The 50,469-nt window shown below is 66.7% G+C and carries 45 protein-coding genes, 2 tRNA genes and 1 riboswitch (1 of these 48 cut by a window edge); of the genes, 15 read left to right on the top strand and 32 right to left on the bottom strand.

The window, feature by feature from the left end:
- The 6 genes from QX051_RS20335 to QX051_RS20310 all read right to left on the bottom strand — a co-directional run.
- Positions 1-1,540: S8 family peptidase (locus tag QX051_RS20335; protein WP_315777341.1), on the bottom strand; the 1,540-nt coding region annotated here is incomplete at its 3' end.
- 124 nt (positions 1,541-1,664) lie between these two features.
- Entirely contained in the window at positions 1,665-2,735 is a 1,071-nt protein-coding gene (locus QX051_RS20330) for an ATP-binding protein (protein ID WP_315777340.1), read from the bottom strand.
- A gap of 1,070 nt (positions 2,736-3,805) precedes the next feature.
- Positions 3,806-3,881 (bottom strand) — tRNA-Thr (locus QX051_RS20325).
- A gap of 147 nt (positions 3,882-4,028) precedes the next feature.
- Entirely contained in the window at positions 4,029-5,918 is a 1,890-nt protein-coding gene (locus QX051_RS20320) for a heme biosynthesis protein HemY (protein WP_315777339.1), read from the bottom strand.
- A gap of 7 nt (positions 5,919-5,925) precedes the next feature.
- Entirely contained in the window at positions 5,926-7,230 is a 1,305-nt protein-coding gene (locus QX051_RS20315) for a hypothetical protein (protein ID WP_315777338.1), read from the bottom strand.
- A gap of 50 nt (positions 7,231-7,280) precedes the next feature.
- Positions 7,281-8,009 (bottom strand): uroporphyrinogen-III synthase, encoded by a 729-nt coding sequence (locus tag QX051_RS20310; RefSeq protein ID WP_315777337.1) that lies wholly within the window; start codon positions 8,007-8,009, stop codon positions 7,281-7,283.
- Positions 8,010-8,149: 140 nt separating this feature from the next.
- Here QX051_RS20310 and tsaD point away from each other — a divergent pair, with 140 nt between their 5' ends.
- The 4 genes from tsaD to QX051_RS20290 all read left to right on the top strand — a co-directional run bounded on the left by tsaD (position 8,150) and on the right by QX051_RS20290 (position 11,521).
- Positions 8,150-9,217: a tRNA (adenosine(37)-N6)-threonylcarbamoyltransferase complex transferase subunit TsaD gene (tsaD, locus tag QX051_RS20305; protein ID WP_315777336.1), complete on the top strand. Its 1,068-nt coding sequence runs from the start codon at positions 8,150-8,152 to the stop codon at positions 9,215-9,217.
- 214 nt (positions 9,218-9,431) lie between these two features.
- Positions 9,432-10,412: an NAD(P)H-dependent glycerol-3-phosphate dehydrogenase gene (locus QX051_RS20300; RefSeq protein WP_315777335.1), complete on the top strand. Its 981-nt coding sequence runs from the start codon at positions 9,432-9,434 to the stop codon at positions 10,410-10,412.
- Positions 10,413-10,724: 312 nt separating this feature from the next.
- Positions 10,725-11,138 carry an EVE domain-containing protein gene (locus QX051_RS20295; protein ID WP_315777334.1) on the top strand — a complete coding sequence of 138 codons (414 nt, stop codon included), beginning with the start codon at positions 10,725-10,727 and terminating at the stop codon, positions 11,136-11,138.
- Between the two features lie 167 nt (positions 11,139-11,305).
- The gene (locus tag QX051_RS20290) at positions 11,306-11,521 is read left to right on the top strand and encodes a dodecin family protein (RefSeq protein ID WP_315777333.1); all 216 of its coding nucleotides are present in this window, start codon (positions 11,306-11,308) and stop codon (positions 11,519-11,521) included.
- A 227-nt stretch (positions 11,522-11,748) separates the two neighbouring features.
- On the opposite strand, the gene QX051_RS20285 is transcribed toward QX051_RS20290, so the two are convergent.
- From QX051_RS20285 to QX051_RS20265, 5 genes are all read right to left on the bottom strand, one after another.
- Complete coding sequence (locus QX051_RS20285; protein WP_315777332.1) at positions 11,749-12,252, bottom strand: DUF2059 domain-containing protein; 504 nt, start codon at positions 12,250-12,252, stop codon at positions 11,749-11,751.
- 1,039 nt (positions 12,253-13,291) lie between these two features.
- On the bottom strand, positions 13,292-14,794 hold the full coding sequence (locus tag QX051_RS20280; RefSeq protein WP_315777331.1) for an ammonium transporter: 1,503 nt from the start codon (positions 14,792-14,794) through the stop codon (positions 13,292-13,294).
- 39 nt (positions 14,795-14,833) lie between these two features.
- Positions 14,834-15,172 carry a P-II family nitrogen regulator gene (locus QX051_RS20275; RefSeq protein WP_006611147.1) on the bottom strand — a complete coding sequence of 113 codons (339 nt, stop codon included), beginning with the start codon at positions 15,170-15,172 and terminating at the stop codon, positions 14,834-14,836.
- Positions 15,173-15,504: 332 nt separating this feature from the next.
- Positions 15,505-16,815: an ammonium transporter gene (locus QX051_RS20270; protein WP_315758696.1), complete on the bottom strand. Its 1,311-nt coding sequence runs from the start codon at positions 16,813-16,815 to the stop codon at positions 15,505-15,507.
- A gap of 90 nt (positions 16,816-16,905) precedes the next feature.
- Positions 16,906-17,244, bottom strand: coding sequence for a P-II family nitrogen regulator (locus QX051_RS20265; RefSeq protein WP_172112996.1), 339 nt, complete (start codon positions 17,242-17,244; stop codon positions 16,906-16,908).
- 208 nt (positions 17,245-17,452) lie between these two features.
- On the opposite strand from QX051_RS20265, the gene QX051_RS20260 reads away from it, so the two are divergent.
- On the top strand, positions 17,453-18,328 hold the full coding sequence (locus tag QX051_RS20260; RefSeq protein ID WP_315777330.1) for a DUF4339 domain-containing protein: 876 nt from the start codon (positions 17,453-17,455) through the stop codon (positions 18,326-18,328).
- A 5-nt stretch (positions 18,329-18,333) separates the two neighbouring features.
- Here QX051_RS20260 and tesB read toward each other — a convergent pair whose 3' ends face one another.
- Positions 18,334-19,209 carry an acyl-CoA thioesterase II gene (tesB, locus tag QX051_RS20255; protein WP_315740635.1) on the bottom strand — a complete coding sequence of 292 codons (876 nt, stop codon included), beginning with the start codon at positions 19,207-19,209 and terminating at the stop codon, positions 18,334-18,336.
- Positions 19,210-19,364: 155 nt separating this feature from the next.
- On the opposite strand from tesB, the gene QX051_RS20250 reads away from it, so the two are divergent.
- Positions 19,365-20,585 carry a ubiquinone biosynthesis hydroxylase gene (locus tag QX051_RS20250; protein ID WP_315777329.1) on the top strand — a complete coding sequence of 407 codons (1,221 nt, stop codon included), beginning with the start codon at positions 19,365-19,367 and terminating at the stop codon, positions 20,583-20,585.
- Between the two features lie 3 nt (positions 20,586-20,588).
- Here QX051_RS20250 and QX051_RS20245 read toward each other — a convergent pair whose 3' ends face one another.
- Genes QX051_RS20245 through QX051_RS20235 form a run of 3 tightly spaced genes read right to left on the bottom strand, consistent with a single transcriptional unit; the run spans position 20,589 to position 22,318 of the window.
- Positions 20,589-21,518, bottom strand: coding sequence for an alpha/beta hydrolase (locus tag QX051_RS20245; RefSeq protein ID WP_315777328.1), 930 nt, complete (start codon positions 21,516-21,518; stop codon positions 20,589-20,591).
- Between the two features lie 3 nt (positions 21,519-21,521).
- Positions 21,522-21,719, bottom strand: a complete 198-nt coding sequence (locus tag QX051_RS20240) for a Trm112 family protein (protein WP_006613415.1) — start codon at positions 21,717-21,719, stop codon at positions 21,522-21,524.
- A gap of 56 nt (positions 21,720-21,775) precedes the next feature.
- Positions 21,776-22,318: a TetR/AcrR family transcriptional regulator gene (locus tag QX051_RS20235; RefSeq protein WP_315770603.1), complete on the bottom strand. Its 543-nt coding sequence runs from the start codon at positions 22,316-22,318 to the stop codon at positions 21,776-21,778.
- Between the two features lie 90 nt (positions 22,319-22,408).
- Here QX051_RS20235 and QX051_RS20230 point away from each other — a divergent pair, with 90 nt between their 5' ends.
- The 3 genes from QX051_RS20230 (at position 22,409) to QX051_RS20220 (ending at position 24,244) form a co-directional block, all read left to right on the top strand.
- Positions 22,409-22,759 (top strand): hypothetical protein, encoded by a 351-nt coding sequence (locus QX051_RS20230; protein ID WP_315777327.1) that lies wholly within the window; start codon positions 22,409-22,411, stop codon positions 22,757-22,759.
- Between the two features lie 346 nt (positions 22,760-23,105).
- Positions 23,106-23,402: a cupredoxin domain-containing protein gene (locus QX051_RS20225; RefSeq protein ID WP_315740640.1), complete on the top strand. Its 297-nt coding sequence runs from the start codon at positions 23,106-23,108 to the stop codon at positions 23,400-23,402.
- An 11-nt stretch (positions 23,403-23,413) separates the two neighbouring features.
- Positions 23,414-24,244, top strand: coding sequence for an FTR1 family protein (locus tag QX051_RS20220; RefSeq protein WP_315758703.1), 831 nt, complete (start codon positions 23,414-23,416; stop codon positions 24,242-24,244).
- On the opposite strand, the gene QX051_RS20215 is transcribed toward QX051_RS20220, so the two are convergent.
- Positions 24,245-24,919: an LON peptidase substrate-binding domain-containing protein gene (locus tag QX051_RS20215; protein ID WP_315715855.1), complete on the bottom strand. Its 675-nt coding sequence runs from the start codon at positions 24,917-24,919 to the stop codon at positions 24,245-24,247. It lies immediately after the preceding gene.
- Between the two features lie 48 nt (positions 24,920-24,967).
- Complete coding sequence (trxA, locus tag QX051_RS20210; RefSeq protein WP_315740642.1) at positions 24,968-25,888, bottom strand: thioredoxin; 921 nt, start codon at positions 25,886-25,888, stop codon at positions 24,968-24,970.
- A 288-nt stretch (positions 25,889-26,176) separates the two neighbouring features.
- On the opposite strand from trxA, the gene QX051_RS20205 reads away from it, so the two are divergent.
- Positions 26,177-26,251, top strand: a tRNA-Gly gene (locus QX051_RS20205).
- A 37-nt stretch (positions 26,252-26,288) separates the two neighbouring features.
- On the opposite strand, the gene QX051_RS20200 is transcribed toward QX051_RS20205, so the two are convergent.
- The 3 genes from QX051_RS20200 to QX051_RS20190 all read right to left on the bottom strand — a co-directional run bounded on the left by QX051_RS20200 (position 26,289) and on the right by QX051_RS20190 (position 30,587).
- On the bottom strand, positions 26,289-27,722 hold the full coding sequence (locus QX051_RS20200; protein WP_315777326.1) for a caspase domain-containing protein: 1,434 nt from the start codon (positions 27,720-27,722) through the stop codon (positions 26,289-26,291).
- 118 nt (positions 27,723-27,840) lie between these two features.
- Positions 27,841-29,145: a nicotinate phosphoribosyltransferase gene (pncB, locus tag QX051_RS20195; RefSeq protein ID WP_315758706.1), complete on the bottom strand. Its 1,305-nt coding sequence runs from the start codon at positions 29,143-29,145 to the stop codon at positions 27,841-27,843.
- A gap of 95 nt (positions 29,146-29,240) precedes the next feature.
- Positions 29,241-30,587, bottom strand: a complete 1,347-nt coding sequence (locus tag QX051_RS20190; RefSeq protein ID WP_315777325.1) for an amidase — start codon at positions 30,585-30,587, stop codon at positions 29,241-29,243.
- A 384-nt stretch (positions 30,588-30,971) separates the two neighbouring features.
- On the opposite strand from QX051_RS20190, the gene QX051_RS20185 reads away from it, so the two are divergent.
- The gene (locus tag QX051_RS20185) at positions 30,972-32,249 is read left to right on the top strand and encodes a PQQ-dependent sugar dehydrogenase (protein WP_315777324.1); all 1,278 of its coding nucleotides are present in this window, start codon (positions 30,972-30,974) and stop codon (positions 32,247-32,249) included.
- A gap of 179 nt (positions 32,250-32,428) precedes the next feature.
- Positions 32,429-33,004 carry a c-type cytochrome gene (locus QX051_RS20180; protein WP_315777323.1) on the top strand — a complete coding sequence of 192 codons (576 nt, stop codon included), beginning with the start codon at positions 32,429-32,431 and terminating at the stop codon, positions 33,002-33,004.
- A 250-nt stretch (positions 33,005-33,254) separates the two neighbouring features.
- On the opposite strand, the gene panE is transcribed toward QX051_RS20180, so the two are convergent.
- The 5 genes from panE to QX051_RS20155 form a co-directional block, all read right to left on the bottom strand.
- Positions 33,255-34,178, bottom strand: coding sequence for a 2-dehydropantoate 2-reductase (panE, locus tag QX051_RS20175; protein ID WP_315777322.1), 924 nt, complete (start codon positions 34,176-34,178; stop codon positions 33,255-33,257).
- Positions 34,179-34,294: 116 nt separating this feature from the next.
- On the bottom strand, positions 34,295-35,032 hold the full coding sequence (locus tag QX051_RS20170) for an SDR family oxidoreductase (protein ID WP_315777321.1): 738 nt from the start codon (positions 35,030-35,032) through the stop codon (positions 34,295-34,297).
- 108 nt (positions 35,033-35,140) lie between these two features.
- Positions 35,141-35,749, bottom strand: coding sequence for a 2-hydroxychromene-2-carboxylate isomerase (locus QX051_RS20165; protein WP_315777320.1), 609 nt, complete (start codon positions 35,747-35,749; stop codon positions 35,141-35,143).
- A 104-nt stretch (positions 35,750-35,853) separates the two neighbouring features.
- Positions 35,854-37,152 (bottom strand): MATE family efflux transporter, encoded by a 1,299-nt coding sequence (locus tag QX051_RS20160; RefSeq protein WP_315777349.1) that lies wholly within the window; start codon positions 37,150-37,152, stop codon positions 35,854-35,856.
- A gap of 166 nt (positions 37,153-37,318) precedes the next feature.
- Positions 37,319-37,891, bottom strand: coding sequence for a DUF2239 family protein (locus tag QX051_RS20155; protein ID WP_315777319.1), 573 nt, complete (start codon positions 37,889-37,891; stop codon positions 37,319-37,321).
- Positions 37,892-38,055: 164 nt separating this feature from the next.
- On the opposite strand from QX051_RS20155, the gene QX051_RS20150 reads away from it, so the two are divergent.
- A complete protein-coding gene (locus QX051_RS20150; protein WP_315777318.1) occupies positions 38,056-38,721 on the top strand; it encodes a glutathione S-transferase in 666 nt (221 codons plus the stop codon).
- Between the two features lie 3 nt (positions 38,722-38,724).
- Here the strand turns inward: QX051_RS20150 and QX051_RS20145 are convergent, their stop codons facing one another.
- A complete protein-coding gene (locus QX051_RS20145; RefSeq protein ID WP_315777317.1) occupies positions 38,725-40,131 on the bottom strand; it encodes a serine hydrolase in 1,407 nt (468 codons plus the stop codon).
- Between the two features lie 167 nt (positions 40,132-40,298).
- A complete protein-coding gene (gene ggt, locus QX051_RS20140) occupies positions 40,299-42,005 on the bottom strand; it encodes a gamma-glutamyltransferase (RefSeq protein WP_315777316.1) in 1,707 nt (568 codons plus the stop codon).
- Positions 42,006-42,174: 169 nt separating this feature from the next.
- Here ggt and QX051_RS20135 point away from each other — a divergent pair, with 169 nt between their 5' ends.
- Positions 42,175-43,578 carry an MFS transporter gene (locus tag QX051_RS20135; protein WP_315777315.1) on the top strand — a complete coding sequence of 468 codons (1,404 nt, stop codon included), beginning with the start codon at positions 42,175-42,177 and terminating at the stop codon, positions 43,576-43,578.
- Positions 43,579-43,656: 78 nt separating this feature from the next.
- Here QX051_RS20135 and purH read toward each other — a convergent pair whose 3' ends face one another.
- From purH to QX051_RS20120, 3 genes are all read right to left on the bottom strand, one after another.
- The gene (gene purH, locus QX051_RS20130; protein ID WP_315777314.1) at positions 43,657-45,249 is read right to left on the bottom strand and encodes a bifunctional phosphoribosylaminoimidazolecarboxamide formyltransferase/IMP cyclohydrolase; all 1,593 of its coding nucleotides are present in this window, start codon (positions 45,247-45,249) and stop codon (positions 43,657-43,659) included.
- 23 nt (positions 45,250-45,272) lie between these two features.
- A riboswitch (ZMP/ZTP riboswitch) is annotated at positions 45,273-45,353 on the bottom strand.
- A gap of 172 nt (positions 45,354-45,525) precedes the next feature.
- Positions 45,526-47,241 (bottom strand): heparinase II/III family protein, encoded by a 1,716-nt coding sequence (locus tag QX051_RS20125; protein WP_315758723.1) that lies wholly within the window; start codon positions 47,239-47,241, stop codon positions 45,526-45,528.
- Positions 47,242-47,485: 244 nt separating this feature from the next.
- Entirely contained in the window at positions 47,486-48,838 is a 1,353-nt protein-coding gene (locus tag QX051_RS20120; RefSeq protein WP_315777313.1) for an RsmB/NOP family class I SAM-dependent RNA methyltransferase, read from the bottom strand.
- A 195-nt stretch (positions 48,839-49,033) separates the two neighbouring features.
- On the opposite strand from QX051_RS20120, the gene QX051_RS20115 reads away from it, so the two are divergent.
- The gene (locus QX051_RS20115; RefSeq protein WP_315740657.1) at positions 49,034-49,288 is read left to right on the top strand and encodes a DUF1674 domain-containing protein; all 255 of its coding nucleotides are present in this window, start codon (positions 49,034-49,036) and stop codon (positions 49,286-49,288) included.
- An 84-nt stretch (positions 49,289-49,372) separates the two neighbouring features.
- On the opposite strand, the gene QX051_RS20110 is transcribed toward QX051_RS20115, so the two are convergent.
- Both QX051_RS20110 and acs read right to left on the bottom strand, forming a co-directional pair.
- Positions 49,373-49,879: a L,D-transpeptidase gene (locus tag QX051_RS20110; RefSeq protein ID WP_409998116.1), complete on the bottom strand. Its 507-nt coding sequence runs from the start codon at positions 49,877-49,879 to the stop codon at positions 49,373-49,375.
- A 216-nt stretch (positions 49,880-50,095) separates the two neighbouring features.
- Positions 50,096-50,469, bottom strand: the 3' end of a protein-coding gene (gene acs, locus QX051_RS20105) for an acetate--CoA ligase (RefSeq protein ID WP_315777312.1). 1,579 nt of this gene lie beyond the right edge of the window; the window shows 374 of its 1,953 coding nt (coding positions 1,580-1,953); the start codon falls outside the window, past its right edge; it ends in the stop codon at positions 50,096-50,098.

Raw genomic sequence — 50,469 nt, 5'->3', positions numbered from 1 at the left:
CTTGATCCTCCGAGGGCCGGATGGTTCGGAAATCCAATCCTAACCCTTCTTGACCACCCGCCGCCCCATAGGATCTGCTCGGAAGCGGATGGCTTAGCAAGATTGGCGGCGAGGCAGCCGGCGCGAGCCGACCGCGCTGCCTTCCCCCGGCGAACAGAGCCTCGGGTTTCGTGCTCCGACGCAGCCCCGGTCCAAGGCGCGACGACAAGTTCGGCATCTCCCGGCCCTCGTAGGGAACAAAGGGGCTTGTGCCGCGAAAGACTTCGGTTGAGGAGTCTCGATGCCATGCTCCAATAGTGAGAGCGTTCAGGCTGTCTGCAGGGGCAAGCAGCCGACGATCCGCTTTCATGGCATCCAATCCCCGCAAAGCTCCTTCTGCCCGCGCAGTTGTGGGTGCGGCCTCGAAGGCAGCAGCATCGGCAAACTCGGGCATGGGCAGCCCGTCATCTACGTTGCCAGCACTGACCAGAAAGAGAATGCCGTAGGTGAAGGCCAAATAGTCCAGAGCCCGTGCCCAGGTCGAGAGTTTGCCGGCGAATGGCTTCGTGCGATCGCCGAGCGATAGATTGACCACGATGACATTCGGGCCTCCGCTCGCGCGCATCCGAATTACGGCTTCAACAATGACGTCGACGACCAGCTTGTTTTCGTCGAAGATTTCATCACCCAATGAAGGTGCGTACATTACCGGCCGAAAATAGACGCGGCGGCTGATCGACGTAGCCGGATCATTGAGATCGCCGTGAAGCACGATCGAGGCCATGGCGGTACCGTGCACGCGCAGTCCCACGGCTTTAGCCTCGAGATTTGCGGGATCTTCGATCGTCAGCCGGCCGGTGAGAAGCGGGTGAGCTTGAACAGGAACAGCATCGAAGACAGCGGCGATCGGATCGTCGAGAAGGACGTTTGGCCTCACCTCTGTCACAGGCGTGCGATCATCCGCATCAATCGGCGTGCCCACGCTCTGCGGCACGATGGATGCTACGGGATCAGCGCCAGCGAGCGAGGCGGGGTCGAGGTCTGCGATAAGCCGGATTTCGCCTGCTGGAACGTCGGCTAGTACAGCATGGTAGGCAAATTCCGGCCGCCTCGAGCGGTCGATTATCTTGCCACCTTTGCGCGCGACGTGCTCCGCCACAGTTGCTTCGGCGGCTTGCGCGTCCCCCTCACCCGCGCGGAACACCAATTCGATTTCGATACGAACTACCTCGCTATCAGGAGCGCCCTCCACGCTGTGACGGAAATACTCCCGGTTCGACGGCGAGACGCGATCAGCCGGTCCCCAGGGACGTACGCTTCGCAATTGAGAAAACAGGTCTCGCCAAGGCGTGTAATTCCTCGGAACCGTTCCACTTCGCTGCCACGTATTCCACAATGAAACGATCTGGCTCAATGCATCGAGCTGCGGGACCAGGAGATAGAATTCCGGATTGGCATCTAATTCGTCAGCGACCAATTCCTCTTCGCCAGCAAATTCCAGTCCTGGAATGCGCGACACGGCATTGACGAAGTTTTGAACCGAGCCGGTGACCTCGAACACCAAAAGCCGCTCTGGCGCAAGCGAGTTCGCGTCGGATCGCAGCTGTAGCGCTGCGTCGGGTCGGTTAAGAACCGACTGCAGACGCTGAAAAATCGGACCGTGAGCTCGCCCTTGCGTCGCTCGATCAAATGTCCTCGCCTGGCCCCCGCCGCCTCCCGTTCTGCGTCTTCCCGTTTCTCTTGGGTCGTTCAGGCGAAGCAGCGGTTTCTCCAGATCGTGCGGCATTGGTTTCTTCCGGCGACACTCTGGCGGTCCAGAAATGCAATTGCTCGCTCAATATTTCTCTTAGCTTGCGGTTGCCCAGGGATAATACATGCTGGCGACGGACAGTCTGACAGAACTCGAGGCCCTCGGCGAAGCTGACGGAACCCAAGGAGCTGGCAAGTTTGCCTGCCTCGATACCAGCCGGCTCGGGCCATGACTCGAACTGGCGGTCGAGAAAAACGGAAAGCGCGTCATTTGATGGTTGCGGCAGTGCCAGACGCAATTGAAACCGACGCCACACGGCGCGATCCAGCAATTCAGCATGGTTCGTTGCTGCGACAGTAACCACATAGCTCGGCAACTGATCGATCTGCATTAACAAAAAGGATACGACACGCTTGATCTCACCGGTCTCGTGAACATCGCCCCGTTCTTTGCCGATCGAGTCGAACTCATCGAAGAAAAGCACGCACGGCACCGTGCGAGCGTAGTCGAACAATCGCGCAAGCCGCGTGTTGGTCTCACCCAGATAAGAGCCAACAAGTGCATCGTAACGTACTGTGAAGAATTGCACCGCGAGGGCTTCGGCTATCGCTTCGGCTACCGAAGTCTTGCCATTTCCCGGGGGACCCGACAGCAGCACTCTATGTCTTGGCTGCATGCCGTTAGCGCGCAACAGGTCAGCGCGATGCTGCTCCTCCACAAGCTGCTTGACCTGTTCGGCTACCGGCAGCGGCAGGATCAGCTCGTCGAGGCGGCGGCGAGGCGTGCTCTCGAGGATGGTGTCTTTGCCTGATTGACTCGCTGACGGCTTGATAACTGGCGAACTCACCGTAACCGCGTTCAACGCGCGTTGTAGACGGTCAGCCAGTATGTGGTGATTCTTGCCCCGCTCCTCAGCGACAATCGCCTCGACTGACGAACGCAAGGCATTGCGATCGCCGGTTGCTCCTGCGCGGACAATCGAGAGAAGAAGATCACTTCGGGACACGGGCGCGCTGCGTTTTGGAGTTCGAACTGTAGGTCGGAATGGTTAACACTTCGGCGGGCCTGGCGACACCCCATCCTGCGAACGTCGCCGAGGAACATCACAGACAAATCCCGCGCCAAGGGTTTGGCGGACCCGAAGCTGCTCATCGGACCTGCGGCCCCGCTGCGCCGTGGCGAGACGCCAGAGGGACATAGCCTCCGCGTCCGTTTGCCAGTTGGTCGCATTGCCGCGCGACGGCCATGTGGTTCGCGTTGCGCCGACGGCGAGCAGCTCAGGATCCTCGGCGACCAGGCTGGTGCCATCACAGAGCGGGAATTTCGGTGACGCTCGGGAGCCAATTCGCCTCAATATCGTGTTTGATCGTGGCCACGGAACCATTGACGGTGTGCGCAGCACCGGAGCAGTGCAGGGCGATAATTCCGAATACCAGAAATGCTGTTGACGCCGACCCCAAATCAGTGGTTTGATCCGGCTATCCCGCCCGCACTGAGAGGGGCGCATCGCGATCGTCACGGGACGTTGCGGCGGGGAGCGGTGGCCGCGGGGCGACGCAGCGTCTCCTTGGAGGTGCGGACGAACGTCGTCGTGCGGACGGTCAAGCCGTGTGGTCCCGACACCCCGACGCTGGTGTCTTGGTCGGCGACGATGTCGATGACGGGGGCAACAAGCCCGGTCCCCTGGGAGAGCACGGAGCAGCCGTTCAAACCATTGCGCAGGGAAGGCCGGGTTGTTTCCGGCTGAGCCTGTGGTTCCTGCCCCGTGCATTTTCTTCGCACGGGGGCCGCGGGTGCCAGTCGGCACTCGGCCTTCCCTGCGCCCTCTCATTCAAGAGGACGCCAGATTGCAGCAGAGCCCGGGCCGAACCGGCCGCGAGGGTGCGGTGGTATGCGCGTGAGCAAGGCTGCGACGAGCGGTGGGCTGTTTGACAGGGTTGATCGGATCAGAACGCGGGGCTTAGCCGGAGCACCGGGGGGCTCAAACGCCCGGCTTCGCCAAGAAGCTACGCCGGGCACGCCTCGCCCTTCGGGCACCTGCGCGGCTGCGCCACGCGTAGCCCGAAGGGCGAAGCGTGGTGCCGCAAGAGGGACTCGAACCCCCGACCCCGTCATTACGAATGACGTGCTCTACCAGCTGAGCTATTGCGGCGAACCATAGCGGCGAGCGCCCGGCACGGGGACGGACGACGCGATCGCGCTCCTGATATCGGGCGAACGGCCCGTTGGCAAGGACAACGCGCGCCGCCGCGGCGCGGAAACGAACCGGTGTGACCCGGAACGGCGGGGCTGGTTGCCCTCAGCCGCCGAACCGCGACCAGAACCCGCGCCAGCCGCCGGCCTGGGCCTTGGGCGCGAGCTGCTCGGCGAACTCGTCGCGGGGCTGGTCGTCGTCATCGACGCCGGGATCGTCCGGCGGTCGCATGATCGGGACGATCGCCTGGATCGGCGTCTCCGCCGGCCTGGCGAGATCGTTGCGGGTGCGGAACAGCGGCGTCGGCGCGGTGGCCGCGGTCTCGGCCGGCTTGGCGGCCACGGCATCCGGCTCGGCCTCCGGCTCCGATTCGGCCTCGGCGGGGGCCGCGGCCTGCAGCGGCGGCGCCGGCTCGGCGGCGATGGCCGTGGCCTCGATCAGCCTGCCGTCCTCAGCCGTGTCCACAGGGATATCCACGGGCTTGTCGACAAGCTTGTCCACTGCCTCGACTGGCTTTTCGGCCTGCTCGGGCTCGGCGGCTGCCGCCGGCCGCGGCGGCTCGTTGTCCTGCACGGCCGGCGTGATCACCACGGGCGCGGGTGCGGCCTCGCGCGGCGGCTCGACCGCGGCTTCGGCCATGGCCGGGCGGACCGGCGGCGCCAGCACGGCTTCGGCGAAGGCCGAGCTTTCGATCACGCTGCTGCGCTCCGAGGGCAGGCTCGCCACCGGCGTCTGCCACTGGAAGGCGTCGAGCCGGCCGGTGACCGGCGAGATTGGCTGCCAGCGGTCGCTGACATAGCCGTCCGCGGTCCAGGCCGGGTCGTGGCGGGCCCGCACCGCGCGCAGCGCCCATTCCCGCGCCTTGCCGGCGTCGCCATGCTCGGTGCGCTCCAGCTCGGCCATCAGCATCGCCACGCGCTGGGTCGGGTCCTCCGTGAACGGCGCCAGCGCCTCGCGGGCGCGGCCGAATTCGGCGGCGTCGATCGCCGCGCGCGCCACCGCCAGCGCGCCCTCGACATGGCCGGGCGTCCGCGCGGCCAGGTTCTCCACCCGCGCCAGCCGCTGCGTGGCCGAATCGCCGAGCCGCACATGGGCGTAGGCATCGGCGAGATCCGGATGCGGACACGCCGCCCAGGCCGCCTCGATGATCTTCATCGCGCGCCGCACCTGGTGCGCCTCGCTCTCGAACTTCGCCGCCAGCACCGCGGCCGGCACCAGGGTCGGCGCCAGCTTCACCGCCTCCATCGCGCTGGTGCGCGACAGGTCGCGATCCCCGGTCTCCAGCGCCAGCGCGCGCGCCGTCAGCAGCACGCCGCGCTGACGGCGGTAGGTCGGCTTGTCGATCATCCCCGCGGTGTAGTTGCTGTCGAGGATCGCCAGCGCACCGTCCCAGTCGGCCTCGGCGCAGCGGAAGCCGAGCACGGCATGCGAGGCCCAGGTGGCGTTGGGCGCCAGCCTGAGCGCTTCGTCGGCGATCATCACCGCGGCATAGGCATCGTCGGCGCGCTGCGCCTCGATGAACAGGCCGCGCAGGCCGAGCAGGCGGGTATCGTGGCGCTCGGCCATGGCGCGGAAGGCGCGCCGGGCGCCGTCGCGGTCGCCTTCGAGCTGAGCCGCTTGGGCGTGCAGGAGCAGCGTCAGCGGATCATCGCCGGCCAGCCGCTTGGCGGTGTCGGCGTGCTGCCGCGCCGCGGTCGAATCGCCGTGGCCGATCGCCAGCAGGCCGTGGGTGATGGCGTGGCGGCCGCGCTGATGCCGGCGGGCGCGGTGCGCCTTGCGGATGCGGCCGGGCGCCCGCAGCAGCGCGCTGATCAGGTTCCACAGCGCGACGCAGGCCGCGATGGTCAGGCCGAGCGCAAGCACGAACACCGGCAAGGTCATGGCGATCCGCCACGGGCCCCAATTCAAGACGACGTCGCCCGTTTGCTCGGCGACCCAAGCCGAGCCCGCAGCGGCGAGCCCGACCAGGATGAGGAAAATGACGATCCGGAACATGGGCGTCCTATTGCGCGGGTTTGGCGAGCGCGGTCATCGCGTCGTCGGCGAATTTGCGGGCGGCCGACAGCGCCGCGTCGCGGGCATCGGCGCGTGCGAGCCAGTCATTGGCGGGGGCGCGATCACCAGGCGAGAGACCCTTCAGCTCGCGGCGGGCCTCGGCGAAATCGTTGCGCAGCGCCGCCGCGGTGATCCGTGCCACCACCGCGCCGCGATCGGTGCCGGCGCCGTCGGTGCGCTCGACCTTGACCAGGCTCGAGGCGCCGGCCGAGAGCTTGCTGAGGATCGAGGTCCCGGTGGTGCTCTCGGGCGCCGGCGGCGAGAGCTTCGGCACGATGGTGAGCAGCTCGCGGCTCAGTGCCGCAGGGCTCGGCACGCCGGTCGTGGCGAACGCCTCCAGCGGCTTCAGCGCGGCCGCGTCGGGCGCCAGAGATTTGGCGGTGGTCAGCGCCGCTCCATAGGGATCGCCGTGACGGACGGCGACATCGAGCAGGGTCGCGGCGACCACGCGGCGCAGCGGCGCGTCGTCGGCCGGCTTGGCCGCCTCTGCCGCCTCGGAGATCCTGGCGCGCTCCTGTGCCAGCGCCGCGCTCTGGTTCTTGCTCGCCCGCTCCAGCGCGTCGATGCGTGCGGTCAGGCCGGAGAGATCGACCGGCTCGGGTGCGGGCGCCGGCGCGGAGCCGTCGCGCGGCTGCGCCCGGACGTCGTTGAGGGCGGCCACGGTCTTGTCGGCCTGCGCGCGCAGGCCGGCGATGTCGTTACGCAGCGCTGCCATCGCCTTGTCGGCGGCATCGAGCCGGCCGGTCACGGCGCCATCCGGCTTGCCGACGCGCTGCTCCAGCCCGGCGACGCGGGAGGTGAGCTCGTCGACCGCCGTGGCCTGCGGCGAGATCGCCGACGGCGGTGCGACCTGCGGCCAGCCCAGCATCCAGCCGACGCCGATGACCAGCGCGGCCGCGGCCGCGCCGGAGAACGGCGCGATGATCCAGGGCGACACCGGCCGGGAGGGGGGCGGCGCCATGCGCGGCGGCTCGGCGGCGGCAATGGTCTCCTCGACCCTGTCATCGGCGGCAGCAGCCGCTTCGGCGTCCGGCGCCATATGCGGGTGGGATTCGGCGGCGGTCTCCGACGAGCCTTCGGCCATGGCTGCCGCCGGCGCGGACCATGGCGAGGCGGTCGGCCGCTCGGCCGCGCTCTCGCTGGCCGACGGGCGCTCTTCGCGTGAGGTCGGCTCCAGGTCGATGGTCGGCGGTGGCCGTTTCGGCCGCCCGGTGTCGGAGGCCGGTGCAGCGGTGTCGGGTTCATCGACCATGGCGGAAGTTCCCTGGCTGAGGCAAGATTGAGCAGGCCCTCTTACGCCATTCACGACCGTAGCGCACGGGTCAGGCCCTCCAGCATGTCGTTTTCATCCGGATGCGCCGCGATTGTGACCTGGGTGGCGCCGGCCTCGCGCAGCACCTCGGCGACATTGGCCGACAGGCAGCCATGGGGCACCGCCAGCGCCGAGATTTCGACGCCATCGGTCTGGATGGCGGCCACGAATGCCGCGGCACTCCGCCGCGAATAATGCAGCACCGCCTCGATCCGGTTGGCTGCGAAGGCCGCGCAGACGCCGCGCGGCAGCGCCGCGACCGGCGCCATCCGATAGACGGTCTGGGTGACCACATCGAAGCCGCGCTCGGCGAGCTCGGAAGCGAGGTCGCGCGAGATGTCGGCGCCGGCGAGATAGAGCAGGGTGGCCTTGGCGTCGATGACGCCGCTGTCTGCGATCAGGTCGCGCAACGCCGTCGCATCGGCCGCGGCCGAGATCACCTGCGTGAAGCCGGCCTCGCGTCCGGCTGCGGCGGTCCGGTCGCCGACCGCGAACAGCGGCAGGCGAAGCAATGCGGACCCTCTGAGCTGCGGCGCCACCGCGCGCAGCGCGTTCGATGACGTCACGATGACGCCGGCGGCGTCGTGGCCCGCGTCCGGCGGCAGCGCGACCGGCTCGAAGCGCAGCATCGGCGCCAGCAGCACCTCGAAGCCGCGCGCGCGCAGGGCGCTCGCAGTGCGTTCATTGTCCGGGGCGGGACGGGTCACCAGCACGGCCATGTGCTATGCTCCCGTCGAACACGGATCGGCCGGGCTGCAACGGACGGACGATTGCACCTGGCGACCTCGTGGTGTTAGGCGGTTCTGCGCACTCATAATGACCAAAAGGGTTGAGATTGGGTAACGAATCGCAAACGCTCGTGCTGGGCATCGAAACCACCTGCGACGAGACCGCCGCGGCCGTGGTGGCGCGTGATTCGGACGGCAAGGGGCAGATCCTCTCCAACGTGGTGCGCTCGCAGACCGACGAGCACGCCATCTATGGCGGTGTGGTTCCAGAGATCGCGGCGCGCGCCCATGTCGACATGCTCGACCATCTCATCGACGCGGCGATGCGCGAGGCCGGCATCGACTATGCCGCGCTCGGCGGCGTCGCGGCGGCCGCCGGCCCCGGCCTGATCGGTGGCGTCATCGTCGGCCTCACCACCGCCAAGGCGATCGCGATGGTGCACGACACGCCGCTGATCGCGGTCAACCATCTCGAGGCGCATGCGCTGACGCCGCGCCTCACCGATGCAATCGACTTCCCCTATTGCCTGTTCCTGGCCTCCGGCGGCCACACCCAGATCGTCGCAGTCGCCGGCGTCGGCGACTACGTCCGGCTCGGCACCACCGTCGACGACGCGATGGGCGAGGCGTTCGACAAGGTCGCGAAGATGCTGGGCCTGCCCTATCCGGGCGGACCGCAGGTCGAGCAGGCCGCGCGCAATGGCGACGCCGCGCGCTTTGCCTTCCCGCGTCCGATGCTGGGCCGCAGCGATGCCAATTTCTCGCTGTCCGGGCTGAAGACGGCCGTGCGCAACGAGATCGGCCGGCTCGACAAGGTGAGCGAGCAGGACATCGCCGACCTCTGCGCCAGCTTCCAGGCGGCGGTGCTGGACTCGACGGCCGACCGCCTGCGCGTCGGCCTCGACCTGTTCAAGCAGCGTTTTGGCGCGCCGACCGCGCTGGTGGCCGCCGGCGGCGTCGCCGCCAACCAGGCCATTCGCGGCGCGCTCGACGATGTCGCGCAGCAGGCCGGCACGCGGCTGATCATGCCGCCGCCCGCGCTCTGCACCGACAATGGCGCCATGATCGCCTGGGCCGGACTGGAGCGGCTCGCGCTCGGCCTCGTCGACGGCATGGACGCCGCCCCGCGGGCGCGCTGGCTGCTGGATGCGAATGCCAGCGTGCCCGGCAAGTTCGCGAATACGCGCGCGGGGTTTTGAGGGTGATGGAATTGCTTTTTCATTCTGCACGAAGCGGCTGGATCGCCCTCGGCTGTGATGTGGCAAGCTCCTGCACCACACGCGGTGCGCTCCCCTCCCCCTTGCGGGGAGGGGTCGGGGGTGGGGGTGGCTCCATAAAGATTCTCGCTCGTGGCACCCCCCTCCCCAACCCTCCCCCGCAAGGGGGGAGGGAGCGCAGCCGAATCCGCGGCGAATGACTCGTTTCCAAACGATCTCCGTCATCGGCGCCGGTGCTTGGGGCACGGCGCTCGCCGCTGTCGCGGCGCGCGCAGGGCGTGACGTCACGCTCTATGCCCGCGATGCCGACCACGCCGCGCGCATCGGCGCTGCCCGTGAGAACCCGCGCCTGCCCGGCATTCCCCTCGCGTCGCGCATCGCCGTGACCGCCGATCTTGCCGAGCCCGCCCGCGCCGACGCCGTTCTCATCGTCGTCCCCGCCCAGCATCTGCGCGGCGCCGTCATGCATCTCGCACCGCTGCTCCGTCCGGGCACGCCGCTCATCGCCTGTGCCAAGGGCATCGAGCATGGCACCCATAAATTCATGACGGAAGTGATCGCCGAAGCCGCGCCCAACTGCATCCCCGCGATCCTCTCGGGCCCGAGCTTCGCCGACGACGTCGCGCGCGGCCTGCCGACCGCAGTGACGCTCGCCGCGCCCGACGAGGCGCTCGCGGCTGATCTCGTCCATGCGCTGGGCTCGCCGACCTTCCGGCCCTATCACTCGACCGACGTGCGCGGCGTCGAGATCGGCGGCGCCGCCAAGAATGTGCTGGCGATCGCTGCCGGCATCGTTTCCGGCCGCAAGCTCGGCGCCTCGGCGCTGGCGGCGCTGACCACGCGCGGCTTCGCCGAGCTGGTGCGGCTCGGCCGCGCCTATGGCGCCCGCAGCGAAACGCTCACCGGCCTGTCCGGCCTCGGCGACCTCATCCTGACCTGCGCCGGCCCGCAATCGCGCAACTTCGCCGCCGGCCTCGCGCTCGGCCGCGGCGAGCCGCTCCCTGCTGGCAAGCTCGCCGAGGGACAATACACCGCGCCGGTGCTGGTCGAGCTCGCCGCGTCGCGCGGCGTCGAGATGCCGGTGGCGCAGGCGGTGGCCGCCATTCTCGCCGGCACCGTGACGATCGATGCCGCGATCGAGGCGCTGATGATGCGCCCGTTCAAGGCGGAGGAGTGAGCGTTCTGGCTGCGCACCACATTCACCCCTCACCCTGAGGAGCCCGCCGCAGGCGGGCGTCTCGAAGGGGGAGGCCCTGATCCGGCCTCATGGTTCTCGGGGCGATGCGAGAGCATCGCCTGAACGCGCCTGCGGCGCTCCTCACCATGAGGGTTGAGCGCAGAGACCGGCGCCGCGTCATCGCTGGGCAAAAGCGCAGCGCCCCGGCTCTAAGGTGTTGACCCGGCCGTTGTCGTCTTCTTTGATCCGGCCGCCGAGCGAGGCCGTATTCCGCTCGAGACTGGCGCAACGTGATCTGAGGATCTTGCACATATGAACTACTGGCTGGTGAAATCCGAACCCTCGGTATGGTCGTGGGACCAGCAGGTGGAGAAGGGCGCGAAGGGGGAGGCCTGGACCGGCGTGCGCAACTACACGGCGCGGCAGAACCTGGTGGCGATGAAGAAGGGCGAGCTCGCCTTCTATTATCATTCCAACGAGGGCAAGGAGATCGTCGGCATCGCCGAGATCATCAAGGAAGCCTATCCCGACCCGACCGACAAGACGGGCAAGTTCGTCTGCGTTGACATCAAGGCGCACAAGCCCTTCAAGACCCCGGTGACGCTCGCCGCGATCAAAACTGACAAGAAGCTGTCGGAGATGGCGCTGGTGAAGCAGTCGCGGCTCTCGGTGCAGCCGGTGACGGCGGAGGAGTGGAAGCACATCTGCAAGCTGGGCGGCGTGTAGGGCGCAAGGGCTTGTGAGACGCGCAAGGCGTTAGCGCCATTCGTGGTAGCTCCGGACCTGCGGCTGCCATGGGCAGGCTGCGTCCTTTCAGGCGCCGCGCTATGATGCTACGTTCAGTTGTAGCAGGGAGCACCTGCTTCCTGCTCCATACCGAACAGGAGACCGACATGTCTGACAGCGTCTACAAAGTCATCGAGCTGATCGGTACCAGCAGCGAATCTTGGGAAAAGGCGGCCGCGAACGCGGTCGAACAAGCTGCGAAAACACTCCGGGACCTGCGCGTTGCAGAAGTCGTCAAGCTCGACATGCAACTCGATGCGAAGGGGAAAGTCGAAGCCTATCGGGCCAAGCTCAACGTGTCGTTCAAGTTCGAAGGCGCATGAGCTGACCATCGACTTGCGTTGTCGTTCGCCGGACTATCGGCCGCGGCAAGGTTTGAGCCTGCAATCCGGTGTCGTGCCCGCCATCGGGGGCATGACCGTGGACGTCTCGGTTCGGCTTCCCGGGGGATGGCGAGGCGGGACGGACCACAAGCCTGTCATACGGAAATTGCCCGTCGCGCCGGTTATGTCGCAGGGCAGCGCCGCTGCATGACGATCGGGAGTTCGGATCAGAGATCGAGACCTTTCTTCCTCAGTTCATCGACCATCTGCTTCCTGATCTCTTCGCCGAGAGCTTGACCAAATTTCTGCCCGGCAATGCTCGACTCCTGGGTGACGGACGGCAGCTTCTGCAGGACTCTTTGACCTGTCGGGGTCCTGTAGAACTCAGCCATGGTCCTGAGGTCGTCCGCCGAGAAGTTCCTGGCATAGATGACCGCGATCGCATCCGAGAATTCGGAAACCCTGCCCTGAAAGGCCTGGGTGAACTTCGGGATCAACGCATCATATTGCAGAGCGACCTCGGCGCGCCCCTGGACGATCGTCGGTCTCAGGTTCTTCAGAACGATCGGCAACAGGGCTGTCGCCTGGTCATTCATATGCATCACGGAGACCAGCTCTTTCGCGGCCGCCAAGGACTCCTGTGATGTCGCTTGGGCTCTTGCCGATGGCGGCGCTGCGGCGGTGAGCCAAATGGCGGAGGCGACGACTACGTACCGACAGCGATGCTTCATCCTGATCCCCCATGTGCCGGCTGCAGCGGCGATCGCTGTTACGGCCGGGCTCCAATTCTTAAAATCAGCCGGAGCCAGCGAACAGTATTGCTAAGCTGTGTTTTCTGCCGCTGCAACCGGATTGGCATCCCCCGCGCTATTGTGCGGATCAAAGCCTGCTCGGTTGCCCGTCGGGCAGTTTCCGCATTCCCGACATGCGCCAATTGCCCGTCGAGTTAGTTTGCCGCAGCCGCGCCGGCTTGTGTCGACGGGCAAATCACCTTCACATTTCCGCGCATCCTGTTGCCGCATGAGGGGCGTTTCGCGACCGTCACGGACCGTTGGCAGTGGGAGGCGATGGGCGTGTGTTGCCGCAGCGTAGTTTCAGTCTGCGCGGACGAACGGCGATGCACGCACGGTCAAGTCGCGCGGTCCTGATATCCCGATGCTGATATCAAGCGGGTGCTGATGCTAACGTGTCGCGCTCGTGATGGTGGCCAACAAGCCCGGCGCGCCAAGGAGAACGCGAAGCAGCCGTTAAAACCGTTGCGCAGGGAGGGCCGGGTGTGTTCGGCCAGACCTGTGGTACCTGCCGCCAGCATTTTCTTTCGCTGGCGGGCCACGGGCGCGGCCAGCGCCCGGCCTTCCCTGCGCCCTCTGTTTTCCGAGGGCGGTGAGTTTCAGCACAGCTCGGGCGCATCGTGTCGCGAGAACGAGATTGTTCGCCTTCGAGCTGCTTCTCGGAGGCAACGCCGGGCGCGCCAACCACAGCTGTCGTCCCGGGCAAGCGCGAAGCGCGCCGACCCGGGATCCATAACCACAGGGTTCAGTTGTCTTGCACGGGACCAGCAGCCTGCCTCTTACAAACATCACGCGGTATGGGTCCCTGCGTTCGCAGGGACGACACCGGTTATTTGGCGCGCGCTCGGCCCTCACGATCCAAACAAAAAGAAAGGGGCCCCAGCTTGCGCTGGAGCCCCTCAACGGTCAGGGCATTGCCGGGTATTTGCCCGAACCGAAGTTGCGGACCTGGTCGCGTACGACCAAGTCCCGGGAGAACTCAGTAGTTGTAGGCGCGCTCGCCGTGGTCGGTGATGTCGAGACCCTCGCGCTCCTGCTCCACGGTCGGGCGCAGGCCGATGACCACGTCGACGACCTTGTAGAGGATCGCCGAGCCGACACCCGACCACACCAGCGTGGCGACGACAGCCTTGAGCTGCGCCAGCATCTGCGTGGCGAAGTCGTAGGTGCCAGCGTTGTTGCCGGTGATGTTGGTGTAGTCGGTGATGCCGACGCCACCCAGAGCCGGGTTGACCAGGATGCCGGTGGCCAGGGCGCCGATGATGCCGCCGATGCAGTGCACGCCGAACACGTCGAGCGCGTCGTCATAGCCGAGCGCGTTCTTCACGGTGGAGACGAAGAACAGGCAGACCGGCGAGACGATCAGGCCGAGCACCAGCGCGCCGATCGGACCGGCATAACCGGAGGCCGGGGTGACGGCGACGAGGCCGGCAACCGCGCCCGAGCAGATGCCGAGCAGCGAGGGCTTGCCCTTGACCGCCCATTCGCAGAGCAGCCAGGACAGCGCCGCACCGGCGGTGGCGACCATGGTGTTGACGAAGGCCAGCGCGGTGACGCCGTTCGACTCCAGGTTCGAGCCGGCATTGAAGCCGAACCAGCCGACCCACAGCAGCGCGGCGCCGATCATGGTCATGGTCAGCGAGTGCGGAGCCATCAGCTCCTTGCCGTAGCCGGTGCGCTTGCCGATCAGGACCGCGCCCACCAGCCCGGCGATGCCGGCATTGATGTGGACGACGGTGCCGCCTGCGAAGTCGAGGGCGCCAGCGCCGGCGAGCCAGCCGACAGCGCCGGTGACTTCGTCGAGCTTGGCCTGGGCAGCGGTCTTGGCGGCAGCGTCGCCAGCGGCAGCGAGAGCCTTGGCAGCAGCAGCGATGTCATCGGGAGCTGCGATGAACCAGACCCAGTGCGCGATCGGGAAGTAGATGAAGGTCACCCAGAGCAGGATGAACAGCATCACCGCCGAGAACTTGATGCGTTCGGCGAAGGCGCCGACGATCAGGGCCGGGGTGATCATCGCGAAGGTCATCTGGAACACGAAGTAGGCCAGCTCCGGGATCACCACGCCGTTCGAGAAGGTCGGAACGGTCGAGTTGGCGTCGACGCCGTGCAGGAAGGCCTTGGAGAAGCCGCCGACCCACGAGGTCATGCTGCCGCCGTCGGTGAAGGCGAGCGAGTAGCCGTAGAGCGTCCAGATCACGCCGACCATCGCAACGATGGCGAACACCTGGGTGAGGACCGAGGCCATGTTCTTGGTGCGGACGAGGCCGCCATAGAACAGCGCGAGGCCGGGGATGGACATCATCAGGACGAGCGCGCTGGACACGAGCATCCAGGCGACGTCGCCCTTGTTGGGAACGGGGGCGGCTGCGGCAGCGGCGGCAGGCGCGTCCTCGGCGAACGCCACATCGGCGAGGCCTGCGACGCAGAGCCCTGCAATTGCGAGCGTAACCCATCCCGCGCTGGTTGGACGCTTGAACGTCATTTTATTGTACTCCGTAAGTGTTCTGGTTTGAGCGCGAAATCAAAGGGCCGCAGCGTCCGCTTCGCCGGTGCGGATGCGCACGGCGTGGTCGAGGCTGATGACGAAGATCTTGCCGTCGCCGATCTGGCCGGTCTTGGCGGCCGAGCTGATCGCATCGATGGTCTTGTCGACCTGGTCGGAGGGGATCGCGACCTCGATCTTGATCTTGGGCAGGAAGCTCACCGCATATTCGGCGCCGCGGTAGATTTCCGTATGACCTTTCTGACGGCCGTACCCCTTCACTTCCGTCACCGTGAGACCATGAACGCCGATGGCGGTCAGGGCGTCCCGGACTTCTTCGAGCTTGAATGGCTTAATGATCGCCATAACAATTTTCATGGGTCCTATCCCCGCTTGGGCCCGGCACGGACGTTACCGAGCGCTTCCTGTCGACTGAGGTTCACCACGCGGAGAGAGCTTCACGACGCGGGCACAGCCGGGAGCGATAGAATCAAATGCCGTGCCAGACGGCTGGTCAGGGCTAACGAGCGGTGAATCCTGACCTTTTCACCCCTCACCGGGGGCATCAAAGGCTGCGCTATTCCGTCGCGCTCAAGGAATGGGCAGGCATGCGCAAAAGTTACGCATGTCAGGCTCAAGACACAATGCTGCTCACCGCGCGGGCAGAATCCCGCGACGCCGAACAGGTCAATTGGCGCCAATTGCTGCAGCTATTGCAGCGCCTCGCCATGCTGGGAGATGTCGAGTCCTTCCAGCTCGTGCTCGCGCGACACCCGCAGCGGCACGAAGGCGCTGACCAACTTGAGGAGCCCCCAGGTGACGCCGCCCGACCACACCAGGGTGACGGCGACGCCGTAGAGCTGGGCCGCAAGCTGCTTCGGGTTGCCCTCGATCAGCCCGGCTGTGCCGCCGATCGCGGCGGTCGCGAACACGCCGGCCAGCAGCGTGCCGGTGAGGCCGCCGATGCCGTGGACGCCGAACACGTCGAGCGAATCGTCATAGTTGAAGCGGTGCTTCAGCGAGGTGCAGGCCCAGTAGCAGATGATACCGGCGAGCGCGCCGATCACCAGGCCATGCCAGGGGGCGACGAAGCCGGACGCGGGCGTGATGGTGCCGAGGCCGGCCACCGCGCCGGAGATCATGCCGAGCACCGACGGCTTGCGCCGCGTCGACCATTCCAGCGCGCCCCAGGTGACGGCGCCGGCGCAGGCGGCGAGATGCGTCGTCAGGATCGCCATCACCGCATGCGCATTCGCCCCGAGCGCCGAGCCGCCATTGAAGCCGAACCAGCCGACCCAGAGCAGGCCGGTGCCGACTACCGCGAGCGACAGATCGAACGGCGAGAGGTTCTCGCTGCCGTAGCCCTGGCGGCGTCCCATCACCAGCGCCGCGACCAATCCCGCGGTGCCCGCGGAGAGATGCACGACGAGACCGCCGGCGAAGTCGACCACGCCGGCCTGCGCAAGAAAGCCGCCGCCCCAGATCCAATGCGCCAGCGGCACATAGACGAAGATGAACCATGCGATGCTGAACAGGAGGTAGGCCGAGAAGCGCATGCGGTCGGCTACCGAGCCCGCCACCAGCGCCACCGTGATGATCGCGAACGTCATCTGGTACAGCATGAACAGCGACTCGGGGATCGTCCTGGCGCCGGGATGGACGCTGTCCATGCCCATGCCGGCGAGGAAGGCGCGGTCGAGCGAGCCGATCCAGGTGCCGTCGCCGACGAAGGCCAGCGAGTAGCCGAATGCGACCCACAGGATCGAGATCAGCATCACGGCTGCGAGGCTCTGCGCCATCGTCGCCAGCACGTTCTTCTTGCGCACCATGCCCGAGTAGAACAGCGCCAGACCGGGAATGGTCATCATCAGCACCAGAGCGGTGGCGACGATCATCCAGGCGGTGTCGGCCGGTTCGATCGTGGACGGCGCTGCGGCCGCTGCTGGCGTGGTGAAGGCAATCGCGCCCGCTGCAGCCAATGCTGCAGACGCGCGCAGGCAACGAGACGCGCAGGTCTCCATGACAGTCCCCCCGGCATGTCAGATGTTAGGATCTTGCAGTTCGCCGCGCCGTTGCGGCGGGCGTGCAGCCGTTGCGGCTGCTTGACGGGCTTAGAGTGCGTCGGTGTCGGTCTCGCCGGTGCGGATGCGGCGGGCATGATCGATCGGCGTCACGAAGATCTTGCCGTCGCCGATCTGGCCGGTGCGCGCGTGCGTCGTGATTACCTCGACCGCCTTCTCGGCGATGTCGGAGTTGACCGCGATCTCGATGCGCAGCTTGGGCAGGAAGTTCACGATATACTCGGCGCCCCGGTAGATCTCGGTATGGCCCTTCTGGCGGCCGTAGCCCTTCACCTCGGTGACGGTCATGCCGTGGACGCCGATCGCGGTGAGGGCCTGGCGCACCTCGTCGAGCTTGAAGGGTTTGATGATCGCGACGACGAGCTTCATGGGCGGGCCTTGGTTTCCTCGGGTCTGGGCAGCCTGCTTCTGAGGCAGGCGTCGAACGGCTGTTGTGGCCTGTTCCTAGGCAAATGGCACAAAATCAGCGCAGCGTTAAGCGAAAACGTCAAGGAGTGACGGATATCACTGAACGGAACGCGACATCGCCCGACAGACTGAAGACGTTTTCCTGCCATCCTCCACTCAAGGACATCCCATGTCGAATCGTTCCTGGTATTACGCGGCGCAAGGCCAGCAACAGGGCCCCATTTCGGAAGACGAACTGCGCGACCTGATCGCCCGGGGTGTCGTCACGGCCGAGACGCTGCTGTGGAGCGACGGGATGGCCGGCTGGGAGAAGGCCGGGCACATTCCCGGCCTGATGTCGGGCGTGCCGAGCATGTCGCCGGCCACGCCGCCCGCGTTCGATTCCGGCGGCGCCGCCTCGGCCGGCGCGCTCTCGGTCACGCTCGAGACCTGGTCCTATCTCGGCTGGACCTTGCTGTATGTCGTCGGCCAGTTCCTGATCGTCATCACGCCGTGGACCGCCGTCTACCTCTACCGCTACGTGATCGAGCGGATGAGGGTGCCCGGCCGGCCGAACCTCACCTTCACCGGCCAGCCGCTCGACATCTGGTACGTCTTCATCGCGATGGGCGTGCTGACCTATGTCGGCCTCAGCGACCGGCCGATCCTCAACCTGATCTCGCTGGTCGCTCCGGCGTTCCTGGGCTGGATGGTGCTGCGCTGGCTTCTGAGCAACATCGCCTCGAATGGCGAGCGGTTGCCGATCCATTTCGAAGGCAGCCCCGTCGTCTATGCCGGCTGGTACCTGCTGATGATCGTGTCGGGCATCACCATCATCGGCTGGGCCTGGGTGCTGACCGCCTGGATGCGCTGGGTCTGCCGCAACATCCAGGGGACGCGGCGCGAGGTCGTGTTCACCGGCTCGGGCCTGCAGGTGCTGTGGCGCACCTTCGCGTTCGTGCTCGGCTGCTCGGTGATCATTCCGATCCCGTGGCTGCTGAGCTGGTACAGCGCCTGGTACGTGTCGCAATTCGCGGTCGTGCCGCGGACGGCGCAGCCGGTGTGAGGCTGCTACGTCCGGCGCTCGCGGATCGAGCCCTCCTGCGCGACGGAGGCGACCAGCGTGCCGTCGGGCTTGAAGATCGAGCCGCGGGTGAGCCCGCGGCCGCCCTGCGCGCTCGGCGAATCCTGCGCATAAAGCAGCCATTCGTCGGCGCGGAACGGCCGGTGAAACCACATCGCGTGATCCAGCGAGGCCGGCATCATGCGCTTGTCGAACAAGGTGCGGCCATAGCGCGCCATGACCGCGTCGAGCAGCGAGAAGTCCGACGCATAGGCCAGCGCGCACATGTGCAGCGCCGGATCATCGGGCAGCTTCGCCGCCGTCTTGATCCAGACGTTGATGCGGCCATCCTCGATCTTATGGCCGAAGTACCGGTTCAGCTCGACGGGGCGCAGCTCGATCGGCCGGTCGGATTCGTAGTAGCGGCGGATGAAGTCCGGCATCCTTTGGAAGACTTCCTGAAACATCGGCTGCTTGGAGATCTCCTCCGCCGTCAGCTTCTCCGGCGGCGGCACGTCCGGCATCTTGTCCTGGTGGTTGAATGCGCTGTCCTCGTCGCTGTGGAAGGACACCATGATCGAGAAGATCGCATTGCCGTGCTGGATCGCGGTGACGCGCCGGGTCGCATAGCTCTTGCCGTCGCGCAGGCGCTCGACCTGGTAGATGATCGGCACCTGCGGGTCACCGGGCAGGATGAAGTAGCAGTGCAGCGAATGCGGCAGCCGGCCCTCGACAGTGCGGCACGCCGCCATCATCGCCTGGCCGATCACTTGGCCGCCGAACACGCGCTGCCAGCTCGTCTTCGGGCTGTTGCCGCGGAACAGGTTCACCTCGATCGGCTCGAGATCGAGGATCGAGATCAGGTCGATCAGTCCCTTGGACATGGCGTGGTGCTTTCGCTGGCTCGGCCGTCAGCTCCGGCCCCGTTCCAGCGGGATCGGGCATCCGGAAATGACGGTTTCGGAGGGCAGACCTTGTTTCACGCCCCTGTTTCGCCCAGCTATACTCCACTCGCAAGAGTAACCGTGAGCAGGGCGGCATGACGACACAGCGAAGCATTGTCATTTGTGGCGGGGCGTTTGCCGGCCTGGCGCTGGCGTTGGCGCTCCGTCAGGGGCTTGGGCCCGAGGTGCCGGTGATCGTGGCCGATCCGGCGCTGGCGAACCGGCCGAGCCGCGATCCGCGCGCCAGCGCCATCGTCGCGGCCTGCCGCAAGCTGTTTGACGCGATCGGGGTCTGGGCCGATGTCGCGCCCGAGGCGCAGCCGATCCTCGACATGGTCATCACCGACTCCAAGCCCGAGGATGCGATCCGCCCGGCGTTCCTGACCTTTGCGGGCCAGGTCGAGGCCGGCGAGCCGTTCGCGCACATGGTCGAGAACCGGCTCTTGATCGACGCGCTGGTCCGGCATGCGGAGGCCGCAGGCGTCGAGCTCAAGGCGATGCCGGTGACCGGCTTTGCGACGCGGGCCGACGGCATCGCGGTGACTCTGGGCGACGGCAGCCAGCTCGACGCGAGCCTGCTGGTTGCTGCTGACGGCGCGCGCTCGAAGCTGCGCGAGCGCGCGGGCATCCAGACCCATGGCTGGGACTATGACCAGTCCGGCATCGTCGTGACCATCGGTCACGAGCGCGACCATGGCGGCCGCGCCGAGGAGCATTTCCTTCCGCCCGGACCATTCGCGATCCTGCCGCTGACCGGCAAGCGCTCCTCGCTGGTGTGGACCGAGCGGCGCGACGAGGCGAAGCGCCTCGTCGCGCTCAGCGCGGATGAATTCCAGGCCGAGCTGGAGAAGCGCGCCGGCCTGCATCTCGGCGAGTTGAAGGTGCTCGACCAGCCGCGCGCGTTTCCGCTGTCCTACTTCGTCGCCCGCTCGTTCATCGCGCCGCGGCTGGCGCTGGTCGGCGACGCCGCCCATGTGATCCACCCCATCGCGGGGCAGGGGCTCAACATGGGGCTGAAGGACGTCGCCGCACTGGCCGAGGTCGTGGTCGATGCGGCAAGAGTGGGAATCGACCCGGGGCAGGTCGATGTCCTCGAGCGCTATCAGCGCTGGCGCCGCTTCGACACGATGGCGATGGGCGTCGCCACCAACTCGCTGAACTTCCTGTTCTCCAATAAATCGACGCTGTTGCGGGCCGTGCGCGACATCGGCCTTGGGATCGTCGATCGCGCGCCGCCGTTGAAGGAGCTGTTCATCAAGCAGGCCGCGGGGCTCACCGGCGAGATGCCGCGGCTGCTGAAGGGCGAGGCGCTTTGAGGTTCAGCGCGGGCCTGCGGCGGCGATGAAACCGGCGACGGCGTCGATCATGTCGGGGTCGAGCGGGCGGTCTGGATCGTTGTAGGAGGCGAGGTTCTCGTCCTCGTTGGCGACGTCGACCAGAACGTGGTTCATCTCCGGCAGCCACAGCGACTTGGCGGCCGGTGCGGCGGCGGCGAGCGCGACCATGTCGAGGCGTGCGATCTGGTGGTCGCGGGCGCCGCCGACGATCAGGATCGGGATCGTGAGCTGCTTGAGCGGATCGATCGGATCCTCGGCGAAGGCGGAGCCGATGCTGGGCTGCATGCTCGGGGCGATCGGCAGCTCGGGCGGTGGCGGGTCCACGATCTGCCCGGCCATGATGGCATCGATCGCCTTGGCGACCGGCTCCATCTTCGCGGCCGGCAGCTTCTTCTCGAACTGCGCCTTCAGCAGATCGCCCTGCCGCCGCGCCGACGACGCGAGCAGGACGAGACGGTCGACCGGGGTGCGACGGGCGGTGAGGATGGCGACCAGGCCGCCCTCGCTGTGGCCGACCAGGACGATCCGGGCGAACTTGCCGCGCAGGAAGTCGACCAGCGCGGCGGCGTCCCCGACATAATCCTTGAAGCGGAAGTCTTCCGGGCGGCCGAACTCCGCCTTCCAGCCGCGCGCGCCGCGCTTGTCGTAGCGCAGGCTGGCGATGCCCTGGGCGGCGAGCCGCTCGGCGAGCTTCTTCAAGGTCGCCGGCTTGAGCTGCGGCCCATTGCCGTCCCGGTCCGTCGACCCGGAGCCGGCGATCAGCAGCGCCACCGGAGGGCGCTCGACGCCCGCTGGCGTGGTCAAGACGGCGTCGAGTGCGCCAACGCGGACGGCGCTCTCCTCGGCCGAGACCACCGAGGTGAGGGCCATCAGCGCCACGGCGAGTGCGCAGCGGATCACGACGGGCCGCATCGGTCAGTCGATCTTCCGCGCTTCCTCCGGCAGCATGATCGGGATGCCGTCGCGGATCGGGTAGGCGAGCTTCGCCGACCGCGAGACCAGCTCCTGCTTCGCCGCGTCGTATTCCAGCGGGCCCTTGGTCATCGGGCAGACCAGGATCTCGAGCAGCTTGGGATCGACGGAATTGGCGGGGCGTTCGAGCGGGGCGTTCATGGCAAGGGTCTCCGGCGGGCGCCTCTGTAGCATATCGTCCGCCTGGTTGTCGTCCTTCAAGGCTTGTGCAGGGCGATCCGGATCAGCTCCTCGATGACCGTGTCCAGTTGCTGGGCCGGCAACGGCCGATCCGACAGCGCGTGGCCGAGGAAGGCCCAGTACAGCACCTGGGCGCGTGCGTGCGCGATCGCCGGCATCAGTCCTTCGGCTGAAAGCAGGCTCTCGACATAGCCCAGCCGGCGTCTGTCGATGGCCTGGACGGCCTGGCGCGCGGCGGGGTCGGATCCGGCCCAGCTGCGCACGGCGCGCTCCAGGGTGAGTCTGACGGTGAACGCGCGCCGGAGGAGCACGGCAATCGCCGGCTGGTCGCCGGCGCTCGCCTCCACCCCGGTGATGATCTGCTCGGCCGCAATCTCCCGCCACTTTTTGAGGAGGGCGGCGTGAAACGCGGCCACATCGGCGAAATGCCAGTAGAAGCTGCCGCGTGACACGCCCATGGCTTTCGCCAGCGGCTCCGCCTTCAGCGCGGTGAAGCCCCGGGTGGCCAGCACCTTCAATCCCTGTGTCAGCCAATCGTCCGCAGAGAGCTGATCGGTCATGTCGTCACCATCAGGACGACCATACATAACTGTATTGACGGCCGCCAGGGCTTCGTGCATCTTCCATACATAACTGTATGGAGGCGTGCCATGCGCGATGCGCTGCTCGTAACCGCGGGGCTCATGGCGATCACCGTCGCCGTGATCCATGGCGTGTTCGGCGAGACGATGGTGTTCGCGCGTGCCACCATCTCGCCGGAGCGGTTGCGAACCCTGCTGCGGCTGGTCTGGCAAACGGGCACGGTGGCGTGGATCGGCTGTGGCGTGCTGCTCACGGCCGCCCCGCGAATGGCGTCGGAGTCGGCGCGGCATTGGACGGTGGTCACGGTCATCGTCGTGTTCACCTTCGCTGCAGGCGCCAATGCGCTGGCGACGCGCGCGCGGCATTTCGGCTGGATCATGCTCGCCGGCGTGGTCCTCCTCGCCATCGCCGGCTACTGACGCTGCGAATCCGGTCGACATCGCCGCGGCACAAACTCGGCGAGATGACGGCATTGCGACGCTTTGCAACCGCTGCATCGCCTTAACTGCCGTTCGGCCGCACTCCGTTCACCGCGGGGCCACTGCCACGACACATTCGCCAAGAATGGTTCTAACTTAGAAGGAGTCTCTTTGCAGACACGGCGGCGAGCCGCTTAGCTGTTCGTCGTCGCGAACGGGTGCCCGGCGTCGACATCGATCCGGGCGCGCAACCGTTCTCCGATTTGCTTGTCGGGATAGGAGAGGGGACGGATCGATGTTGGTCGACGTGGTGCGGAAGTTGGTCGTCGTAGGTGGAAGCGTCGGCATGCTGCTGATGGCAGCGCAGGCGCACGCCGGGGAATCGAACGAGATCTGCCTCACCTATGCCAATGGTCAATTCGAGCCCAAGGAGCCGACCGTTCCTGCCGACGCGCCGCTGACGATCCGCGTCAAGAACATGGAGAGCAAGGCCATCGAGTTCGAGAGCGAGACCCTGAAGGTCGAGAAGGTGATCGCGGCCAACAGCGAGGCGGTGCTCAACGTCCGCGCCATGAAGTCCGGGCGGTACGAGTTCTATAACGACTTCAACGAAAAGGCCCGCGGCTTCGTCAACGTCCAATAGGTCCAGATCCCATGCTCGCCGCCCTGATCATCGTCTTCCGCGAAGTGTTCGAAGCCGGCCTGATCGTCGGCATCGTGCTCGCCGTCACCAGCGCGGTCCCGCATCGCCTGCGCTGGATCGGCGCGGGGCTGTTTGCCGGCCTGGTCGGCGCATGCATCGTCGCGGCGTTCGCGGGCACGCTGACTCAGCTATTCGAAGGCATGGGACAGGAATTGTTCAATGCAGGGGTCCTGTCGGCTGCCGTGATCATGCTGACCTGGCACAATGTCTGGATGGCCCGGCACGGCCGCGAGATGAGCAACGAGTTGCGGACGATGGGCCAAGCGGTGGCCGAAGGCGCCAAGCCGCTGGTCGCGCTGGCGACCGTGATCGCCATCGCCGTGTTGCGCGAGGGCAGCGAGGTCGCGCTGTTTCTCTATGGCGTGGCGGCCTCCGGTGACGGCGGCGGGCGGGCGCTGCTCGGTGGCGGCGTCCTCGGCCTGCTGCTCGGCGTCGCCGTCTGTCTCGCGACCTATCTGGGTCTGATGCGCATCCCGCCGCGCGCGCTGTTCAAGACCACCACCGTGCTGATCACCCTGCTGTCGGCGGGAATGGCCGCGCAGGCGGTGTTCTTTCTCGCGCGCGCCAACTGGCTGACATCGTTCGACCAGGTGGTGTGGGATTCGAGCGCGGTTCTGCCCGAGCGTGGCGTCGCCGGACGGACCCTCAAGGCCCTGATCGGCTATACGGATCAGCCCACCGCGATGCAGCTCGCAGTTTACATCGGGGTGATCCTCGCCACCATCGCGCTGATGCGTCTCACGGCGGCGCCGCCAGCGCCGCGTGCGGCCGCCGCCGAATGATCATTGCAGCGGCGGATCACCCGAGGTCCGCTTCTTGGCGAGATCCATCTCGGTCACGGCGATGAGGATTTCGGCGCGGGTCTTCAGGTCCGGCGCCTCGAGCATCGCCTGCTTCTCCGCCGGACCGTAGGGCGACATCATCGCCAGCGCGTTCACGAGCGCTTCGTTCGGCGCCGCTTCGATGCCGGCCCAGTCGACCTTGAGATTGTTCGCCTTGAGGAAGTCGGTGAGCACCGCGAGCAGCGCCTCGCGGTCGACCGCGTCCTCACCCTTGCGCGCCGTGAAATCATCGACGAACGGGAAATAATCGACCTTGCACTGCCGATAGGGCGTGAGCACCGTCATTTCCTCGACCACCTTGAAGCGGGACACGCCGGTGAGCTCGAGGATGTAGCGGCCATCGCCGGACTCGGCGAGCTGCGTGATCCGGCCGACGCAGCCGACCTTGAACAGCACCGGCCGCTCCTCGCTGGAGGAATGCGTGACGTCGGGCTGGATCATGCCAATGAGCCGATGGCCGTCGCGAAGCGCATCGTCGACCATCGCGAGATAGCGCGGCTCGAAAATGTTGAGCGGCATTTGGCCGCGCGGCAGCAGCAAGGCTCCCGCCAATGGAAACACCGGAACGATCTCCGGCAGCTCGGCGGGACCGCGATATTCGGCATTGATCGGCATGCGATACCTCGTGTCCGCTGGAACGAGCGCGCGTCCCGTCCAGCCGGGTTACGAAAACAGGATCGTCGACAGCCGCTTGCGGCCCTCGATGGTGGCCTCGTCTGCGCCGCCCCAGGCTTCGAAGAACTGCACGAGCTGCTTGCGCGCGCCGTCGTCGTTCCATTTGCGGTCGCGCTTCACGATCTCGAGCAGCTGGTCGGTGGCTTCCTTCCGCTTGCCCGCGGCGTTCAGCGCCGTCGCCAGGTCAAAACGCGCCTGGTGGTCGAGCGGATTGGCGGCGACCTTCTGTTCGAGCTCGCCGACCGGCCCGAGCGACTGGGCTTGCTCGGCCAGATCGATCGCGGCCTGCACGGCGGAGACCGCCGAATCGCTACGCTTGGCGTCCGGGACCATCGCAAGCGTCTGCTTGGCCTCGTCGATCGCGCCGAGCTCGACCTGGCACTTCGCAAGCCCGGCGATCGCCGGGATGTTGGCGGCATCGACCGCGAGCACCTCGGCATAGATCTCGGCCGCGCCAGCCGCATCGCCCTCGGCGAGTGCGGCTTCGGCTTCCTTGAGGATTTCGGCGATGTCGGGCTCGCCGACGCCCGGAACGCCCTTGGTGATCTTTTCGATGAAGGCGGCGACCTGGCTCTCGGGCACGGCACCCATGAAGCCATCGGCGGGCCGTCCGCCGACGAACGCGATCACGGCCGGAATCGACTGGATCCCCATCTGGCCGGGAATGGCCGGATGCTCGTCGATGTTCATCTTGACCAGCTTGACCTTGCCGTTGGCGGCCTTGACGGCCTTTTCCAGGATGGGCGTCAGCTGCTTGCACGGTCCGCACCACGGCGCCCAGAAGTCGATGAGGACCGGCTGCCGCTTCGATTCCTCGATGACGTCCTTCACGAAGCTCTGCGTCGTGGTGTCCTTGATCAGATCCGGCACCTGCGGCGCCGCTCCGCCGCCCTGCTCAACAATGGTCACGGGGTCCCTCGTCCGAAAAATTCCGATGGACGGCGACCGGGAACCGGCCGCCGCCGCGCCTCAATACACGTTTTCTCTCACTTTAAGTGGCGGTCCAGCTGGAAATTTCAATCAGCGCCCATCGCGGCCCGGTGATGGGCAGGTTTGGGCCCGGTTCGGCCGGCCCCGACCGCAAAAATTTGAACGTCGTCGGCGTACGAAACCTGTCGCAGACCTGTTGCATTCGTCCGCGGCATTTGGCATAGGTCTGCCCGTCGCTGGCGGCCACGCCGCCAAGGCGTCACGGATGCGGGTGTAGCTCAGTGGTAGAGCACGACCTTGCCAAGGTCGGGGTCGAGGGTTCGAACCCCTTCGCCCGCTCCAAAAATTCCGCTCCGTTCCCCTCTCGCCTTATGCCTCATCATTTCGTCGGCGGGGATTTGTCCCAGGCCGCGAGTGCGTCGGCGAATACCCGATCTCCACTGGGACCTTTGCCGATGGCGAGGATGCCCCGGCGCTGGTTCGCATAGACGACCGGGATGTCGAACCATTCGCGCCGTGCGAGGAGTTCCTCGTTGCGCGCGCGATCGGCCTCGACGTTGGACAAGCCCACCAGGAATGAACCTTCGGTGATCTTGACGGAAAGCCCGGCAAGCGGCGTCCCGCGCGACTTCTCATCCGTCTTCATCAGCATTCCCGGGACGCTGCTGATGCCGCCACCGACGAAGTCGGCAGCGGGCCTGAATGTGAGCTCGGCGACATGGCTGGCCGGCAGGCTGGGATCGTCGTTGCGGCGCAGCTGCAGGCTGACCTTCAGCTTGCGCTCGGGAATGTCGATCTCGCCACGGATCACCGGCATGAGCCGTCCTGATTGTGCGTTCTTGACCGTCTCGGTCCGCCAGGTGATCGAGCCGGAATAGCGCCTACCCTTGGGGTCAGAGAGATCCTCATCATACAGCACGGCAAGTCCGGGCGTCCGCGCATCTGCCGCGTCGGACGAGGCGGTCGGGCTCGAAACGGGAGCGCTGCTCCGGGCGGCGTCAGGGCCGGCCGGCTGCGTCGGCTTCGCGGCGGCGGCGCTCAGTTGAGCGCCGCTGTCTATCGACGTGAACATCACGAGCGGCCGCTGCGCTCCGCTGGTGGCGCGCTCCACCGCGGCGTCGGTCTGGTTGAGGATCTCGATCAGACGTTGGCCAGGCTGCTGGAGCGCCTCTGCAAGGGCTGCGGCGAACACGCCGTGGCCGTCCGGGCCGCGCTGTCCTGCCGTCCCGGCCTGTGCGGCAAAGGAGATCACGGTCCGTGCGGAAACGTCGACCGGGACGAGGCCGGCGGCAAGTCCGGCGATGCCGCGCCCGGCGAACGGATTGGAGCGGAAGGCGTCGAGAATGATCACGTTCTGCCGGGGGGTCGATCCGCCCAGCTCGCGCAGAATCGCAGTCAGGTCGCGCAGCTCGGTGTTGAGATCCGCAGCTGTCGCCGGTGCCGCGTCGACCGGGACGAGATAATCGGCGCCGCCCAGGTTGAGCCCATAGCCGGCATAATAGATCAGCGCGACGTCGGCGTCGGCGATCCTGCCCTTGAACTCGGCAAGCGCGCGATCGAAGCCTCGCCTGTCGAGGTCGATCTGCGCGGCACCGCCGCTCAGGGTGAAGCCAAGCCGCGACAGGCTGTCGGCGATCAGCCGGGCATCCGCCGCCGGCTCGTCCAGCAGCGGCGCGCGCTCGTGAATGGAGTTGCCGATCACCAGCGCCACGCGCTTGTCGGCGGCAGCGGGCCCGGTCGAGATCAGGAACGCACCGACGACAAGGATGGCTGCAGATAGTAGCTGTCCAACTCGGCCGATCACCCGACGCATGCCAACGATCTCCTGTCACCCGATCTGCGCGCTTGTGCGACGATTTTACCGCATTTCGAACAAAACAGGAACAAGAAACGTGGCAGGAAAGAGAAATCGCCGTGGGCTGTCGGGCGGCCTAGACGACCACCGGCGTGCGCACCCGGCCGGCATCGCCGAACACGCGGAGATAACGGGCGATCTCGGCGGGATCGCCGGTCGCCTTCTCCGGGTTGTCGGACAGCTTCACGGCGGGATGCCCGTCTGCCGACGTCACCTTGCAGACCAGCGAGATCGGATCGAGGTCGACCGAGCCGTCCGGCGAGCAGCCGACGAAATCGTTGGTCAGGTTGGTGCCCCAGCCGAACGACAGCCGCACCTGATCGGAGAATCGATGATGGAGCTGCTCGATCGATTCGACGTCCATCGCGTCGGAGAACACGAGCAGCTTCTGCTTGGGATCGCGCCCCTTCGATTTCCACCAGGCGATGATCTCCTCGCCGGCCTGGATCGGCGGCGCGCTGTCGGGACGGAAGCCGGTCCAGTCGGCGACCCAGTCGGGTGCGTCGCGCAGGAAGGCCTTGGTCCCGAACGCGTCGGGCAGCGCGATCAGCAGGTTGCCTGCGTAGGTCTGCCGCCACTGGTCGAGAATGCGATACGGCGCGAAGCGCAGCTCGTCATCGTCCTTGGCGAGCGCCGCCGCGACCATCGGCAGCTCATGGGCGTTGGTGCCGATGGCTTCGAGATCGTTGTCCATCGCCAGCAGCACGTTGGAGGTGCCGGTGAACGACGAGCCGAGACCTTCCTTGACGGCCTCGACGCACCAGCGCTGCCACAGGAAGCCGTGGCGGCGGCGGGTGCCGAAATCCGACAGCCGCAGCCCCTCGAGCTTGCGCAGCCGCTCCACTTTGGCCCACAGCTTGGCCTTGGCGCGGGCGAACAGCACGTCGAGCGCGAACCGGCCCTGTCCCTTCATGGCCTGGCGCGAGCGCAGCTCGTTGACGATCGCGAGCGCCGGGATTTCCCACATCGTGGTGTGGGTCCAGGGTCCGTGGAAATGCAGCTCGTACTGGCCCTCCGACTTGCGCAGTTCGTATTCGGGCAGGCGGAAATTGGCGAGCCAGGCGATGAACTCCGGCGAGAACATGTGGGTCTTGCCGTAGAAGGTGTTGCCGGCCAGCCAGATCAGCTCCTTCTTGGCGAAGCGGATGGTGCGGGCGTGATCGAGCTGCGCTCGCAATTCGCCTTCGTCGATGACGTCGCCGAGCCGCACCCGCCGGGTCCGGTTGATGACCGAGAAGGTCACCTGCTGACTCGGGTAGAACTCCCGAATCATCTGCAGCATCAACAACTTGTAAAAATCGGTGTCGAGCAGGCTGCGCACGATCGGATCGAGGCGCCAACCGTGATTATAGGTTCTGCTCGCGATGTCTGTGACTGTCATGTGATCGTTTTACAGCGCTGGCCGCAAACCCGCCACTGGGCTTGTCGCAGGAGGCCCTCGTGGCGCAGCGGCATCCTTGCTCGGGTTCGTGGCGGCTATTTGCGCGCCAGGAGCGGCACGCCGGGATCGAACGCCAGCACCGCTTCGGCCCATTTCGCGACGCGGAGCACATGGAGGTCGTTGCGATAGGGGCCGGCGATCTGTACGCCCAGCGGCAGGCCGTTGTTGCCCAACCCGGCCGGCAAGGAGACTGCCGGCGCTCCGACGAAGGTCCAGGGCGCGCAATATTCGGCGTCTCCGGTCCAATCCAAGCCGCGCGGCGCTTCGCCGAACGCCGGCAAGGTGAGCACTGCGTCGAAGCCGTCGAGCTCAGCGGCGAGCGCCTTCTGCCTTAAGGCCTGGGCCGCCTTCGCGGCGAGATATTCCATGGCCGTCTTGCTTCGCCCGCTCTCGACGTGGCCCTTCATGACCTCGCTGACCCGGTCGGGATGGCGCGCGATCAGATCGGAGAAGATCGTGGTCGCCTCGCTGAGCATGATCGTGGTGATCGCATGCCAGTTCACCGCGTCGAGCTCTCTCAGTTCGACCTCGATGATCGTCGCACCGGCGCTGCGCAGCTTGTCGATGACGGACTCGAATACGGTCTTCTGCTCCGCCTCGGCGCGCTCCCATTTGGCGAAGCGCACCGCCGCGAGCCGTGGCGTGCGGTGCGGCGTGAGGCCCTGGTCGATGCCGACGGTGAAGCCCGGCAGCGGCCGGCCGTGGCGATCATCTGCGCTGGTGCCGGCGAGCAACGAGAGGGCGAAGGCCACGTCGTCGACGCGGCGGGCGAAGAAGCCGACATGGTCGAGCGACGGGCTAAGCGGATGCACGCCGTCGCGTGGAATCGCGCCGAAGCTCGGCTTGAAGCCGACGACGCCGTTGAAGGCCGCCGGTCGGATCACCGAGCCGAGTGTCTGTGTTCCCAGTGCCAGCGGCACGAGGCCGGCCGCAACCGCGGCGGCTGATCCGGACGATGAGCCGCCCGGTGTGTGCTCGGGGTTCCATGGATTGACGGTCGGACCGGGATGACGCCAGGCGAATTCAGTGGAGACCGTCTTGCCGAAGATGGTTGCGCCGAGATTGCGCAGCCGTTCGACCACCCAGGCGTCCGCATCCGGCACGTGATCGCGATAGATTTGCGAGCCGTTGGTGGTCGGCATGTCCGAGGTGGCGATGATGTCCTTGATGGCGACGGGAATTCCACCGAGCGGGCCGGTCTTTGGAGCGACATCCCGCGGCAGATATTCGAATGCTTTCAGCTGCGGTTCGATCGCCTGCGTCTTCTTCAGGCATTCTTCACCATAGGCGATGGCCGCTGCGGGGTCGGCTGCGAACCGCCGCAGCAAGTCGAGGACGCCGGCACCGGCCTTCGGTGTGGACACAGGGAAACGCTCGGACATTCATCGATCCTGTCGACTTGATCTCGTTGCCGGGCGGTGAACGGCCGCAGCGTGTTGTTCCGATCCTATCGGCTGTTCAAGCATACGCCAATCGTCCGGCCGATCGGCGCATATGAATACAGCGCATGGCGGCAGGCCCGTGCCGCGTGGCGGACAATCGCCGATGCGGCGCAGGCACGCGCACGGACATGCGCATCTGGCATGACATGAGTGGAGCGGCATCATTTGAGCCTCGCGCGAACCTGGCAGCAATCCGCTTCTCACCCGCTCAGGATGTGCTACCATTTTCGAGCAGGACCACTGATGTGGTCGGCCAAAGGACGTCTTCAGATACGTTCCGATAAGTAGACGCAGCCACATGAGCTGCCTCATGGGAGTGAAGCGATGACATCGGCTTTTCACCGAAGCATTCTTGCGCTTGCAACAATAGGTCTCCTCGCCGGCACCAGCATCGCCGGCGCGCAGCAGCAATCCGATCAGGGGAAGGGCCTGAAGAAATACGAATCCGGCACCAAGGAGTTCTGGACGCATCCGCCGGACGACTGGTTCCTCGGCGACGAGACCGAGGCGCAGAAGGGGCTGGCGCCGCCGTCGGGCCCGCCGACTGGCGCGTCCGATGCCGAGCTCGCGAAGATCGTCAAGCAGGTGAAGCTGCCGGACGGCTTCAAGATGGAGGTCTGGGCCTCGGGCGTGCTCGCCGCGCGGCAGATGGCCTGGGGCGACAAGGGCACGCTGTTCGTCGGCTCGTTCGGGCTCGGCAACGTCTATGCCATCACCGACAAGGGCGGCAAACGCGAGGTCAAGACGGTCCTCAAGGGCCTGAACATGCCGACCGGCCTCGCCTTCCAGGATGGCAATCTCTACGTGATCGCGGTCGACAAGCTGATCAAATACGAGAATGCCGAAGCCAGTCTCGACAATCTCGGCCAGGGCAAGGTCGTCTACGACGACATGCCGTCCTATGCGGCGCATGGCTGGAAATACATCGCGGTCGACAAGGAAGGCTGGTTCTATATCCCGTTTGGACCGCCCTTCAACATCGGCATCCCGCCGACGTCAGTCTCGCAGATCCGCCGAGTCGATCCGCGCACCGGCAATGCCGAGATCTATGCGCTCGGCGTCCGCAACAGCGTCGGCGGCGACGTCGACCCGCGCACCGGCAAATACTGGTTCACCGAGAATGCGCGCGACTGGGTCAGCGACGATCTGCCGAGCGACAAGCTCAACATGATCTCGAAGATCGGCGAGCATTTCGGCTATCCCTATTGCCACCAGGGTGACCTGCCGGATCCGAAATTCGCGATGGGTCACAAGTGCTCGGAGTTCACACCGCCAGTGCTGAACCTCGGTCCGCACGTGGCGCCGCTCGGCATGAAGTTTTACACCGGCGACCAGTTCCCGGCGGAGTACAAGAACAACATCCTGATCGCCGAGCACGGCTCCTGGAACCGGCACAAGTACCAGGGCGCACGGATCATGCGCGTTATCGTCGGCCCCGACGGCAAGGACCCCAAGCAGGAGGTGTTCGCCTCCGGCTGGCTCGAGGGCGACCAGGGCTATCTCGGCCGTCCCGACGACATCATCCTCGCCAAGGACGGCTCGATCCTGGTGGCGGACGACTGGGCCGGCGCGATCTATCGCATCAGCTACGAGAAGAAATGAGCTCGTCGTGAAAGCGGGGCTGCGCGCTGCCTTACGGCGGCCGCAGCCCCAACTATTTTGAATGTCGCGCGTTGATCAAGGACGACGTGCCGCACCCGGTCGCGGGCTTCGGGCATCGTCCGCGCGCCAAAGCAATGATGGGAGTGAGAACGCCTGCGATGAATCCAGGGACCTCCAGAATGCACCAGGTGATGGCCGCCGCGCTGATGCTCATGCTTGCGGCGCCTCCGGCCGACGCCGCCGATATCGAAGCGGGCAAGGCCAAGGCCGAGCTCTGCGTCGGCTGCCACGGCGAGAACGGCATCTCGCAGACCGAGAACATTCCTTCGCTCGCCGGCCAGCAGGATCAGTTCATCCAGTGGCAGCTCGTGTTCTTCCGCGCCGGCACGCGCAAGAACGAGGCGATGAAGCCGATCGTCGATCAGCTCACCAACGAGGACATCCGCAACCTCGGCGCCTATTTCGCCTCGCTGCAGCCGGCCAAGGCGCCGCCGGACAACGATCCGGATCTGTCGGCCAAAGGCGCGCAAGCCGCCGCCGGCCGGCGCTGTGCCTCATGCCATCTCGACAGCTATGCCGGCACCAAGGGCGTGGCGCGGCTCGCCGGCCAGCGCGAGGAATATCTCGTCAAGGCGCTGCACGACTACAAATCCGGCCAGCGCGTCGGCGGCAGCCAGGCCGCGATGACCGATGTTGCCTATCCGCTAAGCGACGAAGAGATCACGGCGCTGGCGCATTATCTGGCGCATCTGTAGTTGCTGGTGATGGGATGGGGTCTCGCGCCACACCCACAGCTGTCGTCCCGGACAAGCCTGCCGACGCGAAGCGTAGGCGGGCGCCGATCCGGGACCCATACCGCGGAGTCCATCGAGGGACTTCGCTGCGAGTTGCCTGCCTCACCACGGCCGCGGAGTATGGGTCCCTGCGTTCGCAGGGACGACACCTGTACTTGCCGCGGGACTGTGCCTGATCAACCTGAATCGCCTGATTATCCGGCCACTGCGGTCAACTTTGCCGCTGCGCCTCGTACACCTTGAGCTGCGTGTAGGATATGCGCAGGCGCGGCACCGGGACCTTGGCGGCATCGGCGCGGGCGACGAGATCGCCGATGACGTGATCGGCCTCGACCGGCAGGCCGGCGCTGAGATCGCGGAACATCGAGGCGGTCATCGGTGATCCCTCCGCGGTGAGCATGCCGGAGACGCGCTGGAAGAACGCGCCGGCTGGGGGATAGCCTGCGGCCGCAGCGGTGGCGCTGCATTCGTCGAGCATGCCGAGCAGGAAGTCCTTGCCGCCCGGCGCGGTCAGGATCACGCCGACCGGCGCACGCATCAATGTGGTCGATGCAGCGAGCGAGGACAGGAACACCCACTTCTCCCACATGTCCTGCATGACGTGGTCGCTGGCCGACGCATTGAAATTCCCGCGCTGGAAAATCTCGAAGATCGCGCGGACGCGGTCCGACGATCCGCCGTCGCGCTCGCCGAAGCTCAGCGATTGCATCGGCTGCAACTGCACGACCTCGCGCTGCTCGTTCAGGGTCGCGGCGATGGCGCAGAGCCCGCCGAGCACGCGCGCGCGCCCGAACCTGGCGTCGAGCACGTCGAGATGCTTCATGCCGTTGAGCAGCGGGATGATCGCGGTGTTCGGACCCACGGCCGGCGCGAACGAGGTGATCGCGTCGTCGAGGTCGTAGGCCTTGCAGCTCAGCAGCACGACGTCGAAGTGCTGCTTCAGAGTGTCCGCCTGTACGGTCGGCGGATTGGGGAGGGTGACGTCACCGGTCGGACTGCGGATCACGAGGCCGGCACTGGCGAGTTGAGCCGCGCGGCGCGGGCGGACCAGGAAGGTGACATCGGCGCCGGACTGCAGCAGCCGGCCGCCGAAATAGCCGCCGATGGCGCCGGCGCCGACGACGAGAATACGCATGGGTAGGTCCTCTCTCTCAGCGAGGTCTCATCATGCAGGAGCGAATAGCGAATGGCGAGTAGCGAATGGGGATGGCCACCATGCCCTACTCGCTACTCCCTGTTCGCCATCGCTTCTCACCATTTCTCGCCAGACGGACGGATCTCCATTTCGAAGGTCCAGGCGCTCTTCGGCTGCTGGTAGAGCTGCCAATAGGCACCCGCGACCGAGGCCGGCGGCATCAGCAGGTCGGGATTGTCCAGCGCCTCCTTGCCCCAGAGTTGGGCGCGGCGCTCGCGCACCCAGGCGGTATCGACGCCGGAATCGATGATCAGGTGGGCGACATGGATGTTCTGCGGCATCAGCTCGCGCGCCATCGCCTGCGCCACCGCGCGCAGGCCGAACTTGGCCGAAGCGAAGGCGGCATAGCCGGAGCCGCCGCGCAGCGAGGCGGTGGCGCCGGTGAAGAAGATCTTGCCGCCGCCACGGGGCAGCATCAGCCGGGCGGCCTCGCGCCCGGTGACGAAGCCGGCCCAGCACGCCATCTCCCAGACCTTGCGGAACACGCGGTCCGTCGTCTCGAGGATCGGGAAATTGACGTTGGCGCCGACATTGAAGATCACGACCTCGAGCGGCGCATGCCTGTCGGCGTCGTTGAGGAAGGCGGTGGTCTCGTCCTCCTTGCGGGCATCGAGCGAGCGCGCCACGATCCGCCCGCCAGCGGCCTCGACCTCCGCGACCAGCGGCGCGAGCTTCTCGCCATTGCGCCGGCCGGCGAACACCGTGAAGCCTTCGGACGCGAATTTCTTGACGATCTCGGCGCCGATGTAGTCGCCGGCCCCGACGACCGCGACGGTAGCGTTGCGCTGTTGCATGCTTGCTCTCCCGATCTCACTCCAGCCTCATTGCGAGGAGCGAAGCGACGAAGCAATCCAGCCTTGCTTTGCGGCGGGATCGCGTTGCTGCGCTCGCGATGACGGCGATCACTTGCCCAGGATGTATTCCTCGACATCGCGCAGCTGCTCCTTGCCGAAGAACATCTCATTGCCGACGAAGAAGGTCGGCGAGCCGAACGCGCCGCGCTCGACCGCGCGCTGGGTGTTCTCCACGAGCTTCGCCTTCACCTCGGGCTCCTGGGCGCGGGCGAACAGCTTGGCCCCGTCGAGCCCGGACGATGTGATCGCGGCGATCGCGATCTCGGGATCGTCCATCTTCTTCGGCTCGCGCCACATGTGGTGGAATGCCGCGTCGACATAGGCCTCGAACACGCCCTCGAGCTGGGCCGCGATCGCCGCGCGCATCAGGTTCAGTGTATTCACCGGGAAGTACGGGTTCCAGACCCAGGGCTGCACCTGATAGCGCTTGAGGAAGCGCTGGGTCTCGACCTCGTGGAATTCACGCTTGTTCTTGATGCCGGCGAGTGACTCGGCCGGTGACTTGTTGTTGGTCGCCTTGAAGATGCCGCCGAGCAGCACCGGGACATAATAGAACTGGACGCCGATCCGTTTCACGATCGCCGGGATCGCCTCATGGCTCAGATAGGCGTTGGGACTGCCGAAGTCGAACATGAATTCTGGCGCAGGACGGCTCATGGGCGGTCTCCTCGGTTTTTCACATTGTGGTCCAGCGCAGCAGCTCCGTCCAGGGTTTTATGACGGTCATCATATTCCAGCGGCCGGAAGACGCCGGTGGTGCGTCAGATCATCCGGCGCACCGTCCGCTTGCGCCACACCAGGAGATAATAGCTCATCTGCAGCAGCATCATCGCGGCGAACGTGATGGGATAGGCGAGCCAGACGCCGTCGAGCCCGATGCTGCGGCTGAGCCAGGTGGCGGCGGGCACCTCGATCGCGGCGATCGCAAACGCCGAGATCGCCAGCGGCATCCACACGGTCCCGGAGGCGCGCATCGCCGACGAGAACGTGATGGACATGCCGAACAGCACGGAGCTCCACAGCACGATGTGCAGCGAATGCTGCGCCACCTCGATGACGGCAGGGTCGGTGATGAAGAGTCCCATCAGCACCCGTGAGAACAGATAGCCGATCGCGACCAGGCCGCCGGTCAGCACCACGTTCATCTCGATGCCCGTGCGCACGATGTCGCCGATCTGCTCGGCCTGGCCGCGGCCGATCGCCTGGGCGCCGAAGATCGAGACCGAGATCGCGATCGACAGCGCCGGAAACTGCACATAGCCGAGCACCTGATTGACCGCGCCATAGGCCGCCGTCGCGTCCGAGCCGAAGCCGTTGACGAGGCCAATCAGCACCATCTCGGCCAGCGACATCACGATCATGCCGATCGCGGCGGGGATGCCGAGCCGCAGTACGGCCCGCAACAGTTTCGGATCAGGCAGCATGCCCCGCAGGAATGCCGCATCGATCGCCAGCGGATGCTTGCGACGGCGCAGATGGACATGGAGCCAGGCCAGCGTCGTCAACGTCGAGATCGCCGAGGCCCAGGCGGCGCTGGCGACGCCGAGTACGGGCGCGCCGAGCCAGCCGCGGATGAAGACCGGGGTGAGCACCAGCCCGAGCGTGGTCGATGCGGCGAGCGAGGCCAGCGGCGTCACGGTGTCGCCGACGCCGCGCATCTGCGACGACAGCAGGATGTAGGCGAAGGTCAGCGGCATCGTGATCATCATGATGCGGGCATAGCCCGCGGCTGCATCAAGGATGTTGGCGGGCGTGGCGAGCGCGGTCAGCAATTGGCGGCTGAACACGCCGCCCAATACCGCGATCAGGCCGCCGAGCAGCAGCGCAATGGTCAGCGTCGTGCCGGCGACCTGCTTCACCTTCGCGGGCTCACCGGCGCCCCAGGCCTGGCCGATCAGAACGCCGGCACCTGAGCCGAGGCCCATGACGAAGGAGACGAAGAAGAACATCGCCGGGAAGAACACCGAGACCGCGGCGAGCGCATCGACGCCGATCATCTGGCCGAGATAGACGTTGTTGATGGTGCCGAACAGCGACTGCAGGATGTTGCTCAGCATCATCGGAACGACGAACGTCAGGAACGGCTTGCGCAGCGAGGCGGTTGGCGGCGACACGGCATGTTTCTCCGTCGACCGCTCTTCATTCGGAGTACGGTCGCGTTGCGAGGAATTGGAATGAGAGCCGCCGCGAACGGCCGCTCTCATTGGCCGTTGAAATCAGCCGATCTCACTCGGCGCGGTGGCGGTGCGCGAGCGCGACGGCGTGGTCGCGGATGTCGGCCGGCCAGTCCGCGATCAAGGCAGCGAAGCGGCCGAGATCGCCGGCGAACAGCGCCCGCGACGCCTCCTCGAACTGCGGCAGGTTGCTGCCGATCCCGGACATGAAATGATAGGCCGCATCGCGTGCCTCACGGGCGCGGTCGGTGTCGCCGCTGGCACGGCGGGCGTCGTGGACCAGCTTGCGCAGTGCGACCGAGGCGCCGCCCGGCTGCGCGTTCAGCCAGTCCCAGTGCTGCGGCAGCAAGGTCACCTCGCGGGCCACGACCCCGAGCTTCGGCCGGCCGCGGCCACGCGGCTCGGTCGGCCCTTGGTTCGCCGCCGCGCCGGCTTCGACCGGCAGGCGCGCCAGGATCTCCCGGTCGCTGCCGCGCAGATCGAGGTCGATCGGCTGTCCGGTGCGGTCGCTGAAAATCACGATCGGCTCGGTGCCCGGCGCGGCGTGTTTCAGCACCAGTGCCACCTTGGGCAGCGGCCCGGCGGCAACCCGGGTTTGGCCGGCAAATGCGGTGAAGGTGTTCATATCGGCAGTCCCATGTGATAACCCTAATAAAACCCGGGTGAAATTAAAGTCAATATTACCCGGGTAATTATTTCATGCCGGGGTGAGGATCCCGGCGCCTCGCCGAACCCTTCCTGTCCTGCTACGGAACGGCGCCCGCCACCCGATCCGTCCCTGGAAACCCCATGCTGACCGTTCACCACCTCAACAATTCCCGCTCGCAACGCGTGCTCTGGTTGCTCGAGGAGCTCGGCGTGCCCTATGAGATCATCCGCTACGAGCGCCAGCCCGACATGCGGGCGCCGAAGGAGCTGCGCGCCATCCACCCGCTCGGCAAGTCGCCTGTCATCACCGACAACGGCAACACCGTCGCGGAGTCCGGTGCCATCGTCGAATATCTGATCGAGACCTACGGCAATGGCCGCCTGATCCCGCCGCCGAAGACACCGGAGCGGCTGCGCTATTCCTATTGGCTGCATTACGCCGAGGGCTCGGCGATGCCGCTGCTGCTGCTGAAGCTGCTGTTCAACATCATGCCGAAGCGCGCGCCGGCGCTGCTCCGTCCGATCGTGCGCAAGGTGTCGAACCAGGCCTTGAGCACGCTGGTCAATCCGCAGCTGAAGCAACACATGGCGTTCTGGGAAAGCGAGCTGCAGAAAAGCGAGTGGTTCGCCGGCGATTCGTTCACCGCGGCCGACATCCAGATGAGCTTCCCGCTGCAGGCGGCGGCATCGCGCGGCGGCCTGGAGCAGGGCCATCCGCGCGCGATGGATTTCCTCGCGCGCATCGAGTCGCGGCCTGCCTACAAGATCGCGCTGGAGAAGGGCGGGCCCTACGAGGTCGGCCGCTGAGCGCTATTTTGTGGCCGTCGCCGGCGCCGCGGTCGCCGCAATCACCTCGCGCACCAGCCGGGCGACGCCCTTGATGTCGCCGTTCGGATCCACGGAATCGCCGAGCCGGACCACGACCATGCGCTGGCTCGGCATGATCACCAACCGCTGGCCGAGCAGGCCGAAGGCGAAGAACGCGTCCGGCGGAATTCCCGCGCGGGCACGTCCCTGCGCGTGAAAATGCTGGCTGCGGTTGGTCCACAGCCCGGCGCCGTAGTCGGTGTCCAGCGTCGCAGTTGCCGACATCGCGACCCAGCCTTCCGGGAGAATGCGCCGGTCGCCGACGACGCCGTCGCCGAGATAGAGCAGTCCGAGCTTCGCCCAGTCGCGCGCGCTCGCCAGCATGTTGCCGTAGCCCTGAACGGTCCCGCTCCCATCGTATTGCAGCGTCGCGCTGCGCATGCCGAGCGGGTTGAACAGCTCGCGCCAGGCCAGCTCGATGGTCTGCTCCGGTCCCCCGGCGGCGTCGCGGATGATGCGCGCCAGGATCTGGGCGCTCGCGCTCGAATAGGCCCAGCGCTGGCCGGGCGGCGCGATCAACGGCGCATGCACCGCGAACGCCGCCATGTCGCGGTGGATGTCCATCTGGCTCGACGGATCGAAGCCGGAATTGGTCTCGTCCAGCGCCAGGCCTGATGTCATGCGCATCAACTGCTCGATCGTGATGTCGTGGCGCGGATCTCTGGCCTCGCGCCACTCCGCGACCGGCGCCGGGATCGACGGGCTCAGCTTGCCCTGCCGGGTGAGGATGCCCAGCAGCGCATTGGTGACCGTCTTGGTCATCGAGAAGCCCACAAGTGGCGTATCGACGCCGATGCTCGGCGCATAGCGCTCTGCGATCAGGTGACCGTCCTTGACGACGACGACCGCCTTGGTGCGGCGGAACGGCGGGTTGGCCGGCTCCTCGAAGGCGTGATCGAGCGCCGCCTTCAGCGCGGGATCGCTGGGCTCCACCGCCGTGTTTTCCGCGAAGTCGGGCAGGGCGGGAGCAGGCCCCGCAGCACGCAGCACAGCGACGTCGGTGTGCGGCAGGTAAGGCGGCTTCTGGCCCTGGAGCGTCACGCAACCGAGGCCGTCGTGAAACGAGGCGCGGGTGGCGTGCAGGCCGAGCAGCGACGCCTCGACCAGGCGCATGTCGGGCTCCACCCGGTAGCGCATCACGGCCCGCAACCGGCGCAGACCGGGCCGTTCCATGGTCTCCGCAAACACCGTTTGCGGATCGAGGCCGGAGACGTAGGTCTTGGCGCAGATCATCTCGGCGACCGCGCTGGTCGCGACGCGCAGCGCCCGGTCAGGCCGATAGGTGAGCCATCCCGCCACCAGCAGGGCCGCAAATACCAGCAGACCGACCACGAATCTTCGCAAATGCACCAGAACGTCCGACACCGTCTCGCGGGCGAGCCTCGCTGCGCCCTGGTATACTTCTAACGCGCCTCGGTCACCACGCCAACGGAGGGAAGCGGGTGAAGGGCCCCGCCGGGCGGCGGCAAATCGTCATCCGGGGCCACGATGTCCGACATCGCCTGGGAACCGGCGCCTCAGCGCCCGGCTGCGGTGGCGCCCTTGCTGCGCGGATCCGGCGCGCCGACGAATCCATCGGACGTCACCAGGATGGAGTTGGCCGAGGTCCGTCCCATCGGCTCCTCGATCTTGTGACCTCGGGCGCGTAGACCGGCGAGCACGTCATCGGCAAAACCCTTCTCGATTCGGACCTCGTCGGGCATCCATTGGTGATGCAGGCGAGGCGCGGTGACGGCCTGTCGGACGTCCATCCGATAGTCGAGCACGTTGACGGTCACCTGCAGCACGGTCGAGATGATGCGGCTGCCGCCCGGGGAGCCCGTGACGAGCACGGGCTTGCCGTCCTTCAGCACGATGGTCGGCGACATCGACGACAGCGGCCGCTTGCCGGGGCCGGGCAGATTGGCTTCGAAGCCGACCAGGCCGAAGGCGTTGGAGGCGCCGGGCGCGGCGGTAAAATCGTCGAGCTCGTTGTTGAGCAGCACGCCGGTGCCCTCGGCGACGAGGCCGACGCCATAGGGGAAGTTCAGCGTGTAGGTGTTGCTGACGGCATTGCCGTCATTGTCGACGACCGAGAAATGCGTGGTGTTGCTGCCCTCCCGCAGCGGCGTGGTGTTGAGCACGTCGCCGGCGCTGGTGGCGTGCGCGGGATCGATCCCGGCGCGCTGGCGCGCGGCATAGTCCTTCGACAACATCGCGCGCACCGGCGCGTCGACGAAGGCGGGGTCGCCGAGATAGCGCGCACGATCGGCATAGGCACGCTTCATTGCCTCGATCAGCAGATGCAGCGACGCGGGCGAGCCCTGCTTCAGCTCAGCGAGCGGAAAGCCTTCGAGGATGTTCAGCATCTCGACCAGCACGGTGCCGCCCGACGACGGCAGCGGCATCGACACGATGTCATAGCCGCGATAGGTGCCGCGCACCGGCGTGCGCAGCACCGGCTGGTAGGATTTGAGATCGTCCGCTGTCATGATGCCGCCGGCATCCTGGATCGCCTTGGCGAGTTGGTCGGCGACCGGCCCTTCATAAAATCCGCGCGGGCCCTGCTCGGCAATGGCGGTGAGCGTCGCCGCCAGATCGCGCTGGATCAGCCGGTCTCCTTCCCTCAGCACCGTGCCGTCGGGACGAATGAAGATCGCGGCCGACGATTTCCATTTGGCCAGCCGCGGCGCCATCATCGGCAGGGTGACGGCAACGTCGTCGGTGACCGGGATGCCGTCGCGCGCCAGCACGATCGCCGGATGCAGCAACTGCGCCAGCGTGAATTTGCCCGAGCCGTATTTCTCCAGCGCCAGCGCGAGACCTGCGACCGATCCGGGCACGCCGATCGACAGCGCGGAGTCGCGCGACTTGGCATTGTCGGGCTTGCCATCGGCGCCGAGGAAGATGTCGCGCGTGATGGCAGCGGGGCCGGTCTCGCGATAGTCGATCGCCACGTCCTCGTTGGTCCTGGCGATGTGAATGACCATGAAGCCGCCACCGCCGATGTTGCCGGCAACGGGATAGGTGACCGCCATCGCAAAGCCGGTGGCAACGGCGGCATCGACTGCGTTGCCGCCGAGCGCGAGGATGCGCTGGCCGACTTCGGCTGCGATCCTCTCCTGTGCCACCACCATGCCATGCGCGGGCGGCTGCGCCGGCGCGGCGACACCGGGTGGCTGCGGGATGTCGATGGCTTGCGAATCCAGCGCCCGCGCCGGCAGGCAGCCGGCCAGCAACGCCATGAAACCCGCAAGGAGCCGTCGTCGATCAATCGTGAACGTGGTCATCGCAATTCCGCCGTTGCTGACATCCGCCTGGGATCGTCAGATGTTATAGGGCCGCGTCGCCGGCGTAAAACGCGACACCGTGATCGTCGCAGGATGCGACGCCGTGATCGCAAAGGATCTTCGAATGGCCGTCACCACGATCGAGACCTCTGGCACTGCCGACGGCCGAATCTATCCCGGGCGCGCGGCCGTCGTCAGCTGGATCTTCTTCGATTGGGCGGCGCAGCCCTATTTCACGCTGATCACGACCTTCGTCTTCGCGCCCTATTTCGCGGCGCATGTCGCGCCGGACGCCGCGAGCGGCCAGGCGCTGTGGGGCTTTGCGACCGCCGCGGCCGGCATCGTCATCGCGCTGCTGTCACCGGTGTTCGGCGCCATCGCCGATGCCACCGGCCGCCGCAAGCCATGGATCGCGGCGTTCGGCGCGATGCTGGTGATCGGCGCCTCGCTGATGTGGATCGGGCGTCCCGGCGCGCCGGAGCTGATCCCGCCGCTGCTCGCGGTCTATGTGATCGCCACCATTGGAGTCGAGTTCGCCACGGTGTTCAACAACGCGATGATGCCGACCTTGGTGCCGCCGGAACGCATCGGCCGGCTATCCGGCACCGGATGGGCCACCGGCTATGTCGGCGGCATCCTCTCGCTCGTCATCGTGCTCGGCTTTCTCGCCGCCAATCCCGATAGCGGCCGCACGCTGTTTGGATTCAAGCCGCTGTTCGGGCTCGATCCGGTGAGCCATGAAGGCGACCGCATCTCCGGTCCGCTGACCGGGCTCTGGTTCATCGTGTTCGTGCTGCCGATGTTCCTGTTCACGCCGGACTTTCCGGCGCGGCACCGGTTGGGCGCGGCCGTGCGCGAAGGCATCGGTCAGTTGAAGGAGACATTGCGCAGCCTGCCGCAGCAACGTGACGTTGCGTTCTTTCTCCTCGCCAACATGATCTACACCGATGGGCTGGTGTCGCTGTTCGCGTTCGGCGGCATCTATGCCGCCGGCACGTTCGGCTGGAACACGATCCAGATCGGCACCTTCGGCATCATCCTCGCCGCTGCCGGCACGTTCGGCGGCTGGCTCGGCGGCAAGCTCGATGATTTTCTTGGGCCGAAGCGCGTGATCGCCGGCAGCATGACCTTGCTGCTGCTCGCGATCATCGCGATTCTCATGGTGAGCCGCGAGTCGATTCTGTTCATTCCGGTCACGCCGGCTGCGCCCGGCGGCCCGCTGTTCGCCTCGCTGCCGGAGCGCGCCTACCTGCTGCTCGGCTGCATCATCGGCGCCTGCGGCGCGCCGCTGCAGGCGGCCTCGCGCTCGCTGCTGATCCGCATGGTGCCGAAGGAGCACGTGGCGCAGTATTTCGGTCTGTTCGCGCTCACCGGCAAGGTGACGTCGTTCATCGGCCCGCTGCTGATCGGCACCATCACCGCGGTCACCGCGAGCCAGAAGGCCGGCATGGCCGTGCTCGTGCCGTTCTTTGCGGTGGGGCTGGTGTTGCTGGCGCGGGTCAACTCAGACCGTCATGCCCGGGCTTGACCCGGGCATCCATCCCGCTTCGACAGGCTCTTCTTTAGACGATGGATTGCCGGGTCAAGCCCGGCAATGACGACCTCGCTAGTGCCGGAAGTGCCGCACACCGGTCAGCACCATGGCGATGCCGTGCTCGTCGGCGGCCTTGATGACCTCATCGTCCTTCACCGAGCCGCCCGGCTGGATCACTGCGGTGGCGCCGGCCTCGATGCAGGCGAGCATGCCGTCGGCGAACGGGAAGAACGCGTCGGAGGCGACGACCGATCCCTTTGTCAGGGGCTCGGCGAGCTTCAGCTCCGCGGCCGCATCCAGCGCCTTGCGCGCGGCGATGCGCGCCGAATCGACCCGGCTCATCTGCCCGGCGCCGATGCCGACCGTTGCCGAATCCTTGGCATAGACGATGGTGTTCGACTTGACGTGCTTGGCGACGCGGAAGGCGAAGCGCAGGTCACGCAGCTCGGCCTCAGTGGGCGCGCGCTTGGTCACCACCTTCAGCTCCATGTCATCGACGACGGCATTGTCGCGGCTCTGCACCAGCAGGCCGCCGGACACCGTCTTCGCGGTCAGGCCGGCCTCGCGCGGATCGGGCAGGGCGCCGGCGAGCAGCAGCCGCAGTTTCTTGCGGCCGGCGATGATGGAGATCGCCTCCTCGGTGGCGTCGGGCGCGATGATCACCTCGGTGAAGATGCCGGTGATCGCGCGTGCCGTGGCGGCGTCGAGCTTGCGGTTCATCGCGATGATGCCGCCGAACGCCGAGGTCGAATCGCAGGCCAGCGCCTTCTGGTAGGCGGTGACGAGATCGGGCCCTTCGGCGACGCCGCACGGGTTGGCGTGCTTGACGATGACGCAGGCGGCGGTGCGCGCCGGATCGAACTCGGCGATGCACTCATAGGCCGCGTCGGTGTCGTTGATGTTGTTGTAGGACAGCTCCTTGCCTTGCAACTGGCGCGCGGTGGCGACGCCGGGACGGCGGCCGGGCAGCGCGTAGAACGCCGCATGCTGATGCGGGTTTTCGCCATAGCGCAGCGACTGGATCAGCTTGCCGCCGAAGGCGCGGTAATCGGGCGCGTCGTTCTGGATGGTGGCGGCGAACCAGTTGGAGATCGCGGCGTCATAGGCGGCAGTGCGCGCATAGGCCTTGGCAGCAAGTCGGCGGCGCAGCAGTAGCGTGGTCGAGCCGTCATGCCGCGTCAGGTCGTCGAGCACAGCGTGATAGTCGTTGACGTCGACCACTACGGCGACGTCCTCGTGGTTCTTCGATGCAGCGCGGATCATCGCCGGGCCGCCGATGTCGATGTTTTCGATGCAGTCGTTGAACGCGGCGCCGCGCTCGACCGTGGCCTCGAACGGGTAGAGGTTGACGACGAGCAGGTCGATCGGCGCGATGTCGTGGCTCTTCATCGCCGCCGCATGCTCATCATTGCCGCGGATCGCGAGCAGGCCGCCATGCACCTTGGGGTGCAGGGTCTTGACGCGGCCGTCCATCATCTCCGGAAAGCCGGTGAGGTCGGAAACGTCCTTGACCTTCAGGCCGGCCTCGGAAATCGCCCTGGCGGTGCCGCCGGTCGATACGAGCTCGACACCGCGCGCCGCAAGCGCGCGCGCGAACTCGACCAGACCGGTCTTGTCGGAAACGGATAACAGGGCACGGTGAACGCGACGAAGCTGATTGGTCATGGGCAGAGTCCTTGTGCAGGAGTTCAATTTGCCCAGGCGCACGGCGGTCAATCCCGCGCTCCCCGATGGTGCTCCATCCAAAGTCGCCAGTCGCACGAGAGCGGGCCTCATATCAGCTTTTGCCGCCCGCGACAACGGGTGGGCGATCGAACGATCATCCTGGCCTCACGGCTCACCATGAGGGTGCACGGTCTTGCCTGAACATCGGCCGCGTCCCGAGGGCCCGCCGAAGGCGGACGGCTCGACGAACGGTGGTGTGAGATGATGTGAGAAGCGTTACAGCGGCAATTCCGGCTCTCTCCGCGCGTTGCGGCGTCCGTTGGTCTCGGTCGGCGACGCCGACGAGCGCACGAAGCTCCAGCGGATCGATGGGGCTTGCTGCGCGTCCTGCCGGATCACCAGCTGCGTGGTGCGGCGCGGACCGTCATTGCCGGCGAGAAACACGCTGTCCTCGAGATCGACGCGATCGTCGAACGTCTCGAACGTCCAGACCTCGCGATTGGGCAGCACCAGCATGGCGCCGCGGCCGTCGCTGAGCCGGCTGGCCTTGACGGCCGGATGCAGATGGAAGCGCAGCGCGTAGTCCGAGCCGCCGCCGCGAAGTCGGGCGCCTTGCGCCGGCGTCACGGTGTCCTCGCCGTCGAGCCGGGAGCCGTCCTCGGCCGCCACCAGCACGCGGCGGTGGACTAGGCCGAACTTCGCCGCGTAGCCATTGTGCGAGGTCGACAGCACGGTGCCGTCCGGCACGACCTCGCGGAAGTTCTCGACCCGCGTCGGACCCGACACGATCGGCGCGCCATGCAGCAGGCGCTTCATCGCCGACATCTCGACGAAGGTGCAGGACGAGGTGTTATGATAGGTCAGCGTCGAATGCGCCACCGTGCTGCGCGCGAAGGCGCGCCAATTGTCGCGGCCGGTGGACGGCATGCCGCAATTGATCACGATGCGGCACGGTCCGGAGGACATCTCGAAGGCGAGGCAGCCGGCATGGGCCTCATGGCTCAGATGCGGCGGCGGCGGCGCACCGGTGTCGACGATCACCGTCATCGGTCCGGCGTCGAGCCGCTGGAAACCGGAATGCGGCATGCTCGCCATCGGCGTGCCGTGGGTGTCGTCATAGGCGAGCAGGGTCGCCAGCAGGTCGGACGGGGTGCCGCCCATGCCATTGAACAGCGCCATGTTGCCGTCGCCGTGCCGGAAGAAGCGCAGCATCGGCATCATGCGGTCGATGGCGTTGAGCAGCGCCGGCGGCGGGGCGATGTTGCGGGCCGCAAACGTCTGCCGCAGCGGCAGCAGGTCGATCAGCAGCTCGATCAGCGCGCCCGGATTGCGCGACACGTGGCCGCCATCGGGCAGGATCTGCCGCTGCAATTCGTCGGAGAGTTTTCGGGTCGCGCTGCGGATGTGCTTGGCCTGGTTGGCGAGGCACAGCGCCGCGTAACACAGTGCGATCAGCACCTGCAGCCGCGGCGCGCCATCCGGGATGTCGATGGTCGAATAGCGCAGATAGCGGATCTCGCGGGTCAGCCCCCGAAGATAGCGGCGGTAGAACTTGCCGTCGGAATCGGCCAGCACCAGCGGCGCCTGCGACAGCAGTGAGATCACCCGCCGGGCCAGCACGTCGGCGCGCCGGCTCAGCGGATGGCGGCCGATCTGGTTGGTGATCCAGTCGTCGACCAGGGCACGGGCGTTGGCGCGGGTCAGCGCGGTGTCGGCTGCGCGCAGATGTCGCAGCCAGCCGAAGCCGAGCAGGGCGACCTCCCAATCCTCCGATGGCGGCTCCAGGTCGAAGATCGAGCGGCCATGGCAGGTCACGATCTTGCCGGCGAAGACGAAGCGGCCGGCATAGATCTCGGCGGCCCGCGTCGCGTCCGAAGTGCGCAGGTCATGCGGCGCAATGATGAGTCGGTCCGCCCGTCCGGGCCACAAGCCGGACACGGATACCGATACACCGCTGACGTTGGACATCAGGCTGCGCGCAAAGCGGCCCATCACCAGCGTCGATATGCGTCTGCGTTGAGCGGCGGACACGCCAAGCCTTGGATTCAGAGGGGGATTCGGTTGCGCATCCTTCATAGATCGCAACTGCCGCCGATACACCATTTTTGGCCCCGGTGCAGCACCATCGCGGGACCAGAATCTGGTGCAAAATCAGGATTTAACGGACTAACGCAACGCCGACGCCCTCAACCCGCGACCGACGCAGGGCCGGCGCACGGCGCGCACGATGACACGCTCACGGCCGCCGCTCCAGTCTCGCCGCATAAAATCCGTCGAGACCGCCAAGCCGGGGGTCCTGGTGTGGCAAATGGCAGGGCAGAGTGCGTAGGTCGCCGGCCGGGGTGACCAGCTCGGCCAGTCCTGCCACCTCGCCAGGGGTGACGGGGACGCGGCGCAGCTCGGTGGTTTCGGCCAGCACGCGCTCGACCACCTGCTCGCCCTCCTCGGGCTCCAGCGAACAAGTACAGTAGACCAGGGTTCCGCCCGGCTTGAGCAGGCCGCTCGCTCGGGTCAGCAGCCGCGCCTGGAGTGCGGACAGGGCGGCGATGTCGGCCTCGCTGCGCAACCAGCCCACATCGGGATGGCGCCGAATGGTGCCGGTCGAGGTGCAGGGGGCATCGAGCAGCAGGCCGTCGAAGCCGCCGCTTTCGGCAGGCTGCCATTCGGCGGCATCGGCCACGACCGTCTCGACCGTGAGCTGCAGCCGGGTCATGTTGTCCTTCAGCCGGTTCATCCGGGCCGGCGACCGGTCGACCGCGGTGACGCGGGCGCCGCCATGGGCGAGCTGGGCCGTCTTGCCGCCCGGCGCCGCGCACAGATCGGCGACGGTCTTGCCGCCGACGTCGCCGAGCAGCCGTGCCGGCAGGGCGGCGGCGGCGTCCTGCACCCACCATTGTCCCTCGGCGAAGCCCGGCAGTACTGTCACCGAACCATGCAGCACGGTGCGCACGGTGCCGGTCGGCAGCACCTCACCATGCAGCCGCGACGCCCATTGCGCCGGGTCCGACTTCACTGTCAGGTCGAGCGACGGCTCCTGGCCGAGCGCCGCGGCGATGTCCTTTGCGGTCGCTTCGCCGTAATGATCGATCCAGCGCTTGAGCAGCCAGGGCGCGATGTCGAGCGGCTGGCCGGTGGCATCGTCGAGCAGGCCCGCGCCCTCGCGCGCGCAGCGCCGCAGCACCGCGTTGACGAGCCCGGCATATTTCGCGGCGCGGCGGTCGGCCTGGACCAGGCGGACGGAGAGGTCGACGGCGGCGTGGTCGGGGACGTCCATCCACAGGATCTGGGCGGCGCCGATCAAGAGCGCGCTCTGCGCCCGCGGCGCGTCGGTCGGCACGCCGCGATCCAACAGCCGCGACAGCACGTGGCCGAGCGTTCCGAGCCGCCGCAGGGTGGTGGCGACCAGCCGGCGCATCAGCGCGCGGTCGCGGTCGGCGAGATGCTTCAGTCCGGGATGCGCGCCGGTTCCGTCGAGCTGATCGTCGAGGGTGCGATGCTTGTGCAGCACGCCGTCAACCACGTCGGCGGCGATGCGGCGTGCCGCCAGGCCTGGGACTTCGGAAGGGGTCGCAAAACGCGGCGGAGGCATGCCTGGGAATTACTCGCGAAAGAAGAAAGGCAGTTCCGCGACGATCGGGTGCATGCCATCAGCTTGCGGGTCCTCTGTCACCGGAATATGCCAAATGTAAGAATCGGCTCCGCATTTTTTAGACCTGTTTTATCGCGTGCGCTCACACGATCTGATGATATCGGGAACGATCCGGTTCAACGGTGGAATGGTACGATGAGTAACGAGCCCAAGAGTGAGTCCAAGAGCGGGCCTGAGACCAGGCCCGCATTGTCGGTGGTCGCCAGCAACGACAATCCGCGCAAGCCGCTGACGCCGGCCGCGCAGCGCGCGCTGGCCGAGGCTGAGGAACGCCGCCGACTGGCAGCAGAACAGACGAAGCCGATGCCGACGGAGTTGCAGGGGCCGAAAGGGCCGGAGCCGACCCGTTACGGCGACTGGGAGAAAAAGGGAATCATCTCGGACTTCTGACGGGATGTCCGCGCGCGACGTTCGCGGTTCGGCGCCGGGCTCGTCGGTCCCGCGTTCGCCGCGCTCCCGGATCGCAGCGGTGACTCAGCGCGTGACCACCACAGTTGTGCCGATCGATACGCGCTCATAGAGATCGGTGATGTCGGTGTTGAGCATGCGGATGCAGCCGTAGGACACGTAGCCGCCGACCGAGTTCGGCACGTTGGTACCATGGATCGCATATTCGCCGCCCGCGAGCGTCATGGCGGCGACGCCCATCGGGTTCTGCGGCGAGCCGCCGGGGATCACGTCGGGGATGTTGGGCTTGTCGCGCTTGACGTCGGCCGGCGGCGCCCAGGCCGGATATCTGTACTTGCCGTCGATCTTGGTGGTGCCGGCCCATTGCCGGCCGGCCTTGCCGACGCCGACCGTGTAGCGCATGGCGTGGCTGCCATCGAGCACGAGATAGAGCTTCCGCTCGCCGGTCCTCACCACGATCGTGCCCGGCGAATAGTCGCCGGCGATGGCGACCAGCTCGGGACGGGCCGACGCAGAGTCGGCCGTCGTGACTATGGCTCCGACCACCGACGCGGCCACCATCGCCGCCTTCATTGTCAGCCTGCCCGCCCCAGTCCGCATCGCCATCCCCTCACCTGCCGTCAAGGTGCCCGCTCCCAGGCCGGGAGCACGCGGATGGCTTGAGGAAAGAAAAACTTCGTCTGCAAGTAAATGACCTGAAAACAACACTCCCGCGGAATCAGCCGCGGGAGTGCGATGAGCCTTGACGACTGCGGCGAGCGCGTCTCGCGCCCGCCGAGCATGGCGTGCCTACGCCTGCTTCTCCTTGCGGTTCTGACGGTGCTGCACGAGGTCGTCGACCACGCCGGGATCGGCGAGGGTCGAGGTGTCGCCCAGTGCGCCCGGCTCGTCCTCGGCAATCTTGCGCAGGATGCGGCGCATGATCTTGCCGGAGCGGGTCTTGGGCAGGCCAGGGGCGAACTGGATCTGGTCGGGCGAGGCGATCGGGCCGATCTCCTTGCGCACCCAGGCGACGAGCTCCTTGCGCAACTCCTCGCTCGGCTGCTCGCCGGCCATCAGGGTGACATAGGCGTAGATGCCCTGGCCCTTGATGTCGTGGGGATAGCCGACCACGGCTGCTTCCGAGACCTTGGCGTGGGCGACCAGCGCGCTCTCCACCTCGG

Origin of the sequence: Bradyrhizobium sp. SZCCHNR1053 (assembly GCF_032381235.1) — a bacterium.
In the GTDB taxonomy this organism is placed as follows: Bacteria; Pseudomonadota; Alphaproteobacteria; order Rhizobiales; family Xanthobacteraceae; genus Bradyrhizobium.
The sequence above is the reverse complement of the archived record's forward strand: the minus strand, read 5'-3'. Positions and strand labels throughout refer to the sequence as shown.

What these genes read in the sequence shown, in the direction of transcription:
- panE (WP_315777322.1), bottom strand. Translation starts at nt 34,178, where the DNA reads ATGCGTATTCTCGTCGTCGGCGCCGGCGCCATCGGCGGCTATTTCGGC.
- QX051_RS20110 (WP_409998116.1), bottom strand. Translation starts at nt 49,879, where the DNA reads ATGAAGGCGGCGATGGTGGCCGCGTCGGTGGTCGGAGCCATAGTCACG.
- tesB (WP_315740635.1), bottom strand. Translation starts at nt 19,209, where the DNA reads ATGTCCAAGGGACTGATCGACCTGATCTCGATCCTCGATCTCGAGCCG.
- QX051_RS20315 (WP_315777338.1), bottom strand. Translation starts at nt 7,230, where the DNA reads ATGGTCGATGAACCCGACACCGCTGCACCGGCCTCCGACACCGGGCGG.
- QX051_RS20180 (WP_315777323.1), top strand. Translation starts at nt 32,429, where the DNA reads ATGCACCAGGTGATGGCCGCCGCGCTGATGCTCATGCTTGCGGCGCCT.
- QX051_RS20120 (WP_315777313.1), bottom strand. Translation starts at nt 48,838, where the DNA reads ATGCCTCCGCCGCGTTTTGCGACCCCTTCCGAAGTCCCAGGCCTGGCG.
- QX051_RS20135 (WP_315777315.1), top strand. Translation starts at nt 42,175, where the DNA reads ATGGCCGTCACCACGATCGAGACCTCTGGCACTGCCGACGGCCGAATC.
- QX051_RS20250 (WP_315777329.1), top strand. Translation starts at nt 19,365, where the DNA reads ATGACGACACAGCGAAGCATTGTCATTTGTGGCGGGGCGTTTGCCGGC.
- QX051_RS20295 (WP_315777334.1), top strand. Translation starts at nt 10,725, where the DNA reads ATGAACTACTGGCTGGTGAAATCCGAACCCTCGGTATGGTCGTGGGAC.
- QX051_RS20215 (WP_315715855.1), bottom strand. Translation starts at nt 24,919, where the DNA reads ATGCCGATCAATGCCGAATATCGCGGTCCCGCCGAGCTGCCGGAGATC.
- QX051_RS20115 (WP_315740657.1), top strand. Translation starts at nt 49,034, where the DNA reads ATGAGTAACGAGCCCAAGAGTGAGTCCAAGAGCGGGCCTGAGACCAGG.
- QX051_RS20265 (WP_172112996.1), bottom strand. Translation starts at nt 17,244, where the DNA reads ATGAAGCTCGTCGTCGCGATCATCAAACCCTTCAAGCTCGACGAGGTG.
- QX051_RS20125 (WP_315758723.1), bottom strand. Translation starts at nt 47,241, where the DNA reads ATGGGCCGCTTTGCGCGCAGCCTGATGTCCAACGTCAGCGGTGTATCG.
- QX051_RS20290 (WP_315777333.1), top strand. Translation starts at nt 11,306, where the DNA reads ATGTCTGACAGCGTCTACAAAGTCATCGAGCTGATCGGTACCAGCAGC.
- QX051_RS20235 (WP_315770603.1), bottom strand. Translation starts at nt 22,318, where the DNA reads ATGACCGATCAGCTCTCTGCGGACGATTGGCTGACACAGGGATTGAAG.
- pncB (WP_315758706.1), bottom strand. Translation starts at nt 29,145, where the DNA reads ATGACAGTCACAGACATCGCGAGCAGAACCTATAATCACGGTTGGCGC.
- QX051_RS20280 (WP_315777331.1), bottom strand. Translation starts at nt 14,794, where the DNA reads ATGACGTTCAAGCGTCCAACCAGCGCGGGATGGGTTACGCTCGCAATT.
- QX051_RS20225 (WP_315740640.1), top strand. Translation starts at nt 23,106, where the DNA reads ATGCTGCTGATGGCAGCGCAGGCGCACGCCGGGGAATCGAACGAGATC.
- QX051_RS20155 (WP_315777319.1), bottom strand. Translation starts at nt 37,891, where the DNA reads ATGAACACCTTCACCGCATTTGCCGGCCAAACCCGGGTTGCCGCCGGG.
- QX051_RS20245 (WP_315777328.1), bottom strand. Translation starts at nt 21,518, where the DNA reads ATGCGGCCCGTCGTGATCCGCTGCGCACTCGCCGTGGCGCTGATGGCC.
- QX051_RS20240 (WP_006613415.1), bottom strand. Translation starts at nt 21,719, where the DNA reads ATGAACGCCCCGCTCGAACGCCCCGCCAATTCCGTCGATCCCAAGCTG.
- QX051_RS20270 (WP_315758696.1), bottom strand. Translation starts at nt 16,815, where the DNA reads ATGGAGACCTGCGCGTCTCGTTGCCTGCGCGCGTCTGCAGCATTGGCT.
- purH (WP_315777314.1), bottom strand. Translation starts at nt 45,249, where the DNA reads ATGACCAATCAGCTTCGTCGCGTTCACCGTGCCCTGTTATCCGTTTCC.
- QX051_RS20220 (WP_315758703.1), top strand. Translation starts at nt 23,414, where the DNA reads ATGCTCGCCGCCCTGATCATCGTCTTCCGCGAAGTGTTCGAAGCCGGC.
- QX051_RS20185 (WP_315777324.1), top strand. Translation starts at nt 30,972, where the DNA reads ATGACATCGGCTTTTCACCGAAGCATTCTTGCGCTTGCAACAATAGGT.
- QX051_RS20310 (WP_315777337.1), bottom strand. Translation starts at nt 8,009, where the DNA reads ATGGCCGTGCTGGTGACCCGTCCCGCCCCGGACAATGAACGCACTGCG.
- QX051_RS20160 (WP_315777349.1), bottom strand. Translation starts at nt 37,152, where the DNA reads ATGATGCTGAGCAACATCCTGCAGTCGCTGTTCGGCACCATCAACAAC.
- QX051_RS20285 (WP_315777332.1), bottom strand. Translation starts at nt 12,252, where the DNA reads ATGAAGCATCGCTGTCGGTACGTAGTCGTCGCCTCCGCCATTTGGCTC.
- QX051_RS20320 (WP_315777339.1), bottom strand. Translation starts at nt 5,918, where the DNA reads ATGTTCCGGATCGTCATTTTCCTCATCCTGGTCGGGCTCGCCGCTGCG.
- QX051_RS20200 (WP_315777326.1), bottom strand. Translation starts at nt 27,722, where the DNA reads ATGCGTCGGGTGATCGGCCGAGTTGGACAGCTACTATCTGCAGCCATC.
- QX051_RS20165 (WP_315777320.1), bottom strand. Translation starts at nt 35,749, where the DNA reads ATGAGCCGTCCTGCGCCAGAATTCATGTTCGACTTCGGCAGTCCCAAC.
- QX051_RS20300 (WP_315777335.1), top strand. Translation starts at nt 9,432, where the DNA reads ATGACTCGTTTCCAAACGATCTCCGTCATCGGCGCCGGTGCTTGGGGC.
- QX051_RS20150 (WP_315777318.1), top strand. Translation starts at nt 38,056, where the DNA reads ATGCTGACCGTTCACCACCTCAACAATTCCCGCTCGCAACGCGTGCTC.
- ggt (WP_315777316.1), bottom strand. Translation starts at nt 42,005, where the DNA reads ATGGCGTTGCTGGCCGGCTGCCTGCCGGCGCGGGCGCTGGATTCGCAA.
- QX051_RS20260 (WP_315777330.1), top strand. Translation starts at nt 17,453, where the DNA reads ATGTCGAATCGTTCCTGGTATTACGCGGCGCAAGGCCAGCAACAGGGC.
- QX051_RS20170 (WP_315777321.1), bottom strand. Translation starts at nt 35,032, where the DNA reads ATGCAACAGCGCAACGCTACCGTCGCGGTCGTCGGGGCCGGCGACTAC.
- QX051_RS20230 (WP_315777327.1), top strand. Translation starts at nt 22,409, where the DNA reads ATGCGCGATGCGCTGCTCGTAACCGCGGGGCTCATGGCGATCACCGTC.
- QX051_RS20275 (WP_006611147.1), bottom strand. Translation starts at nt 15,172, where the DNA reads ATGAAAATTGTTATGGCGATCATTAAGCCATTCAAGCTCGAAGAAGTC.
- QX051_RS20190 (WP_315777325.1), bottom strand. Translation starts at nt 30,587, where the DNA reads ATGTCCGAGCGTTTCCCTGTGTCCACACCGAAGGCCGGTGCCGGCGTC.